The 57,671-nt window shown below is 32.8% G+C and carries 55 protein-coding genes and 1 tRNA gene (2 of these 56 running past the window's edge); 28 read left to right on the top strand and 28 right to left on the bottom strand.

Going from position 1 to position 57,671, the window contains the following annotated elements:
* Window positions 1–76, bottom strand: the 5' end (the start) of a protein-coding gene (locus ACJBCC_RS07195) for a hypothetical protein (RefSeq protein ID WP_407556789.1). The gene continues 824 nt to the left of window position 1, outside the view; the window shows 76 of its 900 coding nt (coding positions 1–76); the start codon lies at window positions 74–76; its stop codon lies off the left edge, out of view.
* Between the two features lie 90 nt (window positions 77–166).
* On the opposite strand from ACJBCC_RS07195, the gene nadC reads away from it, so the two are divergent.
* Together nadC and ACJBCC_RS07185 are read left to right on the top strand one after the other, a co-directional pair.
* Window positions 167–1,024 (top strand): carboxylating nicotinate-nucleotide diphosphorylase, encoded by an 858-nt coding sequence (gene nadC, locus ACJBCC_RS07190; protein ID WP_299100824.1) that lies wholly within the window; start codon window positions 167–169, stop codon window positions 1,022–1,024.
* A gap of 59 nt (window positions 1,025–1,083) precedes the next feature.
* Window positions 1,084–2,064 carry a YihY/virulence factor BrkB family protein gene (locus ACJBCC_RS07185; RefSeq protein ID WP_407556788.1) on the top strand — a complete coding sequence of 327 codons (981 nt, stop codon included), beginning with the start codon at window positions 1,084–1,086 and terminating at the stop codon, window positions 2,062–2,064.
* On the opposite strand, the gene ACJBCC_RS07180 is transcribed toward ACJBCC_RS07185, so the two are convergent.
* Both ACJBCC_RS07180 and ACJBCC_RS07175 read right to left on the bottom strand, forming a co-directional pair.
* Window positions 2,057–2,791 carry a LytR/AlgR family response regulator transcription factor gene (locus ACJBCC_RS07180; protein ID WP_407556787.1) on the bottom strand — a complete coding sequence of 245 codons (735 nt, stop codon included), beginning with the start codon at window positions 2,789–2,791 and terminating at the stop codon, window positions 2,057–2,059. The two genes, ACJBCC_RS07185 and ACJBCC_RS07180, sit on opposite strands and share 8 nt — an antisense overlap.
* 2 nt (window positions 2,792–2,793) lie before the next feature.
* On the bottom strand, window positions 2,794–4,518 hold the full coding sequence (locus ACJBCC_RS07175) for a histidine kinase (RefSeq protein ID WP_407556786.1): 1,725 nt from the start codon (window positions 4,516–4,518) through the stop codon (window positions 2,794–2,796).
* 227 nt (window positions 4,519–4,745) lie between these two features.
* On the opposite strand from ACJBCC_RS07175, the gene ACJBCC_RS07170 reads away from it, so the two are divergent.
* From ACJBCC_RS07170 to priA, 8 genes are all read left to right on the top strand, one after another.
* A complete protein-coding gene (locus tag ACJBCC_RS07170; protein WP_407556785.1) occupies window positions 4,746–5,273 on the top strand; it encodes a hypothetical protein in 528 nt (175 codons plus the stop codon).
* 18 nt (window positions 5,274–5,291) lie between these two features.
* Entirely contained in the window at window positions 5,292–5,720 is a 429-nt protein-coding gene (locus tag ACJBCC_RS07165) for a hypothetical protein (protein ID WP_407556784.1), read from the top strand.
* A 10-nt stretch (window positions 5,721–5,730) separates the two neighbouring features.
* Window positions 5,731–6,606: a hypothetical protein gene (locus tag ACJBCC_RS07160; protein WP_407556783.1), complete on the top strand. Its 876-nt coding sequence runs from the start codon at window positions 5,731–5,733 to the stop codon at window positions 6,604–6,606.
* A 22-nt stretch (window positions 6,607–6,628) separates the two neighbouring features.
* The gene (locus tag ACJBCC_RS07155; RefSeq protein ID WP_407556782.1) at window positions 6,629–7,144 is read left to right on the top strand and encodes a hypothetical protein; all 516 of its coding nucleotides are present in this window, start codon (window positions 6,629–6,631) and stop codon (window positions 7,142–7,144) included.
* 20 nt (window positions 7,145–7,164) lie between these two features.
* Window positions 7,165–7,695, top strand: a complete 531-nt coding sequence (locus tag ACJBCC_RS07150; RefSeq protein WP_407556781.1) for a hypothetical protein — start codon at window positions 7,165–7,167, stop codon at window positions 7,693–7,695.
* Window positions 7,696–8,130: 435 nt separating this feature from the next.
* Complete coding sequence (locus tag ACJBCC_RS07145) at window positions 8,131–9,168, top strand: hypothetical protein (RefSeq protein WP_299100845.1); 1,038 nt, start codon at window positions 8,131–8,133, stop codon at window positions 9,166–9,168.
* A 13-nt stretch (window positions 9,169–9,181) separates the two neighbouring features.
* Window positions 9,182–10,165 (top strand): T9SS type A sorting domain-containing protein, encoded by a 984-nt coding sequence (locus ACJBCC_RS07140; protein ID WP_299100847.1) that lies wholly within the window; start codon window positions 9,182–9,184, stop codon window positions 10,163–10,165.
* 75 nt (window positions 10,166–10,240) lie between these two features.
* Window positions 10,241–12,694: a primosomal protein N' gene (priA, locus tag ACJBCC_RS07135; RefSeq protein WP_407556780.1), complete on the top strand. Its 2,454-nt coding sequence runs from the start codon at window positions 10,241–10,243 to the stop codon at window positions 12,692–12,694.
* Window positions 12,695–12,769: 75 nt separating this feature from the next.
* Here priA and ACJBCC_RS07130 read toward each other — a convergent pair whose 3' ends face one another.
* Window positions 12,770–13,465: a LytTR family DNA-binding domain-containing protein gene (locus ACJBCC_RS07130; RefSeq protein ID WP_092443855.1), complete on the bottom strand. Its 696-nt coding sequence runs from the start codon at window positions 13,463–13,465 to the stop codon at window positions 12,770–12,772.
* 213 nt (window positions 13,466–13,678) lie between these two features.
* On the opposite strand from ACJBCC_RS07130, the gene rpsF reads away from it, so the two are divergent.
* The 5 genes from rpsF (at window position 13,679) to ACJBCC_RS07105 (ending at window position 16,336) form a co-directional block, all read left to right on the top strand.
* On the top strand, window positions 13,679–14,029 hold the full coding sequence (gene rpsF / locus ACJBCC_RS07125) for a 30S ribosomal protein S6 (protein ID WP_299100851.1): 351 nt from the start codon (window positions 13,679–13,681) through the stop codon (window positions 14,027–14,029).
* Window positions 14,029–14,328: a 30S ribosomal protein S18 gene (rpsR, locus tag ACJBCC_RS07120; RefSeq protein ID WP_173280593.1), complete on the top strand. Its 300-nt coding sequence runs from the start codon at window positions 14,029–14,031 to the stop codon at window positions 14,326–14,328. The genes rpsF and rpsR overlap by 1 nt, the downstream gene beginning before the upstream one ends.
* 12 nt (window positions 14,329–14,340) lie before the next feature.
* Window positions 14,341–14,802 (top strand): 50S ribosomal protein L9, encoded by a 462-nt coding sequence (gene rplI, locus ACJBCC_RS07115; protein ID WP_299100853.1) that lies wholly within the window; start codon window positions 14,341–14,343, stop codon window positions 14,800–14,802.
* A gap of 138 nt (window positions 14,803–14,940) precedes the next feature.
* Window positions 14,941–15,813: a glycerophosphodiester phosphodiesterase family protein gene (locus ACJBCC_RS07110; RefSeq protein ID WP_407556779.1), complete on the top strand. Its 873-nt coding sequence runs from the start codon at window positions 14,941–14,943 to the stop codon at window positions 15,811–15,813.
* Between the two features lie 46 nt (window positions 15,814–15,859).
* Window positions 15,860–16,336 (top strand): DUF6495 family protein, encoded by a 477-nt coding sequence (locus ACJBCC_RS07105; RefSeq protein ID WP_299100857.1) that lies wholly within the window; start codon window positions 15,860–15,862, stop codon window positions 16,334–16,336.
* Here the strand turns inward: ACJBCC_RS07105 and ACJBCC_RS07100 are convergent.
* Entirely contained in the window at window positions 16,333–16,512 is a 180-nt protein-coding gene (locus ACJBCC_RS07100) for a hypothetical protein (RefSeq protein ID WP_407556778.1), read from the bottom strand. The two genes, ACJBCC_RS07105 and ACJBCC_RS07100, sit on opposite strands and share 4 nt — an antisense overlap.
* An 11-nt stretch (window positions 16,513–16,523) precedes the next feature.
* Window positions 16,524–17,765, bottom strand: coding sequence for an ABC transporter permease (locus ACJBCC_RS07095; protein ID WP_299100861.1), 1,242 nt, complete (start codon window positions 17,763–17,765; stop codon window positions 16,524–16,526).
* A 178-nt stretch (window positions 17,766–17,943) separates the two neighbouring features.
* Between ACJBCC_RS07095 and hisS the strand changes: the two genes are divergently transcribed.
* Complete coding sequence (gene hisS / locus ACJBCC_RS07090; RefSeq protein WP_299100862.1) at window positions 17,944–19,326, top strand: histidine--tRNA ligase; 1,383 nt, start codon at window positions 17,944–17,946, stop codon at window positions 19,324–19,326.
* Between the two features lie 56 nt (window positions 19,327–19,382).
* Here hisS and ACJBCC_RS07085 read toward each other — a convergent pair whose 3' ends face one another.
* Window positions 19,383–23,879, bottom strand: a complete 4,497-nt coding sequence (locus tag ACJBCC_RS07085; protein WP_407556777.1) for a LamG-like jellyroll fold domain-containing protein — start codon at window positions 23,877–23,879, stop codon at window positions 19,383–19,385.
* Between the two features lie 335 nt (window positions 23,880–24,214).
* On the opposite strand from ACJBCC_RS07085, the gene ACJBCC_RS07080 reads away from it, so the two are divergent.
* The 6 genes from ACJBCC_RS07080 (at window position 24,215) to ACJBCC_RS07055 (ending at window position 35,689) form a co-directional block, all read left to right on the top strand.
* The gene (locus ACJBCC_RS07080; RefSeq protein WP_407556776.1) at window positions 24,215–30,067 is read left to right on the top strand and encodes a PKD domain-containing protein; all 5,853 of its coding nucleotides are present in this window, start codon (window positions 24,215–24,217) and stop codon (window positions 30,065–30,067) included.
* A gap of 6 nt (window positions 30,068–30,073) precedes the next feature.
* Window positions 30,074–31,078 carry a PorP/SprF family type IX secretion system membrane protein gene (locus ACJBCC_RS07075; RefSeq protein WP_407556775.1) on the top strand — a complete coding sequence of 335 codons (1,005 nt, stop codon included), beginning with the start codon at window positions 30,074–30,076 and terminating at the stop codon, window positions 31,076–31,078.
* Window positions 31,079–31,397: 319 nt separating this feature from the next.
* A complete protein-coding gene (locus tag ACJBCC_RS07070) occupies window positions 31,398–31,544 on the top strand; it encodes a hypothetical protein (RefSeq protein ID WP_407556774.1) in 147 nt (48 codons plus the stop codon).
* A 126-nt stretch (window positions 31,545–31,670) separates the two neighbouring features.
* Window positions 31,671–32,033, top strand: a complete 363-nt coding sequence (locus tag ACJBCC_RS07065; protein ID WP_407556773.1) for a hypothetical protein — start codon at window positions 31,671–31,673, stop codon at window positions 32,031–32,033.
* A 524-nt stretch (window positions 32,034–32,557) separates the two neighbouring features.
* Window positions 32,558–34,135: a T9SS type A sorting domain-containing protein gene (locus tag ACJBCC_RS07060; RefSeq protein WP_407556772.1), complete on the top strand. Its 1,578-nt coding sequence runs from the start codon at window positions 32,558–32,560 to the stop codon at window positions 34,133–34,135.
* A 108-nt stretch (window positions 34,136–34,243) separates the two neighbouring features.
* Complete coding sequence (locus ACJBCC_RS07055) at window positions 34,244–35,689, top strand: hypothetical protein (RefSeq protein ID WP_407556771.1); 1,446 nt, start codon at window positions 34,244–34,246, stop codon at window positions 35,687–35,689.
* A gap of 59 nt (window positions 35,690–35,748) precedes the next feature.
* On the opposite strand, the gene ACJBCC_RS07050 is transcribed toward ACJBCC_RS07055, so the two are convergent.
* Window positions 35,749–35,822 (bottom strand) — tRNA-Met (locus ACJBCC_RS07050).
* 182 nt (window positions 35,823–36,004) lie between these two features.
* On the opposite strand from ACJBCC_RS07050, the gene ACJBCC_RS07045 reads away from it, so the two are divergent.
* On the top strand, window positions 36,005–36,397 hold the full coding sequence (locus ACJBCC_RS07045; RefSeq protein ID WP_299100907.1) for an START-like domain-containing protein: 393 nt from the start codon (window positions 36,005–36,007) through the stop codon (window positions 36,395–36,397).
* A gap of 66 nt (window positions 36,398–36,463) precedes the next feature.
* On the top strand, window positions 36,464–37,315 hold the full coding sequence (locus ACJBCC_RS07040) for an aminotransferase class IV (RefSeq protein ID WP_407556770.1): 852 nt from the start codon (window positions 36,464–36,466) through the stop codon (window positions 37,313–37,315).
* Here ACJBCC_RS07040 and ACJBCC_RS07035 read toward each other — a convergent pair.
* The 6 genes from ACJBCC_RS07035 to ACJBCC_RS07010 all read right to left on the bottom strand — a co-directional run bounded on the left by ACJBCC_RS07035 (window position 37,312) and on the right by ACJBCC_RS07010 (window position 42,329).
* A complete protein-coding gene (locus ACJBCC_RS07035) occupies window positions 37,312–37,866 on the bottom strand; it encodes a YqgE/AlgH family protein (RefSeq protein ID WP_299100911.1) in 555 nt (184 codons plus the stop codon). The two genes, ACJBCC_RS07040 and ACJBCC_RS07035, sit on opposite strands and share 4 nt — an antisense overlap.
* 143 nt (window positions 37,867–38,009) lie before the next feature.
* Window positions 38,010–38,282, bottom strand: a complete 273-nt coding sequence (locus ACJBCC_RS07030) for an HU family DNA-binding protein (RefSeq protein WP_020894395.1) — start codon at window positions 38,280–38,282, stop codon at window positions 38,010–38,012.
* Between the two features lie 199 nt (window positions 38,283–38,481).
* A complete protein-coding gene (gene fmt, locus ACJBCC_RS07025; RefSeq protein WP_407556769.1) occupies window positions 38,482–39,441 on the bottom strand; it encodes a methionyl-tRNA formyltransferase in 960 nt (319 codons plus the stop codon).
* Window positions 39,438–41,333 (bottom strand): ATP-dependent DNA helicase RecQ, encoded by a 1,896-nt coding sequence (locus tag ACJBCC_RS07020; RefSeq protein WP_407556768.1) that lies wholly within the window; start codon window positions 41,331–41,333, stop codon window positions 39,438–39,440. The genes fmt and ACJBCC_RS07020 overlap by 4 nt, the downstream gene beginning before the upstream one ends.
* Window positions 41,334–41,373: 40 nt before the next feature.
* Window positions 41,374–41,781: an SMI1/KNR4 family protein gene (locus tag ACJBCC_RS07015; RefSeq protein ID WP_407556767.1), complete on the bottom strand. Its 408-nt coding sequence runs from the start codon at window positions 41,779–41,781 to the stop codon at window positions 41,374–41,376.
* Window positions 41,782–41,786: 5 nt separating this feature from the next.
* Window positions 41,787–42,329 carry an AAA family ATPase gene (locus tag ACJBCC_RS07010; RefSeq protein WP_407556766.1) on the bottom strand — a complete coding sequence of 181 codons (543 nt, stop codon included), beginning with the start codon at window positions 42,327–42,329 and terminating at the stop codon, window positions 41,787–41,789.
* 212 nt (window positions 42,330–42,541) lie between these two features.
* Here ACJBCC_RS07010 and ACJBCC_RS07005 point away from each other — a divergent pair, with 212 nt between their 5' ends.
* The 4 genes from ACJBCC_RS07005 to ACJBCC_RS06990 all read left to right on the top strand — a co-directional run bounded on the left by ACJBCC_RS07005 (window position 42,542) and on the right by ACJBCC_RS06990 (window position 48,408).
* Entirely contained in the window at window positions 42,542–42,835 is a 294-nt protein-coding gene (locus tag ACJBCC_RS07005; RefSeq protein WP_407556765.1) for a DUF493 family protein, read from the top strand.
* Between the two features lie 92 nt (window positions 42,836–42,927).
* Window positions 42,928–43,587, top strand: a complete 660-nt coding sequence (locus ACJBCC_RS07000; RefSeq protein ID WP_299100923.1) for a DUF4290 domain-containing protein — start codon at window positions 42,928–42,930, stop codon at window positions 43,585–43,587.
* Between the two features lie 5 nt (window positions 43,588–43,592).
* Window positions 43,593–44,909, top strand: coding sequence for a UDP-N-acetylglucosamine 1-carboxyvinyltransferase (gene murA, locus ACJBCC_RS06995; RefSeq protein WP_299100925.1), 1,317 nt, complete (start codon window positions 43,593–43,595; stop codon window positions 44,907–44,909).
* Between the two features lie 289 nt (window positions 44,910–45,198).
* The gene (locus ACJBCC_RS06990) at window positions 45,199–48,408 is read left to right on the top strand and encodes a T9SS type B sorting domain-containing protein (protein ID WP_299100927.1); all 3,210 of its coding nucleotides are present in this window, start codon (window positions 45,199–45,201) and stop codon (window positions 48,406–48,408) included.
* A 6-nt stretch (window positions 48,409–48,414) separates the two neighbouring features.
* On the opposite strand, the gene ACJBCC_RS06985 is transcribed toward ACJBCC_RS06990, so the two are convergent.
* From ACJBCC_RS06985 to ACJBCC_RS06920, 14 genes are all read right to left on the bottom strand, one after another.
* Window positions 48,415–48,777, bottom strand: coding sequence for a SnoaL-like domain-containing protein (locus tag ACJBCC_RS06985; RefSeq protein WP_407556763.1), 363 nt, complete (start codon window positions 48,775–48,777; stop codon window positions 48,415–48,417).
* A gap of 156 nt (window positions 48,778–48,933) precedes the next feature.
* On the bottom strand, window positions 48,934–50,238 hold the full coding sequence (locus ACJBCC_RS06980) for a cryptochrome/photolyase family protein (RefSeq protein WP_407556762.1): 1,305 nt from the start codon (window positions 50,236–50,238) through the stop codon (window positions 48,934–48,936).
* 158 nt (window positions 50,239–50,396) lie between these two features.
* Window positions 50,397–50,864, bottom strand: coding sequence for an SRPBCC family protein (locus ACJBCC_RS06975; RefSeq protein ID WP_407556761.1), 468 nt, complete (start codon window positions 50,862–50,864; stop codon window positions 50,397–50,399).
* 48 nt (window positions 50,865–50,912) lie between these two features.
* On the bottom strand, window positions 50,913–51,377 hold the full coding sequence (locus tag ACJBCC_RS06970; RefSeq protein ID WP_407556760.1) for a TspO/MBR family protein: 465 nt from the start codon (window positions 51,375–51,377) through the stop codon (window positions 50,913–50,915).
* 1 nt (window position 51,378) lies between these two features.
* Window positions 51,379–51,549: a Lacal_2735 family protein gene (locus tag ACJBCC_RS06965; protein ID WP_407556759.1), complete on the bottom strand. Its 171-nt coding sequence runs from the start codon at window positions 51,547–51,549 to the stop codon at window positions 51,379–51,381.
* A 6-nt stretch (window positions 51,550–51,555) separates the two neighbouring features.
* A complete protein-coding gene (locus ACJBCC_RS06960) occupies window positions 51,556–52,044 on the bottom strand; it encodes a glutathione peroxidase (protein WP_407556758.1) in 489 nt (162 codons plus the stop codon).
* Between the two features lie 31 nt (window positions 52,045–52,075).
* A complete protein-coding gene (locus ACJBCC_RS06955; protein WP_299100941.1) occupies window positions 52,076–52,762 on the bottom strand; it encodes an SDR family NAD(P)-dependent oxidoreductase in 687 nt (228 codons plus the stop codon).
* Between the two features lie 8 nt (window positions 52,763–52,770).
* Window positions 52,771–53,001, bottom strand: coding sequence for a hypothetical protein (locus tag ACJBCC_RS06950; protein WP_173301769.1), 231 nt, complete (start codon window positions 52,999–53,001; stop codon window positions 52,771–52,773).
* A gap of 3 nt (window positions 53,002–53,004) precedes the next feature.
* Window positions 53,005–53,694: a GTP cyclohydrolase I FolE gene (folE, locus tag ACJBCC_RS06945; RefSeq protein WP_407556757.1), complete on the bottom strand. Its 690-nt coding sequence runs from the start codon at window positions 53,692–53,694 to the stop codon at window positions 53,005–53,007.
* 55 nt (window positions 53,695–53,749) lie between these two features.
* A complete protein-coding gene (locus ACJBCC_RS06940) occupies window positions 53,750–54,022 on the bottom strand; it encodes a TIGR03643 family protein (protein ID WP_299100942.1) in 273 nt (90 codons plus the stop codon).
* Entirely contained in the window at window positions 54,019–54,450 is a 432-nt protein-coding gene (locus tag ACJBCC_RS06935; protein ID WP_299100943.1) for a hypothetical protein, read from the bottom strand. The genes ACJBCC_RS06940 and ACJBCC_RS06935 overlap by 4 nt, the downstream gene beginning before the upstream one ends.
* A 102-nt stretch (window positions 54,451–54,552) precedes the next feature.
* Entirely contained in the window at window positions 54,553–56,043 is a 1,491-nt protein-coding gene (locus tag ACJBCC_RS06930) for a deoxyribodipyrimidine photo-lyase/cryptochrome family protein (RefSeq protein WP_407556756.1), read from the bottom strand.
* A gap of 1 nt (window position 56,044) precedes the next feature.
* Window positions 56,045–57,514: a cryptochrome/photolyase family protein gene (locus tag ACJBCC_RS06925; RefSeq protein ID WP_407556755.1), complete on the bottom strand. Its 1,470-nt coding sequence runs from the start codon at window positions 57,512–57,514 to the stop codon at window positions 56,045–56,047.
* A 3-nt stretch (window positions 57,515–57,517) separates the two neighbouring features.
* Window positions 57,518–57,671, bottom strand: partial view of a DASH family cryptochrome gene (locus ACJBCC_RS06920; protein WP_407556754.1) — the final stretch only. It continues 1,154 nt past the right edge of the window; only the last 154 of its 1,308 coding nucleotides appear in the window; its start codon lies off the right edge, out of view; it ends in the stop codon at window positions 57,518–57,520.

Below are 57,671 nucleotides of genomic sequence, written 5' to 3'. Positions count from 1 at the left end.
TTATTGGTTTAGAGTCATCTTGAGAATAGCTACAAATTGAAAATATGAATAGTATATAAATTAAACGGTTATTCATAGATTGTATTGATGTTAGTGAAACTAAATTACAACAATATTTCAAATATCATCTTTCAATTCCTATTTTTACATCAAATAAGTATTTAGTATGATTTCACAAGCACAATTCGATAAAGAAATAGAATTAATAATCTCTAATGCCATCCGCGAAGATGTTGGCGATGGTGATCATAGTTCATTAGCATGCATACCAGCTTCAGCGCAAGGAAAAGCAAAATTATTGGTAAAAGATACAGGTGTAATTGCAGGTGTAGAATTTGCTAAACAAGTATTTGCTTATGTGGATGCTGATATGACAGTGGAAACCTTAATTGAAGATGGAAGCCGAGTTAATCATGGCGATATTGTGTTTTATGTTGAAGGTGCTTCACAATCTATTTTAAAAGCAGAGCGTTTAGTACTTAATGCGATGCAACGTATGAGTGCTATTGCAACAAAGACTAGAGAGTTTGTTGATATTTTAGAAGGTACAGGAACCAAAATTTTAGATACGCGTAAAACAACACCAGGTATTAGAGCTTTAGAAAAATGGGCTGTAAAAATTGGTGGTGGTGAAAACCATAGATTCGCATTGTATGACATGATTATGCTTAAGGATAATCACATTGATTTTGCAGGAGGCGTTTCTAAAGCCATTAATTTGACTAAGGATTATTTAAAGGATACCAAAAGAGATTTAAAAATCATTGTAGAAGCAAGAAACCTTGATGAAATAAAAGAAATTTTAGATTGTGGTGGCGTTTACAGAATTTTAATTGATAACTTTAATTACGAGGACACGCGCAAAGCTGTAAAATTAATAGGAGACCAATGTTTAACTGAATCTTCTGGTGGAATTAACGAAAACACCCTTAGAAAATATGCCGAATGTGGTGTGGATTATATTTCGTCTGGTGCATTAACTCACTCCGTTTACAACAAGGATTTAAGCTTAAAAGCGGTATAAAAAAGCTCTTTGTAATTAAACGTCATAGTAGATGATGAAAGAGAGCTAAAAGCTAAATAATGACTAAACACATAGAAGATAAATTAGATAAGATTCCGGTTTTAAATATAATTGTGCGTTTTTTTAAGCAGATTAGATTACCAGGATTTGAAGGTTTATCCATTTATGATTTGCTAGAGCTCTACGTTATGGGAATCGTGAAAGGTGCACTAACCACAAGAGCTAGTGCTATTGCTTTTAGTTTTTTTACAGCAATATTTCCGTTTTTATTATTCGTAATTATTTTAATTCCGCATATTCCAATTCCAGAATTTCAAGCTGAATTTTTAGATTTTTTAAATTCATTTTTACCACCTCAGACTTCAGATTTTTTCATTTCGAATATTTTTGATAACATAAGTGGAAATGGAGGAGGAGGTCTATTGTCTTCGGTTTTTTTATTATCTATGTTATTAATGGCAAATGGTGTAAATGCTGTTTTTTCTGGTTTTGAAAATTCGTATCATAAACAATTAACTAGAAATGTATTTAAGCAATATATTTTTGCATTAGGTATCGCATTAATCTTAGCGATTTTAGTATTGTTAACCGTTGCGTTTTTTGGGTATTTTCAGATATATGTGATCGAACCGTTATATGAAAGCATTAATAAAGAAATGGTGTCTGAAGATAACTCTAGTGTTGGATGGATCATCTTTGCAAAGTATATGTTTTTTGTACTCATGACGTATTTAGCAACAGCAACACTATATTATTTTGGAACAAGAGAAGGCCGAAAATCTAGATTCTTTTCTGTTGGTGCTCTATTGACCACATTACTAATAATTTTAACCTCCTATTTTTTTGGGATATACATTAATAACTTCTCGCAGTATAATGAGCTATATGGCTCAATTGGAGGTTTGTTAATCTTGTTACTTTATCTGTGGTTAAACTCTAATATTTTGCTATTAGGTTACGAGTTAAATGCTTCGCTTCAGTTTTTAAGAAAGCATCCTAGAGCTAAAAAGCCTATTAACTTCAAGGATATTATTAGTTGAAATGTCTTAGAAATTCTTCTTTTCGTCGCACTGATATTGGCACTTGTGCATCATTAGACATTACTACGTAGCTTTGTTTGCCTTTAAAATATTGCTTAACGTGGTCTATATTTATTAAATGCGATTTGTGTGTTTTAAAAAACGAACCATCATCTAATAAATCTTCATAAAACTTAATAGGCTTAGAAACCATTGCTTTGCCATTCTTGGTAAAAATATGTGTGTAACTAGTATCGGCTTCTAAATGAATAATGTCTTCAACTTTTAAAGTTTCAAAGCCTGTTAATGACGGAATTGTAATTACCTTTTTTTGGTTAGGTTTTATGTTTTCAAATAAACTTTGAAGTTGTTGCTCTATGCTTTGCTGTGAAATGGTTTCTTTTAATCGCGAAACGGAAGCATTAAAATCGTCTGTATCAATAGGTTTTAATAAGTAATCAATAGCACTGAACTTAAAGGCTTTTATCGCAAAATTATCAAAAGCAGTCGTGAATATGACTTTAAAATTTATGGTGTCAATAGCTTGAAGAAAATCAAATCCTGTTTTTTCATGAATTTTAATATCTAAAAACACTAAATCTGGTTCTAGTTGCGGAACGAGTTCTAAGGCTTCATCAACCGTATCTATAACTTTTAAGACGTTAAAGGTATTAGGATGTCTATCAATTAAATTTAAAACACGGTCAGAGCAATGTTTTTCGTCGTCTATAATTATAGTTTTTATCATATTTAGTAAGCAAATTGCATTGGTAATGAAACATCTATTCTGGTGCCTTCGGTTTTATCAATTATTTCAACGTTTCCGTTAGTGTTTTTCAATTTATTGATAATCTCAATTCTACTTTTGGTAATCGCCATTCCCATAGATTTGTTTTCTGTATTAGCTTTGTTTGCTGTTGAGGATTTTCTACCTATTCCATTATCATCAACACTACAAATTAGCATATCATTTTCGGCTTTAAATGAAATGGTTAAAACACCAGAATTTTCCTTTAGCGCTAATCCGTGAATAATACTGTTTTCTATAAAAGGTTGCAAAATCATTGGTGGTACAAGGATGTTGTCTTCATCTAAGTTGTCATCTACTTTAATAATATAATCAAAGCTATTGTTAAAGCGTTTTCGCTCAATGTCTATATAAGTTCTAAGCAGCGAAATATCTTCACGCAGTATAATTTCCTTTTTCTCAGAATTCTCTAAAGTGAGTCGCATTAATTTAGCAAACTTGCTCAAATAATCGCTCGCAGACTGTGTGTCGTTTTTTAGAATATAATCGCCAATGGAGTTTAGAGAATTAAATATAAAATGCGGATTCATTTGAGAGCGCAACGCTTTTAATTCTGTATCAGAAACCTTGGCATTAAATTCAGCTTCTTTAGATTTAGAAACGGCATCTTGCTTTCTTCGGTATAAAATGAAACCGATGATGGCGGCTAAAACCAATCCTGCTCCTCCAATAATTGATGCATTTTTAATTGATTTCTGGCGTTCAATTTCAACTTGTGCTATAGCTTTGTCTTTATCAGCTTTAAACTGAATTTCCTTTCTAGAAATTTCTAATTTTCTATCAGCATTAATTAAACTATCTCTTAAAACAATATGTTCTTTATAATTGGTCAGTGCGTTTTTATAATCGCCTTTTTTAGCATATACATTAGCTAAGGTTGCTAAAGCACTATTTTTAGTAGATAAACTATTTAGACTTTCACTCAACTTTATACTGTTTGAAGCATAATACTCAGCTTTTTCAATATTGTTGTTTTGCAAGTACACTTCGGCTGCGTTAGTGTACGCTGTAACGCGTAAGCCTCCAATATTATTGGCTTCAATTAAATCTAAACTCTCTTGTGTATTTAATAATCCATCTTCTAAAAAGCCAGCATTTGTTTGTATTAAACCCAAATTGGTTAAAATATTTGCCATGAATATTGGCCGTTTGTTCTGTTCTGCACCAACCAATGACTTTTTGTAGTAATAAATGGACGAATCTAACTTCTTTTGTTCACCATAGACATTACCAATATAAAATTCGGTAGTGTATTTACTCTTGTTTTCTGGATTATGTAATAAGGTTTTAAAGCTTTTTAAAGCTTTAGTGTATTCTTGCTGTTCTAAATATATAAGACCAATATTGGTGAGAACACCAATAACATATTTTTGAAATTTTGGGTCTTTTTCAAAGACGTCATAGGCCTGTTGATAATACTCTAAACCATTTAATGGATTAGATAATAAGTAATGCTGAATAATGCCTAAATTATTATACGATATACCTATGCCTTTAGAATAATTAAGTTTTTTTGATATATCTAGAGTTTTGTTATTGTAAGTCGTCCATGTGGTATCAGCAGGTGTTAAAAACATCTTTCGTGCCACATACTTAATTCTAAGATTTACATAATTAGTGTCTTGCGTTTTGTAATTAGTAATGACGTTTTCTAAAGAGTCAATCATTTTATTCTGAGAAGCACAACATAGTGAAGTCAACAAAAAAACGATTATTAGGGATTTTTTCATTCGGTGAATCAATTAATAGCTAGGTTAAAAATAGTAATTAATTGTTGAAAACTGCCTACAAGTTCTACGTTAATATATTCAAAGTCAACGATAATAGGTTTGCTATGGTAATTAAAGATAAATCGTTGTTCCTTTAAATATAATTAATCTATAAAATGTAAATCATGAAAATAATACTGCAATCACTCAAAATCACTTTAACTTTTTTAATAATGGTAAGTTGTTCCAGTAGTGATGACTCAGATTCTGATGTATATGGAACTATTCAATTATCTGGGGCAGATACAGCTGTTGTTGGGTCTTCATTAATTGTTGGTAATATAGATTCTGATGCTTTAGATACCACAGGCACATCGAGTTCAGTAGTGCTTCTAGATAAAAATACAACTATTGAAAATGGCGAATTAGAATCTTCAGATTTTTCAAACGCTTTTATAATTGTAGCAGCAGAGTTTACACCTGAAGATGAAGCAGCAGCAGAGAAAACAATTTCAATGACTATTATTAAAAATGGAGTTCAAATGAGTTATGTGTGTTCCACACCTGCTATAAGCGCTGCAGATAATATGGATTGTGGTACAGGCTTCAGTGTAGATAAGGCAGAAAAGCAAGTTGTTTTTTCTAATACAACCGTTATCAATGTTGATAATGAGACTGTATTAACCATGAATGGTGTTATTCAATATGACTAATAATTAAAATCTCTAACTATGAAATTAATCAATCCAAACAAGCCTCATTTAGTAATAGTACTGTCAATGTTTATTTTGCTTCCAATTATCGGTTGGTCTCAAGTAAAACGTTTAAAACCACCAAAGAGAAATTCCAAAATAGAAAGTGTAGATAAATTTGTTAATCATTCTTTTGAGCTGTATTACAAAGTCTTTGTCTATGATAGCTTAACTAGAGCAGGTATTGAAGTGCCAGCAGAAATTGAAGATGAATTAATTGAACGAGCAGAAAGCGATGTAGATAGTTTGTGGCAAGAAGTTCCAGATATTGTAGATGACATTAGTGATGCTTCATTTATGAAACAAGCAAAGGCAACTCTTAATTTAAATCGATCTAAGAAAGCATTAAAATTCTGCATGTCTGCTGTTAAGGAATACTTTGTAGGCACAAAAGAAGACGAAGATTAAATAAAAACTTATGAAAAAAATAGTCACTCATTTTATTTTACTGATAGGGCTTTTGTCTTTAAATGCACAATCTTATAAAAGTGCATTTAGAGCAGATATGTGTAGTTGTTTAGAAGAAGAAAGTCTAAAAAGAACATTAACAGAAAATGCCTTTAAAACCTGTTTAAGAGAAACGTTACCAACGTATGCAGAACAGATTGATGCGAGTATTATTGAAGCTGATCCTCAACAGAAATATCTAAAAGGGCAACTGGCTAGAAAAGAATTATTACTTGCAATGCCAGCTGAATTAATATACACCTGCGATGCCTATTATAAGCATATTGATTATCAAAGAACAAGTAAAAAACTCATTTCACGAGAAAATGCAAAGGAAAGTGAATTAGAACGTTATGATCAAATGGTGGCTTTGTCTCCAACAGCTAGCGCTTATTATATGAGAGCCCAAATTCATTTTAAGTTGGGAAATTTAAAAGAGACGGAAGCTGATATTAATAAAAGTTTAGAACTCAACCCTAATAAGGAGAATTTTAAATCTACAAGGCATGAACTAAAGCTTTTAGCTTGGGTTTATGAGGAGCAAGAACTCTATGCTAAAGCTATCGCACTCTATGATAAAATTTATTTTGGAGAATTAGATTTAGAAGTGTTGAAGTTAAGAGCCCTTGCAGATAAAAAAAGAGGAGGAACGTTAGGGAATATGCCATCTGCAGCAGAATTAAATGAGCCAAATAAACAGGCGCAGGAGATAAAAGTTAATAGTAAACAAGATCGCCTAAATAAGAATACTCATAAAAAAACAAATAAAAATGCTAATAGAACAAGCAGTGATAAGTCGGTAAAAAAGACTGATTCTGCCTCGCTTAGAAAATTGTTCAAATTATAAACTAATAATTCAATCTCTCATTATGAAAAACAAGTATGTATTTACATTTATTTTAAGTCTGTTTTTATTCGCAGAAATGCAATCACAAAGTATATCTGATCCTGGCAAACTAGGTGTTGGTTTGGCATCATCTTTTCCGGCTTATGGATTAAGCGCTAAGTATAATTTTACGGAGACGCATGCTGGTCAAGTCATTCTTGGAAGTGCGGCTTATGGTTTTGGTACCAGTTCATTAGCTATTTCTGGTCGTTATCTTTATAATTTTGAATCAGGAGGTAATAAGCTGGTATATAGACCTTATGCTTATGGGCAATTAGGTTATTTTAGTGTAAAAGTAAAGTTTTTAGATGTTTCTGAATCCTATAACACGGTTTCGTTTGGAGTTGGTGGAGGAATAGAAGGTACTATTCCAGAATTTGTAGAAGGTTTGGCATTTAATGTAGAATTAGGCTATGTAGGAGGTTCTTTTGATAAAGGAATTGGGAGCTTTGCTGGTTTTGCGTACGGTGTTGGTATTCATTATTATTTCGATTTATAAATCTTATAAAAATTAAACTCATGAAAAAAATATTAATTTGTTTACTGGCCATAACATTGGCAAGTTGTGATACAGACGAAATTATTAGTCAGCTTGGTGAAGGTACTGTACAGGCAGATATTAATGGAGAAACAAAAACTTGGGAATTTGGCCCAAATTCATTAGGTGCTGTATTAACGAGCCAAATGGCAGGCTCTGAGGTTTTATATGCATTGGGTATTGCGGCATCTACAGATGGTGTTTCAGATAATTCAGTGAGTAGATCTATTGGTATTGTTGTATTTGTAGATAGTCCTGATGCTATTTTTTCAGGAGCATCATTTAGCACACCTTCCGATCTTGTTTTAGGGACGTATAGCTATGAAAATGGAACAACGATTATTGATGCAGATCAGACAGTATCAGCTACATTATACATTTCCTCAGTGGATGCCTCTGGAGAAAAAATGTCAGGGACATTTAGTTACGAAACTACTGATGAAGACACAAATACTACATATTCTATTTCTAACGGAAGCTTTACAGATATTCCATATCATTATGATTTTTGAATCTAGAAAATTTTAATTCTGTACATGTCTTTATTGTAAAATGCTCAATTTCAGTGATCTAAGTTATTTTTGACTAGGTTTTTTACAGTTTGTCGTAAATTTTTGCAGTTTTTATTGAAATTGTAGTTCTTTAATCTGTTGAAAATAAGAAGTTTGCGATTGTTTCATTAGACTGTTTCGCCTAAGTTTTTATGTGTAAATTCAATAGTATATAGAATTAATGATTTAATTCATTGTAGACACTATTTTATTTAAAATCGATACATCCTTAATTCTGTTCATTTCACTTTTTTATAATCAATAATTATCTGTCTATACATAATCTATTGTATTTATAGACAAGAATGCATGTGTTTAATTGCGTCATTGAAGTTTTTAAACATGTTTCAATAAAATTTTATTTAGCTATTAATTAATTCTTAAAAACAAAAACAAATGAAAACAAATTTTTTACTTTTTATTAGTGCATTTCTAGTAACAGTGAGTACATATTCACAAAACACTTGGATTGTTGACAATAATGCTGGTGCAACTGCAGATTTTACAGATTTGCAATCTGCAATTAATACATCGGTAGCTGGAGATACCATATATATACAGCAGTCTGAAACAAATTATGAGGATGCTACCGTGAACAAGTTATTAAACATAGTAGGTCGTTCGCATAGTGAAAATTCATATACTTCTAAAATGGATGTAATGACCATTGCAGAAACAGGGTCCGGTTCATTTATTAGTGGATTATGGATAGATGATTTGTATACTGAGAATAGTGCAATAATTACAAATATGAAAATTCAAAATAATTACTTAGATAGTGTTGATTTTTCTGGCACCTCAGTAATGAATAATTCGTTTCTATTAGGGAATGTTATTAATAGTGCAAGTGATATTAGAATGAGTAATTCAGTAATATCACATAACCTCTTCACAGGAGCTGGTATAATATTTGATTTTTATGATATAACTTTTAAAAATAATGTCATTCTCATAAATGATTATTCAAATGCAACTGGTTTAAATAACACCACGTATTCTGCAGCTAGTCCAAATAATATTACGGTAGAAAATTGTATATTAATTAAAGCAACAGGCACAGCAGATGTAACTAACTTTAGTTCTGGTAATGATGGTTTTGTGTTTGAAAACTGTATTAGTTACAATGCACAAGGTGGTTTTGTAAATTTACCCTTTGAAGGTGTGGATACTAACTTAAATGATATAGATCCTCAATTTTTAGCAGTATCAGATGCTGGTTTTAATGCTTATACAAATGATTATCATTTACTATCAGGTTCTCCAGGAATTAATTTTGGAAATGATGGATTAGATGTGGGTATTTATAACAGTGGATATAGTTTTAATAATTTTGGGTTTACTAATGGTGTGCCGCGTGTTTCTATTACAGCAATTACTAATACAGTTGCTGAGGGTGCAGATGTAGAGGTTACAATACAAGGTAATACAAATTAATAAAGATAATAATATGAGAAGAATATATATTATTATTTGTATTACGCTATTTGTAAGTAATATTAAAGCTCAGAGTATAACATCTGCTGAGTATTTTATAGATGAAGATCCAGGGATCGGAATGGGAAATACCTTAAGTGTTAATGCAAATACTGGTAGTATAAATCAATCTTATACTATTTCTATGGCAGCAGAAGAAGAAGGTGTACATTTAATAACTTTTAGAGTAAAAGATGATCTTGGAAGATGGAGTTTAAACGACAAGCAATGGGTCTATGTTTCAAAAACCAATACAGATTCAAATTCAGTAATTGTAGCTGCAGAGTATTTCTTTGATGATGAAGATGTTGGGTTTGGCGATAATATGTCATTAAGTATACCTAATGAGGCAAATCCTATAGTAACATCCACAATTTCAACCACGGACTTAGATTCTGGCATTCATATCTTATATGTTAGAGTTAAAAATTCTGAGGAAAAATGGAGTTTATATGATAGGCAACTAATTTATATCTCAGCTATTGGTGAAGTTTCCAATATTATTGCATTTCAATACTATGTTGATTCAGAGATAAATGGGCTTACTGATGTAAGTGTTAACCCATCTGAGCCATCACTAAGTAGAGTTATTAATGTAAACACTACAGGATTGTCTCAGGGAGATCATGTTTTTTGTGTAAGAACCAAAAATGAAGATGAAAATTGGTCACTTTACGATTGCGAAATATTTACAATAAGTGGTCAATTAAGTACAGATGAAAGTTTATATAATTCTATAAATGTTAACCCTAATCCGTTTATAAACACAATAAATTTCGAGGCTTCTAGAGCTGTAACTTTTAAAGAGGTTTCTGTTTATGACATTACAGGAAAAGAGGTTTATTCAACTAAAGAAGACATAAGAAACTTAGAGTTAGGGCATATAGAAAGTGGTATATATATATTAAGTTTATCTACTGAAAATGAAAAAGCAACCTTTAAGATAGTAAAGCAATAGTCAATTGGCGAGTTATGTTAAAAAACCATCTCAAATCGAGATGGTTTTTTTATTTAAAGGCATTACTTTTGATGTATGCTACATTTTATAGACGTCATTTTGCCCATTCCGCTTCAAAAGGCATTTACCTATCATATTACTGAAGCAGAATCTCAATATTTATCACTAGGTATGCGTGTGGCCGTACCTTTTGGTAAAAGTAAAATTTATACGGCTTTAGTTTATAGTATTCATCAAAATCCACCAACGGCTTATGATGCAAAAACCATTCATCAAATTTTAGATGAAACACCTGTAATTACTTTAAACCAATTAAAACATTGGGAATGGATTGCTAATTATTATATGTGTAGCATTGGTGAGGTTTTAAGAGCAGCAATGCCAAATGCTTTTTTGTTAGAAAGCGAAACTATTATTTCAAAAAACGAAAAAGCAAATATTAGTGAATCAGAATTAAAAGATGACGAATTTTTAATTTATGAGGCTTTGCAACATCAATCATCACTTAAAATTAATGATGTTGTTTCAATATTAGATAAAAAACGTGTTTTGCCTGTAATTAATGGCTTAGTAGAAAAAGGTGTGCTTAATCTACAAGAAGAACTCTATGAGAAGTACACGCCAAAATTAGTAAGGTATGTAAAGTTGCATCACAATCATAAAACTCAAGATAAATTACAAGAATTGTTAGAAGAATTGAGCCGTGCACCTAAGCAGAGGGAAGTGGTGTTAACATTATTTACCATGGAAGCATCACTTAATCAACCTATAAAAATTTCAGATTTATCAGAGCGAAGTGGAGCGTCTTCAAGCATAATAAAAACATTAATAGATAAACAAATATTAGAAGAATATCATATAAAAGTAGATCGTGTACAATTTGAAGGTGAAGGCGATGAAGATGCTAAACGTTTAAGCGAAGCACAGCAAAATGCCTATGATGAGGTTGAAGCTATTTTTAAAGAAAAATCAGTGGCCTTATTGCATGGTGTAACGTCTTCTGGTAAAACAGAAATTTATGTTCAACTCATCCAAAAACAATTAGAAATTGGCAAACAAGTATTGTATTTACTCCCAGAAATTGCATTAACTACCCAATTGGTCAATAGGCTTCAGGATTATTTTGGAGAGAAAGTTGCTGTTTTCCACTCGAGATATTCTGGAAACGAAAGGGTTGAAGTATGGCAAAATATGCTTTCTAATTCTGAAAAGGCTCAGGTTGTCATTGGTGCGCGCTCGTCGTTATTATTACCTTTTAAAAATTTAGGATTAATCATTGTAGATGAAGAACACGAGCAATCTTATAAACAATTTGATCCTGCACCGCGTTACCATGCAAGAGATGCAGCCATTGTGTTAGCTAATATATTTAAGGCAAAAACACTTTTAGGTTCTGCAACACCAAGTTTAGAAAGTTATTTTAATGCCAGCCAAGGAAAATATGGTTTGGTAGAACTAAACACGCGTTACAATAATGTACTAATGCCAGATATTGAGTTGGTGGATTTAGCAGATAAGTACAAGCGAAAACGCATGAAAGGTCATTTTAGCGATAGATTAATTGAAGAAATGACCGAAACCTTAGAAGAAGGTTTTCAAATTATCCTATTTCAAAATAGAAGAGGTTTCTCGCCAATTATAGAATGTACAACCTGCGGAACATCGCCTCAATGTCCTAATTGCGATGTAAGTTTAACCTATCATCAATATAGAGATCAGTTGCGTTGTCATTATTGTGGTTATAATGCTGTGATGTTAAAAACATGTCAGGCTTGTGGAAATTCAACATTAGACACTAAAGGGTTTGGAACCGAACAAATTGAAGAAGAAGTTAAAGTACTGTTTCCAGATAAGAAGGTTGCTCGAATGGATTTAGATACCACAAGAGGTAAATACGGTTTTGAGAAAATAATAAATAGTTTTGAGCAACGCGAAGTTGATATTTTGGTAGGCACACAAATGTTAACCAAAGGATTAGATTTTAGATATGTAAAACTCGTTGGTATAATGAATGCAGATAACTTGCTTAATTTCCCAGACTTTAGAGCTCACGAGCGCAGCTATCAGCTTATGGCACAAGTTTCTGGTAGAGCAGGTAGAACGGATTTGAGAGGTAAAGTGTTGATACAAACGTATAATCCACATCATAATATTTTACAGCAGGTTTCTACTAATTCTTATAAAGAAATGTTTGCAGAACAAATGAATGAGCGTTATAATTTTAAATATCCACCAATATTTAGATTAATTAAAATAACATTTAAACATAAGGATTATAACCGCGTTAATTTAGCAGCAGATTGGTATGCTAAATCATTAAAACAGTATTTTAAATCTAATGTTTTGGGTCCAGAATTTCCACCTGTATCTCGAATTAGAAATTTATATCACAAAAATATTTTAATAAAAATTCCGCAGCAGCAATCCTTAGGTAAAACAAAAGAGGTTTTAAGAAAGATTGATAATAGTTTTAATGCTGTCAAAGATTTTAGACCAGTTAGAGTGGTTATTAATGTAGATAATTATTAAACCAAAAAATCCTAAACCGAAGTTTAGGATTTTTTAAAATTATAATGTAATGCTTAAAATGTTTATGTAATGTTTCTACATGTTATTTAAAGCATCAACTAATTGAGTCTTTTTATTTCGACTCAATGGGATTTCGTAAGCACCAACTTCAACATTTTTACTGTTAAAGCGGTCAATTTTATCGAGATTCACAATATAAGATTTATGAATTCTTAAAAATTTACCTTCTGGTAATTCGCTTTCAAAAGCTTTCATTGTAGATAAAACCACGAGACTGTTTTCTTCAGTAACTACTTTTACGTAATCACCAAGAGCTTCAATCCATTTAATATCCTTAATATAAACTTTACGTTTTTTAAGGTTGCTTTTTACAAAAATATGTTCGCCATCCGTTTCATTAAAGTCCAGTTTTAATTTGTGTTGCTCAATAGCTTTTTCTACGGCAGTATTAAAACGTTCTTTAGTAATAGGTTTTTGAAGATAATCTGTGGCATCATAATTAAATGCTTTAAAAGCATATTCGGTTTTACCGGTAACAAAGATAATTTGGGGTTTGTTGTTGAGTACATCTAGTAATTCAAAACCGTTTAATACTGGCATCTCTATATCTAGAAAGATAAGATCTACTTTGTGAGTATTAAGACCGTTTTTTGTTTCTAACGCACTGCTGTACTCTGCAATAAGATTAAGTGAGGAATGATTCTCAATTAACTTTACAATAGAGAGACGCTGAATCGCAGAATCATCAACAACTACACAGTTTAAAGTCATAACATTATTAATTTTAGGTTAAGATATCGACAATAGTACGATAAATTCGGTTAAAAAACAAATATTACCGACAAAGCGTAATAATTAACATTAATTTTTATCGTTTTTTATGGGTAAAAAGCTAGGTTTAAAAGTAGTTGAGAAACTAGTTGTCAATTATATAATAAATATGTATTTTTGCAGCCGTTTTAACAATAAACAAAATTATTTATTATGAATCATTATGAAACTGTTTTCATCTTAAATCCCGTTTTATCTGAAGATCAGATAAAGGAGACAGTAAAGAAATATGAGGATTTCCTCGTTTCTAAAGGAGCTAAGATGGTATCAAAAGAAGATTGGGGCTTAAAAAAATTAGCTTACCCAATTCAAAACAAAAAAAGTGGTTTTTACCATTTATTTGAGTACACTGTTGCTGGAGAAGTAATTGAACCTTTAGAAGTAGAGTTTAGACGTGATGAGCGTTTTATGCGTTACTTAACTGTGAAATTAGACAAGCATGCTATTTCGTGGGCTGAGAGAAGAAGAGAAAAACTTAAAGTAAAAGCAAAAGCAAAAGCGTAATTATGTCATCAATAGAACAACAAGCAAAAGGAAAGAAAGACGGAGAAATTAGATATTTAACACCGTTAAATATTGAGACGTCTAAGACTAAGAAGTATTGTCGTTTTCAGAAATCTGGAATCAAGTATGTAGATTATAAAGATGCAGATTGGTTATTAGGTTTTGTTAACGAACAAGGTAAGTTATTACCAAGACGTTTAACAGGAACTTCTTTAAAGTACCAAAGAAAAGTATCTGTAGCGGTAAAAAGAGCTAGACATTTAGCTTTAATGCCATACGTAGCTGATTTATTAAAATAAAACATCATAACAATGGAACTTATATTAAAACAAGACGTTGATAATTTAGGATTTAAAGACGATATTGTATCTGTTAAGAACGGTTATGGTAGAAATTTTTTAATTCCTCAAGGACAAGCTGTAATGGCTACTTCTTCTGCTAAAAAAGTATTAGCAGAAACTTTAAAGCAAAGAGCTTTTAAAGAAAAATCTATTATTGCTGATGCAGAAAAAACTGCTGAAGGATTAAGAGGTTTAGATATTAAAATAACAGCTAAAGCTGGTACAGGTGCTACTGCTGGAGATAAATTATTTGGTTCTATTACCAATATGGATTTAGCTGCTGCACTTAAAAACGCTGGTCATGAAGTTGACAAAAAGTTTATCGCTATTACAGGTGGTAACATTAAGCGTTTAGGTCAGTATGAAGCTGCAATTAGATTACACAGATCAGTAACAGTAGATTTAACTTTCGATGTTATTGCTGACGCATAATCTTACTTAATACAATTTTTAAAAACCGTTTAGTTTACTAAGCGGTTTTTTTGTAATTTTTTTTTCAGAACACAATTAATATTTTCCCGTTGACCTAGCTGAATTCATTTATCACAATGGTCATAAAATTGATTTATTATGAAAAATTTTCTCTACCTATTACTAATTTGTGCGGTTTTTAGCTGTAAACAAGGCACAGAACAAAAAACTATTTCCGAGACCAAAGCGTCTAATCTTTTACAACTTTTTAAGGCCTCGCATTCAGATTATCCCAACATTAGTGTGCATCGTGGCGGAAAAGGACTTTTAAATTATCCTGAAAACTGCTTAGAAACCATTAAGTATATCAACGACAGTATTTATGCTATTTATGAAGTAGATGTAGCACAGACTAAAGATGGTCAACTGGTATTGTTGCATGATAAATCTATTGACAGAACAACTAATGGCAGCGGTAAAGTTGGGGATTTAACTTATGCTGAATTAAAACAATTTAATTTAGTTGATGATTTTGGCAACGAGACTGAGTTTAAAATTCCTCTATTTTCTGAAGTTTTATCATGGTGTGAAGAAAACAATGTGGTTTTAACCGTAGATATTAAAAAAACAGTTAGTCAAGAAACTGTTATAGATGAAATCAAAAAGCAGGCAGCAGAAGACGTTACTATAATAATTACCTATAACATTGACCAAGCCAAAACCGCTTACCAATTAGCTCCAGATTTGTTGTTATCAGTTTCTGCCAGAAACGATGAAGAATTCGATAGGTTATTAAAAACTGAAATCCCGACAGATAATATGCTTGCATTCACTGGTACGCGCTTATCTGATGCCTCTTTGTTTAAGAGATTACATGATTATAATATTGTATGTATGTTAGGTACTTTAGGAAATTTAGACAAAAGAGCAGAGGCTAGAGGAGATGATATTTACATGGAATGGAAAGCGCTAGGTGCAGATGTTTTAGCAACAGATAGACCTTTTGCTGCATATAAAGCTATAAATAATTAAATAAATAGATTCTGAAATAAGTTCAGAATGACAAAACAATGTTGAAATGAAGTATTCAAGATTAACGAAAGAACAGTTTGAAGAATTACACCAAGAATTCATTAATTTTTTAGCTACACAATCCATTACTGGTGATGAATGGGAAGACATTAAAAAGAATAAGCCAGAAACTGCAGAGCAAGAGCTCGACGTATTTAGCGATTTGGTTTGGTTAGGTGTTTTACAGAAAGTTCAATATTTAGAACATATTTCGCCACAACAAATTCACTTATTTCAGTGCAATGAAAATAGCATGCGTTTAATTGCCCTAAGAATTGAAAATAAACGTGTAGATTTTACAACTAAAGAAGGTTTTAATTGGTTACGCGATAATTTATTATCTGAATCTGTGGAGTTTTTTAATGCTAAAAAAGACTATTCAGACGATAAGTATTTAGATATATTTAAAATGATTCAGTCTGGCGCAAACATTACTAAAGGAGAATTGTTTGAGTACTTTGCTAATTTGGTTAAAGGAGCTTAAATGCCACCAGATTGTTGTTTTTGTTCAATGTAACGCTTTTGTTTAATATCTTTTTTCTGTCTTTCTACAGAACCAAATTTACGATGGTAAGGCAATGGTTTATCATAAGGTTTATCAACATCATCTAAGAGAATGTTCCTGATAAAAGAGTTTAGTTTTAATAAGAATGCTTTCAAAATTTTTTTATTTACTCATAACGCAGACTCTCAATAGGATCTAGTTTCGCTGCTTTTGTAGCAGGATATAAACCCGATACAACAGCAACAATAAATGCTATACTTGTAGCCCAAATCATGGCGACCCAAGGTGTAGAAAATTCCAGATCGAAACCATTGGCAACAGCCCAACCGATTAAAATACCTAGAATGATGCCTAAAATTCCACCAAGTTGACCAATTATTATGGTTTCCATAAAAAATTGAAATGCGATAGTTTTACGCTTTGCACCAAGTGCTTTTCTTACACCAATTTCGCGCGTGCGTTCACTCACGGAAACTAGCATTATATTCATAAGAGCAATTGTAGATCCAAAAATGGTAATTATACTTATAATCCATGCAGCAATATATAATGCCATTGTATTTTCTGCCACACGATTAAGTAAATCGTCACTGCGCTCTATACCAAAATCATTATCTTCAATTGGGTTAAGCCCTCTTATATTTCTAAAGGTTAAAATAGCTTCTTCTTGTGCAGATTCTAGCATATCAGTTTTATCAACTTTTACACTTAAGTTGTAGTTAATATTAGCATTCGTAAAAATAGAGCGTGCTTTTTGAATTGGCATAAACACTCTTAAATCTTGATTATTGCCAAACGTTGATCCTTTTTCTTTTAATACACCTATAACTTTAAATTTAGAACCTCTAATGCTAATCGTTTTATCTATAGGATTATCATCAGGAAATAAAGCTTTCTGTAGATCGCTACCAATAACGCAAACGGCATTACTGTTATCCACGTCAAAAACATTGAGCGAGCGACCATTTTCAATTTCTAAACCAGAATTTTCTATATAATATTCATTAGCTCCCAATACGGCAACTTCAGGATCTGTTTTTTTACTTTCATATTTTACCTCAGCGGCAAAAGTGCCCATAAATGAAACCGCAACTTTAGTAAATGGGTAATTGTAATTATCTTCGAAAGCTTTTACATTTCTATAATCAATAACCGGATTAATTTTTTGACGTTCTCTACTGCTTTGACGTTGGTTGGTAAATTCGTAACGCTGAATATTAAATGTGTTAGAACCCATCGAAGAAAAATTACTAGTAATCGTATTTTCTAGAGCAGACACACCACTTAAAATTCCTACTAAAGCCATTATACCAATGGCAATAATTAAAACCGTTAATATAGTACGAAGTAATTGACCTTTTATAGAGTCGAAGGCAATTCTAATATTCTCTCTAGCTAATGAAAACATAGTTTTTAGTCGCGTTAGTTGGGTTGTTTTAAGTATAAGACTACTTAATCCGTATAAAGTTACTATAAAATGAAGATATCTTTATAAGACCTCTGAAAAATATAATATTTTTGTGTTGAATTTTAAGTTCAAAATTAAGTTTCACTAAAAGAGATTCCTGCTTTCGCAGGACGTTAACATGGCACAAAAACCAAGCATCCCAAAAGGTACAAGAGATTTTAATGCAGCAGAGGTTGCAAAACGTTCTTATATAATGGAAACTATAAAAGAACAGTTTCAGATTTTTGGATTTCAACCTATTGAAACACCAAGTTTTGAAAACTCAGAAACCTTAATGGGAAAATATGGAGAGGAAGGTGATCGTTTGATTTTTAAAATTTTGAATAGTGGTGAGTATTTAAAAAAGATTTCTGATGAAGATTATAATGCTAAGTCTGAAGTTAAAATAACGCCTAAAATTTCAGAAAAAGCATTGCGTTACGACCTCACAGTGCCTTTTGCACGTTACGTAGTACAGCACCAAAATGATATAGAATTTCCTTTTAAACGTTACCAAATTCAACCTGTTTGGAGAGCAGACCGTCCACAAAAAGGACGGTTTAGAGAGTTTTTTCAATGTGATGCAGATGTGGTAGGTTCTAAATCGTTGTTTCAAGAAGTAGAATTTGTTCAGCTTTATGATGCGGTTTTTTCAGCTTTAAAATTAGAAGGTGTAACCATTAAAATCAATAACCGAAAAATTTTATCTGGTATTGCAGAAGTGATTGGTGCACAAGATAAACTCATCGATTTTACAGTCGCTTTAGATAAGTTAGATAAAATAGGCGAGGAGAAAGTAAAAGAAGAAATGCGAGGTAAAGGTATTTCTGAAGACGGTATAACTAAGCTTCAACCTTTATTTACATTAAAAGGCGATTTTGGAGACCAAATAGAAAGTTTAAAATCTATTTTAAGTGCATCCGAAATTGGACTAAAAGGTATTGAAGAATTAGAATTTATAAATACGGCCATTTCAAACTTAAAATTAAAAACAGCCATCTTACAATTAGATGTTACCTTAGCTAGAGGTTTAAATTATTATACAGGCGCTATTTTTGAAGTCTCAGCGCCCGAAGGTGTAAAAATGGGATCCATTGGTGGAGGTGGTCGTTACGATGATCTTACAGGAATCTTTGGTTTAACAGATATGAGTGGTGTTGGTATTAGCTTTGGCTTGGACCGAATTTATTTGGTTTTAGAAGAATTGAATTTGTTTCCAGATACTATTACAGATTCTACGAAGGTTTTATTTATCAATTTTGGAGATAAGGAAGCGATGTATAGTTTAGGTGCTGTAACTAAATTGAGAGCAGAAGGTATAAAAGCCGAGTTGTTTCCTGATGCTGCAATTTCTGGTAAACAAAAGAAAAAGCAAATGAATTATGCGAATCGTCGCAATATTCCATTTGTAGTTTTAGTAGGTGACCAGGAGTTGAATTCAGAGGTGTTTACATTGAAGAATATGGAGTCTGGTGAACAACAAGAAGTTACTTTTAATGATTTGTTGACCAAGCTAAAATAAAGAAAGCCTCAACCATCAGAGATTGAGACTTCTTATCATCAACTAAAAACAATTTCTTATTTTATTATAACTTTTTTAGTTACAAATGAACCCGTTTCTGTCTGGAGCTTAATAATATAAGTTCCAGTACTTAAATTCTTTATATTGTATTCTGAATATGAATTTTCTTCAATGTTGGTATTTGTGTAAACCAATTGACCTAATATATTAAATAACGTCATAGATTTTAATGCTATTAGGTTAGGATTAGCTATCACAATTTTATCAAGCGTATTTGAGTATAAAACATCTATACTGTTTTCTGCTATATCATCTATACTTAAGGCTTCTTCTTGTGTGCCAAAAGTTATTTCAAAACGATCTAAATATTCACCAGCAGTTAAAAATATGTTGTAGTTACTTGCTTTTAAATCATGATATATATCTAAATCTATATCATGTAAGTAAACATTAAACTCATTTGGCACATTCTCTAATTTATCAATGTTTATTGTATTAACACCATCTGTATTTGTTTTAATACCTAGAGGATATGTTGTTGTAACTTCAGCTTCATTACTTCCTTGAATGATATAGGCTTGGTCATTTATTCTCCAAAACATATCATCAATTTGGACTTCATTTAGTAAACCATCATAAGCCCAATCTACACCAGTTGTAGTATTCTCGTCTATTGTTAGTAATAGCTGTCGTTTTATAGTGTTTACGGACTTGAAACCGATTCTAAATTTCATTCTAAGATCATCTTCAATTAAGCCATCTTCAGCTTCTGCATCAGTTGCTGAAGTATCTGAAAAAGCATTACGTAAAAATACAGATGTGCTATTTTCTTTACTGAAAATACGCTGTCCATTGTTAAAATTAATTGTTCCAGCGTACTGACCAGTAATAAAAAAGCCTTGTCCAATAGGTATATAGCGTCCTGGTTCTTTGGTAGGTGTTTCTCCTGATGCTAATCCAGGATGATTGTCTGCTTTATAGGCTGCTGCAACTGCACCAGAATAGTTGTAAGTTGCATAACCACCTTGATAATCTTGTAAAACATGAGAGCCTCCTCCCCAATGTTCCCAGAAATAAAGTGTACCACTTATTCTAGGTTCCGAATTTGATTGGGAAGCATCATTAGGTAAAAGTTCTGGACCATTGTCTCTTATAAAAATATTTGCATCTATTGCAGAAGGATAAGGGTTACCTACTAAATAGTCATTTTCTGCAGCTAGTGTAAGGTTAATATCTCCATTATTAGGCTTACCGGAAAACACATAATTTTGAGGTGTTGAATTAGAGCCTGTCCCTGGACCTTTCATAGTAAAGCCTTCTCCAGGATAAATTCTGCCCGTACGTCTTATATGTTGCCAAGAGGAATAGTCTCCAGTGGGTAGGTTTGCGTATTTCCAAATCCAATAATCCGCGATTTTAATAGGATCTCCTTCTGAGCCATTATAGCCTGAAGAAGAAAAATTAATGTCAATAGGGTCATCTGCATCAGAACCATCTTGCATAATGTCAGTAATTCTAAAGTTAACAGCAGTTGAATTTTGACGTTTTACTGGTGATGACCAATAATTATAAGTGTAAGTGTCGGCTGTTCCTTGCTGATCGCGTTCTATTTTACCAATACTATTATCGTCTAATAAACTGTCTTCTCCTTGTACTAGTTGTGATTCATTTTCTAAATCTATAAATCCATCTAATTTTAAGTACCAAGAAACGTTGAGTTCAGAATCATTATTTACATGATATTCTATGGGGTTGTCGTTAGCGTCTTTTTCATTGATAAACAGACCTAAATGTTTCTGCCTATCGTCAAACATTACATCATTGTGTAAAACTTTTACAATAGACCAATCGTAGGTTATAGCATCTTGCCCAACAACACCATCTTCAGTACTATTTACAGCATCACTTAAAGATCCACTTTGTTGGGTAATAAAAGGCATTGGCGCAGATTGGTATTCAATTTGTTTAATATTATAAAGTTTTGCACCAAAACCAGAATCAATAGTTGATGTTGTTAAGTTATCAGTAACATCGCCTTTAAAGTTGTCTAACCTATAATATTTAACAAGGTTAGACCATAATAAAGGATTTATATTTTCAGTATTGATAAAATCTGTAACATCTCTTGGAATCTCTGTTCCTCTTATATTAGTTCCGTTTTGTTCAATTTCTTGATAGACAATTTTGTGAATTTCATCTTCTGATAATGCTTTGTTAAAAAGTCTTATTTCGTCCATATAGCCTTGATAGAATAATGGGCTTAAATCATTATGTCGTCTTCCTAAGTAAAAAGGCGTAGTATCAGCATCAAGAACACCTTCATCTAAGTTTAAATCTGTAACGAGTTCGCCATTGATATAAACTTTAATGCTATTGGCATCATCACTATATGTTGAAGCGACATGAACCCATTGATCTGTGGGTAATTCTAAACTGTTTATATCTTTTCCGTTAACTACGGTAAGCAAACGACCATCGTCTCTAATTTTCATAGAATAATTGTTTTGCCCAAACAAATAGCTATGTCTTCCTGCACTTTCAGAATCAATTTTAATCCATCCCATTAATGAAATTTGAGGCCAACCGCTGAATAAATTTTGATCTTGTATATAGTCGTTTCTACCATCAAAATAAAGTTGAAGTTTTTTATCTAAGTTTCTGGGTGAGCCAAATGCATCATCATCAGTATCAAATGTATCTACAATGCCGTCATTGTCATTGTCTACACTACCATCAATAACACCATCACCATTAGCATCTAAATCGGCATATAAAGTCTGGGAGATGTCGTAAATATTAGTGTTATTGTTGTAAGTGTCTATATAATCTGGTATGCTATCTACATCACTATCTAATACAAAATAGGTGTTTCCATTACCTTGGTTTGTATTTCCATATGCACTAGACATTGTGTTTCCATTATGAAAATCATAAATATCTAAAATACCATCGGCAAAGAATTCTATTGTGCCATCAGAGTCATAATCTTTCTCTCTTACATAATCTGTATCTGGTCCATCACCAACGCCATCACCATCAATATCGCCATCACCATTTTGATAGGATGTATTGCTAGAGTTTCCAGCACCAGATTCGTCAACATCAAAGATTGAATCATTATCACTATCTAAATCAATAAAATTTGGAGTACCATCGTTATCAGAGTCAAGAATAGTTAAGCCTTCTAAAGTATCATGCATTCCATTACCGTCAGAGTCTACCCAATTTGAAATTAATGCTTGACCATTACTTAAATTACCATAACCAGCTTCAACAATATCAGGAATTCCATCGTTGTCTGAATCTAAATCAAAAACATTTGCGATACCATCATTATCTGTATCACATAAGGTTTGCACAATAGAAATGTCATCTATAGCTAAATCATTTCCTAATCCACCAGTTTCATTATTATAAAAGAATACATTAAATTCAGATACATTGAATGTTAAATTGGCAGAGAAATTATGCCAACTATTTTCTGGATCTCCATTAATAGAAGGCGGAATATCTCCAGTCGTTAATCCTGCTAATAAATTACCACTAATATCTCTAAATTCCACACGAATATCTGGTCTCAGCCTACTATCAATATTATTGGTTGTTGAGGTATCTAAATTAAGTACCCAAAAACTATAGGTAATCGGTACATTAGGTAAGGATCCTGTGATACTCGCTGTGTAAAATAATCCTGTATCGTAAGAAGCATTGAACATTGCCATTCTACCATTGCTATCTCCTGGTGTATGATCTTCTCCTGTATACCAAACAGAATCTGCCCAAGCAGCTACTTCCCCATTTGGAGTTTGATTAACACCATCACCATTTCCGGCTTTATAATAAACCGTATACTCACCATCGTTTAAATTGTGGTCTGTATTTTCTCCTGCAGCATCTTCGAAGTTATATGATGTTGCAGCATTGTAGGTCGTATTAATGGTAGTTCTATTGGTACCAACTCCAAAGGTTTCATTTAAGTATTTATAATTTGTGGAAATAGCAATATTTGAGTTCTGACACGCTAATTCCTCGTCAGTATCCATTATTCCATCGTTATCATCATCAATATCTACATTATCAAAAACGCCATCACCATCACTATCAAAACAGTTTTGATTGGATTGGCCAATAATGGTAAATTCATATGGGTTTTCGTCTAAGTCATCACTATTTATAGTTACTATAGCTGGATTTAGATTACTATTTACAGCATTATATTGAATGGTAAATGTTGTAGTATTAGATACTGAAATAGGACTAGAATAGCTTGCACCTATAATGGAGAAGTCAGTATTGTTAGACAATGATATATTTGATATATTTAAATCTGAATTTCCTAGGTTTTCGATTGTAAATGTATGTGATATAGGAAAACCAACATCCGAAGAACCAAAATCTGTAAGATCATTAATATTTGGTGTTATATCTCCATTGACAATTGAAATTGAATTACCTTGAACTTTAAAATCTTGTGAGAACGAAAAGCTGGTTAAATGAATAGCACATACAAATAAGATATATTTCCATTTTATTGGAAGTATCGAAATTTTCATAAGTAGATTTTTTAGCTTGGGACTAATTCTTCGACAAACCTACAAGAATTATCTATAAAATGCAAATAAATACGATTAAATGCATTCGTTTTTGAATTTTCATTAACTCAACATGAATCATTTAGTGATTTTATTGTCTAATTATGTAAAATCTTATCTTAATTAAATAATCGTCTAATCCATGATTCTATTAAGTTGATAATGTACTTCTTAGTGCTTATGATGTATTTGATAGAGTAAAATTAAATCTTGTCGAAAAACATGCGATTTTGATGTCTTCAATATTAGATTTTATTACATTCAAAGCTTATTAAATAATTAGCTATCATATATTTATGGGGAAAATAAAATATAGCCTATTATTAGTCATTGGTCTTGTGTTTGGACTATTAGGTGGTTATAATATTATAGAAAAGGTAACAGAAGAATCAAACATTATAAAATCTTCTAATTTATTTCCAAGTGCTACAATTAGTGGGGGTGGTGTTACCGTTTGTCAAAATGAAGAGCCAGCGCCACAAATTACCTTCACAGGCTCAGCAGGTACACAACCTTATGTTTTTAGTTACCGCGTAAATGGAGGAGCTATTCAAACAGTTTCTACAACAGGAACAAACAATTCGGTAAATATTGCCGCAGACATTAGTAATGTTGGTACAGTAACTTATACGCTAGTAAGTGTTGAGGATGATGTACCAGAAATATCAAATATAAACGAAAGTGTACAGTTAACGGTTATTCAATCACCAGACGGAAATTTAGGAGGTACAGGTTCTGGTACAACATTTAATGGCTTGCCAGTTTTTAGGCAATGTATTAATTCAGGTTCAGAATTTACGTTTACAAATTTATCTTCTACACCTGCACTTAATACGAGTTACACCATAAATTGGGGAGATAGTTCACCAGATTTTACTGCGAACAATTGGTCTAGTACAACGCATAGTTATGGCGTAGGTATCTATAATTTAACCTATACCATAACAGGCAGTAATGGCTGTGATACGGTTACCGATTACACAGTTTTTGTTGGTTCTAATCCAGCAGTGTCGCTAGGTAATCCTGGTAATACAGATATTTGTAATATAAACCCTTTAACGTTTCCTATAACGGGAACTGAAAATAATCCACCAGGAACGACTTATACTGTCACTTTTAATGACGGTTCTGCTCCTGAAGTATTTAGTCATCCGCCTCCAGCTAGTGTCACACACTCGTTTGATATGTCATCTTGTAATACCACGAGTTCTGATGGTACTAACACTTATGAAAACTCATTTTCGGCAATTATTGTAGCCTCTAATCCTTGTAGCACATCTTCAGTTGGTGTAGTACCAATTTATGTTTCTATTGCTCCAGAAGCTAGTTTTACTGGTGATGATGTTGTATGTACAAATCAGCCAGCATGTTTTGAAAATACATCTATAGGTGACGAAAATAATGGATTAGGTAATTCTTGTGATAACAGCCCTAATATTATATGGGAAGTAACACCTGCAACAGGTTTTACCGTGTCTAGTGGTTCAATGGGAAATGATTTTGGAAGTAGCGATCCTAGTCTTTGGTTAGCCGGCTCTGATAATATATGTTTTAATTTTACTCAGATTGGAACATATGAAGTGAAATTAAGAACAGGTAATCGTTGTGGTATGGATGATATCATTAGAACCATTTGTGTAGAAGATGATTTAGTTCCTATGTTTTCAACAAATGTTTCTGAAGGCTGTATTCCGCTTGAAATAAATACAACTAATACTACAGACGAATCTAATAGCTGTGTAACGCCAACTTATTTATGGGAAGTAAATTATACTTCAGAATTTTGTGGAACTACAGCAACTTGGGCTTATACTAATGGAACGGATGAAACCACAGCCAGTCCATCATTTCAATTTGATACAGCTGGAACTTATGAACTAGTGATGACGGCAACTAATTCTTGTGGCGACTTTTCAACATCACAATTTATTGAAGTAAGGCAACCACCAACAGCAATCATTAATGAGGTTGACGATGTTTGTGGAGCGGCAAGTATAAACCCGGTTGCAACGGTAGAAATTTGTGCAGATACATCAGATACTATAACATACAGTTGGTCTTTTCCTGGTGGAACACCTTCAACTTCAAATCTATTAAACCCAGGAACAATAGATTACGGAACAGTTGGTGATTACACCATTTCTTTTAGTATAACTAACGCTTGTGGTACAACAACTGTAACTGAAGATTTTTCTGTTAATGATTCTCCTAGTATAACAAATACAGATGTTTTACAGACTATTTGTTCTGGTGCGTCAACAACAGAAATAAATTTAACAGCAGATAACCCTTTAACTACGTTTAGTTGGGTGTCTAATAGTCCTTCAGGATTAACTGGTTATCTTCCTAGTGGAACATCGAATTCTATTCCTTCACAAACGATTGTAAATTCTACAACGAATAATATTTCATTAATTTACACGGTTACTCCAGAGATTAATGGATGTGAAGGGGATCCTTTAGATTTCGAAATTGTTGTTATTCCTGCACCATTGATTACCACTCAGCCAAGTTCAGATTCGGTATGTCAAAATGGTGTCGTTAATGATTTAACGGTCGCTTTTGATGGTTCTGGTACGCCAAATTATCAGTGGTATCAGAATTCTGTAAATAATACCACATCTGGAACGGCTATTGTTGGTGCAACATCAGATACGTATGCACCACCAACGACAACAGTTGGTACAACGTATTATTATGTTGTTATTTCGTTTTCGACAGGTGGTTGTTCTCAAATAATTTCAGATACTGCTGAGATAGAAATAACAGATCTTACACAGATTGATATACAACCACTAAATACGCAATCGCTTTGTATAGGTGGAAGTTCAGAAGTGTTAGAAATTTCTGTATCAGGAGGTCCAGAAGCACCAACATTTCAATGGTATTCGAATAATGTAAATAGTAATTCGGGAGGAACTTTAATTTCAGGAGAAACAAATGCGACATTTACACCACCTGTTTTTATTACAATTGGTACATATTATTATTATGTAGAAGCAAATTATAACGCCAACGGTTGCTCGGCTTTAACAAGTACAGTTTCAGAAATTGTTGTAGTTGACGACCCTGAAATTACAACTAGTCCAATAACTACTCAGAGCTTGTGTCAAAATTCTAACGCCCAAAATTTAGAGGTTACCGTTTCTGGTGGATTAGGTACTTTGTCTTACCAATGGTATGTAACTGCTGCAAATAATACAACATCTGGTTCGGCTATTTCGGGAGCAACGGGAAATACATATTTACCTCCAACAGATACGGTAGGTACATTCTACTATTACTGTATTGTAACGCAAGATGTTTCTGGCTGTGAAGTTACCAGTGCAACGGCAAAACTTATAATTAGTGCAGGTGCTCAATTTAGTGCGCAACCTATTTTAGATGAATTGTGTTTAGGAGAAACCACGCCAGATTTATTTGTGTCTTACACCAATGGCGCAGGCTCAGCTACCTATCAATGGTATCAGACACCAAATGATGATCCTACATCTGGTATTGCCATTGCTGGTGCAACCTCTTCAATTTATAGTCCAGATGTGAGTACGGTAGGTTCAACATATTATTATGTTATTATAAATTTTAGTACTGGTGGTTGTTCAGAAATTGTGTCAGAAACTGCGGAGATTATTGTTAATGAAACACCAATTATTGATGACTCTTCGGCATTAATTTGTAGTGGCAATGCCTTTGTGTTTATGCCAGATACGAGTAATACAGGAGATATTGTGCCAATAAATACGACTTACACATGGACTGAACCAACGGTTAGTCCTGCAGGCACAATTATTGGAGCTTCAGAACAATTAACAGCTGTATCAACTATTTCTCAAACTTTAGAAAATACAACAACAAACCCTTCAACAGTGACCTACGTCGTTACACCAGTTTCTGGCGATTGTGTTGGTGAAACTTTCAATATGGTAGTGACTGTTAATCCTTCAATATCTGTGTCATCAACTGTAACTAATAATTTATGCTATCAGGTAAATACAGCATCAATTGCTATTGATATTGTTGGCGGTATTCCATTTTTAACTGGTAATCCGTACACGATTTCTTGGTCAGGTCCTAATGGTTTTTCAAGTACAGATGAAGATATTACTAATCTCGAAATTGGGACATATACCTTAAATATTGAAGATGATGGTGGTTGTCCGTTTACGGAATCCTTCGAAATAACAGAACCAGAAGAATTGGTGTTTAGTGCTGTTAATTTTGATCCGGAAACTATTTCATGTTATAATGCTAATGATGGCGAAATTTCAATTGATGTTTCGGGAGGTGTTTTACCTTATGTTTATACTTGGAAATTGAATAGTGCACCATTTTCTTCCGATGAAGATTTAAACAATCTAGGGCCTGGTACTTATGATATTTCGGTTACAGATGCTAATAACTGTGGTCCTATTGCCATGACTTTTGTAATTGTAGAACCAGATGTATTAGACGTCACTTTAGATACTAAAACAGATGTTTTATGCTTTGGTGATGCAACGGGAAGTGTTTTGGTAGATGTTGTTGGTGGACGAACAGACTACGCATATTTATGGACAGGACCTAATGGTTTTACAAGTACAGACGAAGATATAAATACGCTATTTGCAGGTATTTATAACCTAATAGTTACGGATAATTCTGGTTGTACGGACGATTTAGAAGTAGAAATCCTTCAGAATTCACAAATAGAAGTAGACTTAACGGTAACACAAATGCAGTGTTATGGCGACAATGATGCCTCTATAATTATAAATTCAATTTCGGGTGGAATTGCACCATACGAGGTGGCTTGGAGTAATTTTGGATTAGGCATGAGTCAGATTAATTTATCTGGTGGAACTTATACGATAACGATTACGGATGCCGAAAACTGTGAGCGTCAATTTCCAGTAATAATTGAGCAACCACCTGAGTTTTCAATAAGCCCTGTTGTATCACAAATGACTTGTGCTGGCGAAAATGATGCAAGTATTGCGCTTAATTTTGTTGGTGGAATGGAGCCTGTAACTTTGGTTTGGGATGATGATCCTGTTGCAGGTACAGAACGAAATAATTTGGCGCCAGGAACTTATACGGTGTCCATTATTGATGGGACACCTTGTGAAATTCAAGAGAGTTTTACCATTTTTGATATTGTGCCTCTAAGTTTGTCTGCAAATATTTCACATGCTTTAGACTGCGATGATACTAATAGTGGTGACATTAATTTGTTAATAGAAGGTGGAACACCTCCTTTTAGTGTGGTTTGGAGTAATGGTGACATCACTGAAGATTTAAGTAACGTTCCTCCCAATACTTATGTCGCTACAGTTACGGATGCTAATGGTTGTGAAATAGAGGGCAGTTGGGATGTTACTAGATTTGATCCTTTACTTGTTGAGGTTATTGACCAAGTGGATGTAGATTGCGATTCTGCTACAATAGATCAAACGTTTTTGGCTATGGCAAGTGGAGGCGTTCCTCCATTTCAGTTCAGCTGGTCTGATGGAACCGTAAGTGGACTCAACAATGAATTCATGTCTACAGACACCAATGGCTTAGTGGTTTTAGAAGTTATAGATAGTTTAGGCTGTACAGCTAATTATACATTTAATGTAGAAATTGGTGTCTTTGGAGATCCTGGTTTTACGACATCATCTTTTGGATATTTAAATTATGGTTTATACGCCATTGAAGATCCAATTGAGTTTACGAATACTTCAACAGGAAATTTTGAAAGTATTTTATGGGAATTTGGTGATGGTAGTTTTTCTTCAGAAGAAAACCCAACGCATACGTATTATACACCAGGAAGTTATGTAGTCACGCAAACCGTAACCTATGCTTATGGCTGCGTATATGAGCAAATTATAACCTTAGTTATAGAGGAAGGTTATAAGTTGGTTGTGCCAGACGCGTTTACTCCTAACGATGATGGAATCAACGATTTCTTTGCACCAGTATTTGTAGGATTAAGTAGTTTAGAGCTTAACGTATATGATACTTGGGGAAGTTTAATATATAATGAAAAAGGTGATTCTTTGAGAGGATGGGATGGTATGGTAAAAGAAGAAGAAGCCGAAAACGGAAATTATTATTATACTTTTTCTGCTAAAACCTTTTACGGAAACGAGGTAAAACAGCAAGGCGCATTTATATATATCAAATAGAACCGAATGACAATAAAGACAACGATTTCCATTTTAGTAGTGGTTTTATTTGGGTATACTGCACAAGCACAAGATCCAATATTTACGCAATCTAATTATATACAAGAAACCTTAAATCCAGGATTTACGGGTTTTGAAGATAATGACAGAGTCAGTGCTGGATTACTAAGCAGAACGCAATGGCCAAATTTGGACCTTAAAGTTAGTACGCAATATTTTTTTATTAATAAATCTTACGAAAACAGAAATAGTTCTGGTAGTGGTATTGGTTTTAATGCCATGTGGCAAAACGAATCCTTTAGCAATTATAACTTTTATCAAGTTAATATCAACTACATGCATCGTGTTAATCTAAATGGTGGCTGGTTTTTTAGACCAGCATTAGAGGTTGGTTTTGGTCTTAAAGATGTTGGCTTCAGAAGTTTAACTTTAGCAGATCAAATTAATATAAATACAGGTGTTATAAGTCCTAGTTCGGTTGATCCTTTTGGTGCAAATACTGAAAATGTAACGTTTTTTGATGTTACAGGAGGTGTTGTGTTTGAGAAAAACGCTCGGAATGATAATACGTATTGGTTTGGTTTTTCTGCGAAACATCTTAACCGTCCTAATATCTCATTTTTAAGAGACCAGAACGTGCCATTAGATATTTTCTATTCAGTGCATGGTAATTACCGTTTTCCTTTTCTAAATGATTACCGAATAATGATGACAGCCAACTATATGCAACAAGGCGAATATAATCGATTAGATATAGGTTCGTTGTTTCAGGTTAATCAGTTTTTAGTAGGAATAACTGCGGCTACAAATCCGGCAAAAAACGATTCTAACAGTCATTTGTTAACCTCTATAAATAGTTTTATTGGCTTAGAGTATACTAGCTTTAGATTTGGATTATCCTACGATGCTAATATCTCAAAAATCGGACGAACAAATGGTGTTTATGAGTTTTCGGTAACCTATATGTCGCGTTGTCGTAATTGCCCAACGGATCGTAGTCGTAAGCGATAGAAATCTGTTTTTTGATGTATAACAAATAACAATAGACTGAAATTTATTGTTCAAATTTGAACTATAAATTTCATTGAGGGTATCTATTTGAAGTCCTCATGAATTTTACAATCTCCCAATAATATATCAAGAATGAAAATCTCAGAAAGGCTGTCGAAACTATTTAAGATTTAGAATAAATTAGCTCAAATGTTTAGACAGTGGTATTAAAATGTTAATTGAATGTTAAGTTGTTGGTTTGTAGTGGTTTTTATGGTTTTTGAAACATCCAAAGTATAGGTTTTAGACGTATCTTTAGTATTCTTAAATGCTATTAATAATGAAACCATTACAAAACTTTAAAAAGAGACTTCAAAAATTATCCATCGGTAGAGTACAAAACTCACAAAAGGTAAAAAACACAAAGCCAAAAACTTTAATTACTAAGGCGTTCTCTAAAGATGAGGATACGTTTATGTTTATCTAATTTATTTTAAAGTCTCCATAACATTATCGATCTTATATTCTTGAGGTCTTAACCTCTAGTGCTCTAATTCGAAATTGATTTTTGTAAAATAAGAGGTAGCTTTGTGTAAAATATTATTTAAATATAATGCACATAACAGATCTTGTAGGCACGTACACAATAGAAGGTAGCAACCAGAATGAAGATGGTATGGCTTACCAGGGAACATTAAAGTTATCATTAAATGAAAATAATAGACTCAATGCAAAGTGGCTTATAAATAAGGGTCAAGAGCAAATAGGCACTGGTTTTTTTAAAGATAATATCCTTGTAATTAATTTCTTCTACGAGGGTAATGATAACCAAATTTACAAAGGTGTTGCAGTATATAGGTGCTTAACTAAAGATGTTTTAGATGGCTTTTGGTCAGAGAAGCACGGTAATCCTTTGTTTATTGGTACAGAACGTTGTTTTAGAACTGGTACCAAATCGAGTGAAATTCTGAATTAAACAAAAATTTCTATAATTATCAAACGCTGACTTTCAATTTATTAGAAAGTAATCTTGTTAAATGATGCCAATTAAATATTGAATTTGGCTGTTTTGTCCAGAAATTAATCGGTTAACTAACGGATAAAAGACCTTTAAACGCGTATTTTGACGAGATTAAGTAATTATTTGTAAGAAAATAAAACTTAATATTTAAATTTTATTTGTGCTAATTGTACTACAAATTAGAGATTCTAGTATTACGTTTAATTTTCATTACAAATGCGATTTAATTATCGATTGATTTAATTTATTTTTTCTACTTTACTACATTATATTATGTGTTCTGTATTGTTATTCAGGCCTTTTGCAAATTTTTATTAGTATAGCAATATGACATAATAAGTTGAATATAGTTGTGGAAATGTCCTACAAATTTATTCATTTTAACCTGAAAAAAAACAAAATATTTCAACGATTTTTTATGACGAAATTTTAATTAATTAGAATTAATGTGTTTATTGCATGACCCTAATCTCATAAAAATGAAAATATATTATCCTACGCTGTTAGCGTTGGTTATTGGTTTAGTTACCAATGCCCAAGACCTAACAAGTACTATGCATGTCAGTGCAGGTACACCAGTCTATGTGTCTGTAGCAACAACTGTTTCTACTGATCAGATTAATTTAAAATCAACTTCAAATCAATTTTCAACATTATTTCTCAATGAAGACTTAGATCCTTCAATTGTTGTGAACTATGATCGTTATATCAACATTATAGGAACTTTAGGGATGAATGGAGGAAATGATTTAATCTCAATGCCTGTGAAAACATCAGGAGTTGTCACGGTTAATGATTTTTTGGGTTATACAGATGGAACAACCATTAATTCTAGCATTATTCCAAATTCACCGACATTAGAAACAATGTATGCTTTTGGACCTTATAATAATTCAACTCAAAGTTATGAGAACTTTGATACAGCTATAGATGGAAATGTTGAGATAAGAAGAGGCGTAGGTTACAGAGCTGCAAGTCACTCTGGGCAAACTGTGCGCTTTACAGGTTTGGTATCTACACTTACAGAGTCTGTAGATATTTCATCGAATGCTAATGGTTGGAATTTGGTAGGAAATCCCTATCCTACATATTTAAATTCGCTTCAATTTTTATCTCATAATGCAGCAGTGTTAAACCCAAGTGCAACAGCTATTTATGGTTATAATAGTGGTACTTATGTTGGTGAAGGTCCTGGTTCGTTTGGTAACTTTACCGTAATAAATAATTTAACGAACAGTAATAGCATTATAGCGCCTGGTCAAGGTTTTTTAGTGGCTAATAATCCTGATAACCTCAATGGACAAGTAAGTTTTACTATGGCAATGCGATCTTTTAATGGTACTGACGATTTTGTTTTAGGAAGAAGTAGTAGTACGAACGAAATGTTACGTTTAAAGGTCGTAAATAATTCTGACGCGTATGCCACAGAAATATATTTTAACGAAAATTCTACGCGAGGTTTGGATCCAGGATATGATGCAGCTAATTTTGACGGACTTAGCTCTAATTTATTGTTGTATTCTCAACTTGTAGAAAATAATACAGGAGAAAATATGGCCATTCAAAGTCTAGATTTTGATAGCCAAAATAACGTTATTATTCCTTTAGGTTTAAAAGCTAATCAAGGTGAAGAGATTACATTTAGTATCGATTCTATGACATTACCTGATACCTATGATGTTTACCTAGAAGATAATCTTACGAATACATTTACTTTGCTTAACAACGAGAACTATAGCTTTGTGCCACAAACAAATATAGACGGTACAGGTCGTTTCTTTCTTAGATTAGGAACTGACGCACTTTCCATAGATGATGTAGAAGGTAAAAATTTATATATCTCTGCACAAGACCAAACCGTTTATATAAGAGGTTTGCTATTCGCAGATTCTCAAGTATTTATTTATGACATTCAAGGTAGGTTAGTTAATAAAACTAATTTAAAGGAGGGCTCTAATTTAAATTCTATTAGAACTAATAACCTTAGCAGTGGAATCTATGTTGTGAAACTGTCTAATATTATGCACGAGCAAACCGAAAAAGTCATTCTTCGTTAAAAACACAAAACAAACATTTTATATTTTAATAAAGGTAATGTGACATTTATCTAAAGGGTGTCTTAAAAAATCATCCATAAATTTCATTAACCTCTCAAACCCTAACCCATGAGAAATTTTAATTTATTTTTAATTAGTTTATTGATTACCAGTTTATCCTATGCACAAGTAGGTATTGGTACAGAATCTCCAGATGCCTCCTCGTTACTAGATTTAAGTTCAACTTCACAAGGACTGTTGGCGCCTAGAATGACAACTTTAGAGCGTCTTGCGATTGAAAGTCCGGCAGAAAGCCTTTTAGTTTTTGATACAGATGAAACAAGTTTTTTCTATTACAATACCGCATCAACGTCGTGGATTGAAATGTCTGATAATACGAGTGGAAAAAGAGATAATTATAAATTAGTTAAGTCTGCAGACGACTTGGCTCCAGAACTAGCAAGTGGTGGTTCTCGTTATTTGTTAGATACAAATACTTTGTATGAAATTAATGGAACTATATTGTTAACACATCCTATTGATTTAAACGGAGCTTATATTTCAGGACAAGACGTAGGTGAGGATATATTATCGTCCACAGGTGTTGTTTTTGAAGGTAATACAGGTGGAAGTATTAGGAATTTAACGCTTAAGGGAACAAAAGCATTTAATATTAATGGTCCAGGAATAGCTACAGCTACGACAGTAATTGTTCAAAATATTATTGTAGATGGAATGACGACGAGCGTAGGTTCAATCTCTGATATAGGACTTTATTTTGCTAGTATTAATCAATTTCTAAATAATGCAGATGGTATAACGTACTCAAATATAGGTAACTTGTTACTAAACACGCAAGGATGGATGAGCAGTAACAGTGGCACTTTTGAAACATTTGAAGGACATTTTGGTTTTATACAAAAGGCAAGTGGTTTTAGTACTGTAAATGGAGCTGATATTGCATTAGATGTTAGTGATCCAGCGCTTAGCGTAGGTGAAGGTATTTTAAGTGGCACAGTATATTCCGGTACAACGTCTAACGCTTCAGGATATGTAAATGGTTATAGCGTAGGAAGCTATGAAGGCTACAATTTTAATGCAGATTGGACAGTAAATACTCCTGGTCTTCCTTTAGAAACAGATGCTACTGCTACAGGAGATATTAATTTAGATGCCGATGTAGGTAGTGGAGAGTTAACATCGTTTACTGGTACAGGTACAAATTCTAGAATAAAGGTTAACGGGATTACGACCTCAAATAATTTGTTGAGATTTTCAAGAGATGGAGATAATAAAATTATTTATAAAGGTCATAAAACACGTTATTTTCAGGTCGTGTCTTCAGTTTCTTATCAATCCACAGATGATTTTATTTTAATTTTATATATCGCTAAAAATGGTGTTGTTTTACCTGAAACTAAGGTTTATGGGTATTATACAGGATCTGGAATTTTGGCTTTACCTGTCGTGGGAACTGTAGAGTTAGAGACGGATGATTATATAGAGATTTATGCAGAACGCTTTTCAGGTTCGGGTAACATGAGAACTGTTTCATTTAATTTAACGGCTAGATAATCACAATTACTTATATGAAGATTAAAAACCCAGAACAAAAGTTCTGGGTTTTTTTATTGTAGCGAGAACGAGATTTGAACTCGTGACCTCTGGGTTATGAATCCAACGCTCTAACCAACTGAGCTACCTCGCCATATCAATTACACTATATTAGGATTTACATTTTTAGAATTAATACCTGTGCGTAATTGCGGCTGCAAATATAAAAACAAATTCTTCTATAGCAAACAATAAAAACTAAAAAAAATAATTATTAATTTAAACCTTAAGAATCCATCATAAATTGTATATATTGAGCACATAATATTAGCATGTATGGACGATAAAGAAAAATATGAAATGGAGTTTGTGATTCAAGCATCACCAGCTTTACTATATACTTATATATCAACACCTTCTGGCTTGTCAGAATGGTTTGCAGATAACGTTAATTCTCGTGGAGAGTTTTTTACTTTTATATGGGATGGTTCTGAGGAGCAAGCCAAATTATTAAGTAAAAAAAGTGGCGAACGCATTAAGTTTCGTTGGGTAGAGGATGATGAAGACGGACTGCCTTACTATTTTGAAATCCGTATTCAAGTAGATGAAATTACAAAAGATGTGTCGTTGATGATTACAGATTTTGCTGAAGATGATGAAATAGAAGAAGGAAAAATGCTTTGGACCAACCAAATAGGAAGTCTGAAACAAGTTTTAGGCTCTAGATAGCCAGTAAATAACTTATCTAATATATATTTGTCTCGATTTAATTTAAACCTAAATCGAGATTTTTTTATGGTAAATTTTAATGGTTCATTGCTATCAATTGCAGATTCTAAACTTACAGTAAACAATAGAGGTTACAAATATGGTGATGCCTTATTTGAAACCTTAAAAGTGGTTAATGGTAAAATATTCTTTTGGGAAGATCACTACTTCAGGTTAATGGCATCTATGCGTATTTTGAGAATGGATATTCCTATGAACTTTACTATGGAGTTTCTAGAAGCTGAAATCTTAAAAACATTAGAGGCAAACAACTTATTACAAGCCTCTGCTCGTGTAAGACTAAATGTAGATAGAGGTGAAGGTGGTAAATATACACCAGCCTCCAATGCCAAAGTCGGTTATAATATAAGTGTAGAAGCACATGATAATCTATTCTACACTATTGATCCACAAACATCATATATTGTTGATTTATACAAGGACTATTTTGTGGCACCAGGTTTATTATCGGGTTTAAAATCTAATAATAAAGCAATACAAGTAATAGGAAGTATTTATGCAAAAGAAAATGATTTTGATAACTGCTTAGTTCTAAATACCAATAAAAGTGTTATTGAAGCCTTAAACGGAAATTTATTTTTAGTAAAAGGGACGCATATAAAAACACCACCATTAGAAGATGGTTGTTTAAAAGGTATAATGCGAAAGCAAATATTAGAATTGTTATCTAAGGATCTTAATGTTACTGCTGAGGAAGCATCAATAAGTCCGTTCGAACTTCAAAAAGCGGATGAATTATTTGTAACAAACGTTATAAAAGGAATTATGCCTATTACTAAATACCGTAAAAAAGAATTTAAAAATGATTTTGCGCAAAGCCTAATAACAAAGCTAAACGCTAAGTTGAGGTTAGTTTAGTTATAACTCGGATTTTCGGGAGCATTAGACCAAATGCTATAGTCGCCACCGAGTTCTAACATTTTGTCGCGCCAAAAGGAGTTGCAAGATTTAGAGATGATATCATTATTATATACATTCTCTGATATGAGCCAAGCATTAGATTTAAGTTCGTTATCTAATTGTTGTTCATCCCAACCAGAGTACCCTAAAAAGAAGCGTATATCTGATGAAGAAATTTTGCCATTATTGATTAGGTCAATAACTACAGCGAAGTCGCCTCCCCAAAATATACCATTTGATATTTCTACACTATTAGGAATAAGGTCTGGAGATTTATGAATAAAATAGAGATTATCCTGTTCTACAGGACCACCATTATAAACCGGGAATTCAGATTCTGTACCTTCAATAAGATCTTTAAGATTGTACTCTAAAGGTTTATTTAAAATAAAGCCAACCGAACCCAGTGCGTTATGATCTGCTAACAGAATCACCGCACGATTAAATGAAATATCTCCGATAATGGATGGTTCAGCAATTAATAAATTGCCTTTTTCGGGTTTGCTCATTTTGGTTTTAACTAGTTTTGTAATCTATAATTAAAACTAAATCTAGTTTTTTTTTGTAACATAAACAACTTTAACGCTTTAAAATTGGTACAAAAAAAAAGCCTGCTCATTGAGCAGGCTCTGTATTTTAAACTAAATATGTCTTAGTTTACAGCGCTACTTAAGTCAGAACCTGCCTTAAATTTCACTACGTTTTTAGCTTTAATTTTGATAGTTTTACCTGTTTGTGGGTTTCTTCCATCTCTTGCAGCTCTTTTAGAAACTGACCAAGAACCAAATCCTACTAAAGATACTCTGTTCCCTTTTTGTAAAGAACCTTCGATATCAACTAATAAAGAGTCTAATGCTTTCTTTGCTGCTGCTTTAGTAATACCAGCATTCTCTGCCATTCCGTTGATTAAATCTGTTTTGTTCATAAAATTATAAATTTAAATTTGTTAAATAATTCGATTTTAAAATTAGTGTTGTTAAAATCCGTACACAAAATTATTAGGAATATTAAGCTACGCAAGGAATAGCAAGGGAAAAACGGATTTTTGTTAATAACTTTGAACATTTGTTAATAAAGACGATGCATTTTAACGATTTTTTCACAAATCCAATGTTTACAAGGGTTTACAGCATTTTTGCTGATGCTGAAAAACTGAACCCATTTAATAAAGATTTTACCTCCATTTTGCGTTTTCCTGGTAATTGAATTTCAAGAATATTTATGTAACCATCTTTACATGATACCTTTAACTCATCTTTTGTTGTTATTATTTTACCGACCTCAAAATTATGATGTTCTTCAATTTTTTCTACAGCATAAATTTTTACAGATAATGGTTTGTCTTCCGCATTATCCAAATAACACCAAGCTGTTGGAAAAGGGTTTAAACCTCTAATCTTATTATAAATAGTGTCTAATGAAAGTGACCAATCTATTTTACAGTTGTCACGGTTTAGTTTATAGGCTGTTTTTAAATCTTCGGTTTGTGGTTGAATGGTTGTTGATACAGCATCATTTTCAATTTGATCTACTGTTTTTATAACCAAATCACTACCTATTTTCATTAAATCATCATGCAATTCGCCAACGGTTGTTTTAGGTCCTATTAAGGCGTCTTCACATTTTATAATAGCACCTGTATCAATTTTTTCATCTATAAAGAATGTGGTTACACCAGTTTTAGTCTCGCCATTAATAATAGCCCAATGGATTGGTGCAGCACCTCTATACTGTGGTAATAAAGAAGCGTGTAAATTAAAAGTACCAAACTCTGGCATTTGCCAAACTACTTTTGGTAGCATTCTAAAGGCTACAATAATTTGTAAATTGGCATTAAGCGCTGCCAATTCTTCAATAAAGGATTCAGATTTTAAATTTGTAGGTTGTAAAATATTTAGGTTTTGTGCTAACGCAAATTCCTTTACAGCTGACGCTCTTAGCTTTTGCCCACGACCTGCAGGTCTGTCTGGTGCAGTAATTACGCCAACAACGTTATAGTTATGGTCAATAAGTGCTTTTAAACTGGCCACGGCAAAATCTGGTGTGCCCATAAAAACAATACGTAAGTCACGTTTTTTAGTCATAAAATAGTGTAAGTGTTCGTTGGAGTTAATTTTATTTTATTTGTTTCAATTAATTCTGAAATACAGAACAATAAGACGTTCTCAGAACAATTTAGTTTCTGTATTAATTGTCGCGAAGATAAAGCTTCAACTTTTAATAATTTTATAATTTGAAGCGATATGCCTTCATGTGATGATGATTTTAATTTTGAAGATTTAGCAATACAAACCGAGCAAATACCACAAGTTACTTCAGACTTTTCTCCAAAATAGAGTAGGAGTTGCTGACTTCTGCAAACGGTATCGTTTTTTATATAATTTAAAACAGATTCAATCTGTTTATGTTTCAGCGTATGCTGCTGTTCTATAGTTTTAGCAATAGGATTAATGGTAATATCATCTTCTCGCGGTTTCAAAAACGTAATTTCAGAATCTGTATTTGCCATTTGTAAACTAATAACATCATCTTTTTCTAAACGTTGCAACTGCGCGATGACTTTCTTTTCAGATAAGTTAGCTTTTTTAATGACTAAACTTAAGTTTACCTTGGTGTCATAATCAAAAATTCCACCATAAGTTCTTAATAACACTTTTACCAGTATATTTAAATCCATGTGTGTTTCTAAATATTGAAACAAAACGGCATTAGTCGTTATAAACTGAATTTTTGTTCTAAAATTAAAGTGTTGTGTTAGCGTAATTATAGCATTTCGATCTAACAATAGTAAAGCATTATAAGTAATGCTTGCACTAAGTTTATATTGATTACAAAAAGATTTAAAATCTAATTGATGCAACGTATTTTCCCCTTCTCCATAAGAAATCTGAAAATAATTACACAGTTTATTATACACCGTTTTTACAAATGCTACGGAAGGCAACGTACTTAAAAACTGACTACGAAGATGGTCTTCATCTATGTGTTGTTTTAAAATAACGGCATGAGCTAAGGCGCCATCACGTCCTGCTCTGCCAGCTTCTTGGTAATAACTTTCTAGACTTTCTGGTAAATTAAAATGAATAACGGTTTTTACATTAGCCTTATCAATTCCCATTCCAAAAGCTGTAGTTGCGACCATAATGTCTAATTGACCATTAGTCCATTGATATAAACGTTCTTGCTTTTCTTTGTTTGTAATTCCGCCATGGTAAAACGTAGAGGAGAACCCTTTAGAAGTTAAATAATTATGAATATCAGTTGTTGCACGTCTATTTCTTACATATATAATTGATGAACCAGAATTGGTTTTTAAGATATGTTCTAATTGAAATAATTTGTCGTCGGTATGTATAACGTTGTAGGCAATATTTGGTCTCGCAAAAGAAGCTTTAAATATTTTAGGGCTTATAAAATCTAAATTTTCTACGATGTCATTAACAACATTATGCTTTGCAGTTGCAGTTAATGCAATACAATTAACATGAGGATGCAATTGTCTTAAAATGGAAATGTTTTTATAAGCAGGTCTAAAATCATTTCCCCATTGACTAATACAATGCGCTTCATCTACAGCAATTAAATTCACTTTCATTTGCTGAATGCGATCTTGCACTAAAGTTTGTTGTAAGCGTTCTGGCGATAAATATAAAAATTTGTAATTACCATAAATACAATTATCTAATTGCGTGTCTAAATCTTTGTAAGACATGCCAGAAGTCAGTGCAATAGCCTTAATACCTTTTTCTTTTAAGGTAGTAACCTGGTCTTTCATCAGTGCAATTAACGGCGAAACAACAATACAAATGCCATCTTGTATTAAAGCAGGTATTTGAAAACATATCGATTTTCCGCCACCAGTTGGTAACAAAGCAAAGGTGTCTTCATGGTTTAAAACCGAAGAAATAATCTCTTCTTGTAACGGTCTAAAAGACGTATGTTGCCAATACCGCTCTAAAACTTCTATAGGATGCATTTCTGCAAATTTAAAGTGTTTATGTTATGGGTTTTTAGATTCAGAATTGCCACCATTTTTTGTTCTTTTTTCTTTCTAGATCATTTAGCTTCTCTTGTCTAAATTCGTCATGTAAATTTTCAATTTGTGTTAGATATTCCGACCAGGATTCAGAGACAACACTCATATGGTCTTTAGAACCTTCTAAGTCAAATATGTATACCTTTTCATTACCATTAAGTTTGATAAAATAGTAAAATTCTCCTCCATCTGAACCAATTGAAAAACTTTCGTCTTCTTGTGTAAACACACCATTTATATCTATGATATATTTAGGGTCATTAGATAATGAGAATTCTGCTCCAAAAGAATCTTCAGAAAAAGGATAATCTAACATTGTTTTGAAGTAGAACTCTGGAAGCTCTATTCCAAGTTGTTTTTCTATATGTTTAATATCAGTAGATTCCATAGTTATTATTCCAAATTTAAGGACTCTAGAATAAAGTTAGCTCTGGATTCTACATTTCCGAACGGAACATCAATTAATTTGTAACTAAAACGCTTGTAAGTATCAATTAAATGGTCATGAATTTTAATAGCTTCTTCAAAGTTTTCATAGCGCTCATTATCACTCGTAAAGATCTCTTGCCATGGTGCTAAAACAAAGATATAATCATAAATGTGTTTTTCGCAAGCATCTACAAAATGCTTAGGATATGTATCACCAATAAAATCCATATAGGCTAAAACATCAGGTATACCTCTGTCTAAAAAAACAACAGATTCCGATTCATTTGTTGCCTCTTTAAATTGATTTATTCTACCATCTAAAAGTTTCTGACTAAAAAGTAAAGGTTCCGTTAAAAACATTTGTTCAATACCTTCTGCTCTTGCTTGAAGCGTAATTTGTCTTGAGATTTCATCATAGCAAATAAAATCACGGTTTTTTAATTCATTGATAATCGTAGTTTTTCCGGTTCCAGGACCACCTGCAATGACTATTTTTTTTGGGTTCAAATTGTTTAAAATTTACACTTATAATTAGGGTTAAAAATAAGGGATAAAAAACAGAATATTAAAATCCTTTTTATTTTTTGAATTCAAAACTAAATTTAGAACTCAATTCTGTCAATTTTTAACTTAGTTTTTAGCTTAAAATTGTGCTGTGAATTTATTTAATCTTTAGTTTTTAAGTTTAAAACGTATCTTTGCATTAGAAAAAAATGACAATGGATAGTTCTAAAAAAACAGACGAATTTTACGAAAAATTAAAATCACAACTATATGATACTGCGCAGTGGCCAACAGAGTATTTATATAAGTTTATTGTGCTTACCGATGGTTCTGGAGTAAGTGAAATTGAATCGCTTTTTAATAATTTAGGAGCCGTAATTACTACAACCGAATCTAAAAACGGAAAATACACAAGTGTATCAATAAATGTTAGGATGAAAGATCCTGAAGCAGTGGTAGATAAATACAAGGAAGTCGCAGAAAATGTAGACGATGTAATTTCTCTATAAAATACCTTTTAAGCTTCGTATTTTTTTGTACTTTGCAACAAAACCTAGAGACTTCAGGTTAATAAAATATTTACTACACACATTTTACAATTTTGATTGACGATTTAGAATATAACACAGAGCGCGAGCATTTAATAATTCCAGAATATGGACGTCATCTGCAAAAGATGATTAATCACGCAAAATCTCGCGAAACAAAAGAAGAGCGTAATAAATTAGCAAATGCTATCATTTCTGTAATGGGAAATTTGCAGCCGCATTTAAGAGATGTGCCAGATTTTAAGCATAAGTTATGGGATCAGCTTTTTATTATGGCTGATTTTGAAATTGACGTTGACGCACCTTATGGCGAGCCATCAAAAGAAGAAATACAAGCAAGACCAGAACCTTTAAAGTACCCTCAAAATCATCCTAAATATCGTTTTTACGGAAATAACATAAAAACGATGATAGATGTTGCTGTGAGTTGGGAAGATGGTGAGTTAAAGGAAGCTTTAACCTATACGATTGCTAATCACATGAAAAAGTGCTTCCTTAATTGGAATAAAGATACAGTTGAAGATGATGTGATCTACAATCATTTATATGAACTTTCAGGTGGTGCATTAAACCTTAAAGGTAGTGAAGAAAGCCTTACAGATTCTACGAGTTTAATGCGTACAAAGTCTAAATATGGAGGTAAAAACAATTCAAACAAAAAGAATAACAATTCTAACAAGAAGAAATATTCTAATAACAGAAAACGTTACTAAATTGTATGAGTACATTTAAAATTGAAGGTGGTCACAAACTAAAAGGGAAAATTCAACCACAAGGAGCAAAAAACGAAGCATTACAAATACTATGTGCAGTGCTTTTAACTCCGGAAGAAATTAAGATTGATAACATACCAGATATTATAGACGTCAATAAACTTATTGCGCTATTGAAAAAATTAGGTGTAAAAATTAATAAATTAGGTAAAGGTTCTTATACTTTCAAGGCAGATGAAGTTAATCTAAAGTATTTAGAGTCTGCAGAATTTAAAGAAGACGGAAAAGGATTAAGAGGTTCTATAATGATTGTAGGTCCTTTGTTAGCGCGTTTTGGCAAAGGTTATATTCCTAAACCAGGTGGTGATAAAATTGGTCGTCGTCGTTTAGATACACACTTTGAAGGTTTCATAAATCTTGGTGCAGAATTTCGATATAATAAAGAAGATTTGTTTTATGGTGTTGAAGCTAAAAAACTGAAAGGCACATACATGCTTTTAGATGAAGCTTCAGTTACTGGTACCGCAAATATTGTAATGGCAGCTGTTTTAGCAGAAGGTGTAACTACAATTTACAATGCTGCATGCGAACCTTATTTACAGCAATTGTGTAAAATGTTAAACCGAATGGGAGCGAAAATCTCTGGTGTAGGTTCTAACATGTTAATTATAGAAGGTGTTGATGCTTTAGGTGGCACTGACCACAGAATGCTACCAGATATGATTGAGATAGGTAGCTGGATTGGATTAGCGGCAATGACTAAGAGTGAATTGACCATCACTAATGTGAGTTGGGATGATTTAGGTCAAATACCTAATGTATTTAGAAAAATTGGTATAACAGTAGAGCGTCAAGGTGATGACATTCATATACCTGCTCATACCAATGGTTACGAAGTGCAAAACTTTATAGATGGTTCAATTTTAACTATTGCTGATGCACCTTGGCCAGGTTTTACTCCAGATTTGTTAAGTATTATTTTAACTGTATTAACGCAGGCTAGAGGAAGTGCTGTAGTGCATCAAAAAATGTTTGAAAGCCGTTTGTTTTTCGTAGATAAACTGATTGACATGGGAGCAAAAATTATTCTTTGTGATCCACATAGAGCAACCGTTATTGGTCATGACTTTAAGTCAACGCTAAAAGCAACAACTATGACATCTCCAGATATTAGAGCTGGTGTTTCTTTATTAATTGCGGCATTATCTGCAAAAGGAACATCTATAATTCATAATATTGAACAGATTGATCGTGGTTACGAAAATATTGACGAACGTTTAAGAGCTATTGGTGCTAAGATTGAACGTGTAGAAGGTAATTAGAAATTATAATTACCAATTCAAGTATATAATAAGAGACCTCAAGTAATTGAGGTCTTTTTTATTTATCATATATTATTTTTTAGGTCCATATGAAATCGCTTTATATGATATGAGGTTTTAGTAAAGGTTTTCGTCTAAAATGGTTTTCTGTCGGTAATATTATTGATTACATCGAGGTATTGAATCACTGCGTTGCATTTATTCGTAATTTACTCATTAAAGCTAGTGAATTCTTAATCTAATGAAACTTGTCTTCCCTCCAAGATATAGCCTAATATTTTGTCTTTTTTTGACAAGTCAGCTAGTTTGTGCACAATTAAATGTTTTTAATTTATCCGTAACTTCTACAGATGAAACATGTGCAAGTAATGGTTCAATAACAATGAATGTTTCTGAGGTTACGCCAGGTGCAACTATCGTTTATAATCTTTATTTATATCCAAATATTAATTCTCCTATAGCGCAAACATCCTCAAATACATTTAGTAGTTTAGATAGCGGTAATTATTTAGTAGAGGCCGTACAAACCTTAAATGATTTACAAAATTCAGAAAGTGCAGATGCTGATATTGATGATGTTATCACAGCTCTAGATTTTGAAGTCGGACAAGGTTTTACAGGCGATTGTAGCGAAATCAGTTTAGTTATAACGACACTGTCAGGTAATGCAGAATCCTATGAGATTATATCAGGACCTATCACTGTGCCTTTGCAATCTGATAATAGTTTTAGTAATCTGCCTGAAGGAACTTATGTTATACGTGTATATGATACTTGTGGAAATGCCTTAACGAAGACTTATACGCTTTTAATTAGTGACGTTACGTTTACAATTTCGGCTATAGAACAATCTAACGCACTGAATAATTGTGATGAGACCACAATTAATCAAACAATTACGGCTAGCAGTGGATCTCAACTGTCTTATCCAATTACCGTTGACTATACCATTAATTTTTCTGATGGAAATGAAACTACAAGTTATTCCCAGACTTATGATGATGGTTCAGAAACAGAACTCGAAATATCAACGACCGTAACTAATTTTGGCGATCAAACTTTTACAGTCGATACGGTAGTACAAGATGGCTGTGGAGATGTTGTTGCTAGTTCTGAGGTTGTAAATCCCAATCCTGTTATAAATTTATCTACAGTAACCAATATTTGTGGAGACGATTTAATAATCGTGATTTCTAATATGGTTCCTCCATATTCTCTTGAATTTACTGAGGCACCAATGGAATTTAATCCATCAGATTATAATGATAATGAAGGCGTTTATACAGAATCGGTAATTTCGTTTGAACAAGAAGATTTAGGTTTGCCTTATGGTGTTTACGAGGTTACAGTTGTTGATGCATGTGATAATATAGGTATAGCGTCAATTGAATTAATTGAAGAGCCAGAAGAGCCTGTTATTTCTACTTCAAATGGAGGTTGTGATGCGTTAACAGGTGCTTTAACGGTAAGTATACCAAATAGAGAGATTGCATCTGCGACACTTACAGTTGCTCCACTAACATATATAGGTGAAATACCATCTGATATTTCTGAGTTTATCACACCCAATGGTTTGTTAATAGTTGATGTGTTGCCAATAGGTACTTTTACTATAGAATTGATAGACAATTGTGGTACAACATATCTTGAAGAATTTGAAATTCCAGAACTCGAAGACTATGAACTCAATGTGTCAACCTCAGTGAGTTGTAGTTCTGATACAGGTAGCTTAAGTATTGCTGGTGCGTATGGCGCAGTAGAATCCGTTACGTTTATTGCAGCACCTACTGAATTCTCAGAGACGTTACCTTACGACTATAGTTTTGCAATTTTATCAGAAGGACTTTTCTATGTTGATGATTTACCCGCAGGAAATTATACTATTGAATTTACAGATAGTTGTGGCAATGAATTCATGTTCACTCAAACCATAGAAACGTATAATTATGATAACAATGAATCTATTTATAATTTACAACAAAACTGTGGTTCTTTTGATTTAAGTATTCTAGATAATGATAGTTCAGTGATAAATCAAACCTATTGGTTTCAGAGGTATAATCCGCAATCTGATAGTTGGGGACATCCTAATACTGGAGTAACGTATAGTGAAGGTGAATTACCGAATACAGCGAATTCTATTTCTATAGAAAATGGAGAAAGTCTACTTAATATTTTCGTGGTAGGAACATTTAGATTGATAAAAGTATTTCAATCAACTAATAACCCAAACACAGATGAGTATTGTTTTGATATTTTTGGGGAATTTGAAATCGATTCAGATTTAATAATAAATGATGTATTTAATCTTAATTGCGATGGTGGATCAGGACCTTCTGATATTTTAGTGGATGTAAGTGGTGTACCTCCTTATAATTTTTCTATTGTTTCTCCTATTTTTATTGACAATGGAAATGATAATGTTTTTACAAATTTAAGTCCTGACATTTACGAAATAAGGGTTGAGGATGTTTGTGGAAGTATAGAAGCAATTACTGTTAATTCCTTGGATTTACTTCCTGTAGTTAATCTAGGTAGTCCATCTGATTTGGTCGTTTGTGATGAAGATAATGATAACCAAGCCGTTTTTGATCTATCACAACAATACACGCAGTTGATAGGTAATCAAAATCCAGAAAATTTAACTATTACTTACCACCTAAATCAAACTGATGCAGATTCTGGTAATAATCCAATTTCAGATAGTTATGAGAACATAGTAAATCCACAGACCATTTACGTTAGAATGATTCATAATACATTAGATATTTGTTACGAAACAGACAGTTTTCAGCTTATTGTTGGTTCTATTCCTCAGTTAGGTTTGGATGAATCTATTACTATTTGTGAAGGTACTTCTGTTGTGTTATCCGCAGATTTTGGTTACTCGAGCTACTTATGGTCTTCAGGTGAAACAACACGAAGTATAGTCGTTGATACTGTTGGAAATTATTCGGTTACAGTTTCAAATGATTATGGTGACTTTTATTGTGAGGCCACAAAAACTTATAATATAGATATGTCTGGTGTCGCTAATATAGAAAATATCATTAACGAAGATTTTACTTCAAATAGTAATTTTATCGATATTGAAATATCTGGTATTGGCGATTATGAGTATTCATTAGATGGTGTGACCTATCAGTCGGAGAATTATTTTGAAAATCTAGAATCAGGAATTTATACAGTTTTTGTAAGAGATATTAATGGCTGTGGTATTAATACCGAAACTATTTCCTTATTAAATTATAAAAAATTCTTTACACCAAATGGCGATGGCGAAAATGAATTTTGGCAAATTACAGGTTCGCAGTTAGAACCCGATTTACAAGTATATATTTTCGATAGGTACGGAAAGTTATTAATTAACTTTACTGGCAATGACGTTGGTTGGGATGGTAACTATAATGGTAATCTTATGCCTACAAACGATTACTGGTTTGTGGTAGAACGTTCTAACGGGTTAACGCATAAAGGACATTTTACTTTAAAACGATGAGTTACGTTATTCCATTGAATACAAAAATTGCTCAGATGTAATTTTACCATCTTTAACTTCAAATACAGCAATTTCTTCCATTTGCTGTCTGCCTCTGTCTTTAAAAGTTAAATCAAAGTGCATTTTAGACGAAAAATGATTTCCAGCCACAAGAGGTGCGCTAATAGAACTGTAATGAAATTCTTCTACGTTTTCTAACCATTCTTTATTCTTGTTCCAAACGTTTTGTTTACCAGTAATATTTTCTCCTGGCATACCTGGCATTTCTTTACTTACTACGTTTTCAGAATAAAGTTCATTAATGCATTCAAGATTTTTACCTTGCTCACACATTTCTTTCCACTTTCTAGCAACTCCCCAAGTATTCATAATTCTCTAAATTTAAATTAGTGCTTTAAAGTTAGTGAAAAGTTTTTCTAAATTATGTAATTGATAACGACGTTTTTAACTTTTAAATTAAATAATCGTTATTTAAGGGCAAATTGAATTAAATATATTGAAATGAATTTGGCAACATACTAAATTTTAATTCAGTGCTGCTTTATAAGTTTCTAAACAGCGTTCTCTCGCCATTTTGTGTTCTACAATTGGTTTTGGATAGGTTAATTCTTGAAAATCTGGAACCCATTCTTTTATGTATTCTAAATTCTTATCAAATTTTTGAATTTGAGTGGTGGGATTAAAAATTCTGAAATAAGGCGAAGCATCTACACCAGAACCTGCAACCCATTGCCAATTGCCAACATTACTAGACATGTCGTAATCGTGAAGTTTCTCGGCAAAATAAGCTTCTCCTAATCGCCAATCCATCAATAAATGTTTGCACAGAAAACTACCAACCAACATTCGTACTCTATTGTGCATAAAACCTGTAGCATTGAGCTGTCGCATACCTGCATCGACTAACGGATAACCGGTTTTACCGTCACACCACGCTTTAAATTCAGTTTCATTATAACGCCATTCAATTCTGTCGTATTTTGGTTTAAAGGCTTCATCTTTTGTATGTGGAAAATGCCAAAGTATCTGCATAAAGAATTCGCGCCAAATTAACTCTTGCCAAAATATTTCATTGTCTTCAGCAATTGCCTTTTTAACCATTTTACGAATACTGACTGTTCCGAATCTTAAATGTGGTCCTAAACGTGAGGTGGCATCTTGAGCCGGAAAATTACGTGTAGCTTCGTAGGTTTGAATCAATGTTGGTGTAACATCATAAGCTGCTATTTCTTGACTCGATTTTTCAAAACCAATATCAGTCAATGATAAGTTAGGTAATCTGCTATGCTCAATAAGATTGTCTAAATATGAATTGGTATAGAAAATTTCTAAATCGAGAGTTCTAAATTTTTCTTTCCACTTACGCATGTATGGAGTGTAAACCATGTATGGTTTTCCGTCGTTTTTTACAACCTCACTTTTTTCAAAAATTACCTGGTCCTTATAGGTTTTGAATTCAATATTATGTTTCTCTAAGAGTGTTTTAATCGAGTTATCGCGTGTTGTAGCATAAGGCTCGTAATCATGATTTGTAAACACTGTTTCAATATCATATTCAGAAATTAATTGTTTGTAGATGTCTTCAGGCTTTCCTTTATACATGGCAATGCTACTGCTATGCTCGTCTTGTAAGGTCTGTTTTAACCCTTGAAGTGTTTCAAAAATAAAAGTAACACGAGCATCATCTTTAGGTAGTTTTTCTAAAATGGTTGTATCAAATATAAAAATAGGAAGTACAGGATGCTCCGATTTTAAAGCTTCATAAAAACCAAGATTATCGTCTAATCTTAAATCTCTTCGAAACCAGAAAATGTTTACTTTTTTAGTCATGTGTTTTTTTAGTTAGTGGAAGGTTGAAATGTTGAAAGTTGAAAAAGTGTAAAGTAAAATTGTAAAGTGAAAAGTACAAAGTCTTGCTTATTTAATCTGCTTTTAGAAACTCTGAGACTTTGTAGCTCTGTAACTATGAATCTCTGAATCTTTGCAACTTACTGACCATATTTTCCAAACAATTCTTCCAGCTTTGTCGTCCTGTAATTAAAAATTTCTTCCAATTTTGGCTTCACTAAAATAGGATGGACGAGTTGCCCAAGGATGCCCATTGGTACTTTATAATCTATAATGTCTTCCATTTCTACGCCTCCTTCAATTTCTTTTATAAAGTGCTTATGATGCCAAAGGGCATAGGGTCCAAAACGCTGTTCGTCCACAAAATATGCATTATCTTTTACATGTGTAATTTCCGTAACCCATTTCGTTTTTATGCCTAAAACAGGTGTCACAATATACTGAATGATTTGCCCTGGAAACATAGGTCTATCTGCACCAGAGAGAATATCAAAACTCATATAGTCTGGTGTGATGGTTTTTAAATTAGCAGGACTAGATAAAAATGCCCAAGCCTCTTCTACTGAGATTGGTAAATTTTGCTTTTTGTGTAACGTGTATATTTTCATCTGTTGGTTTTATGAAATCTTATTGATGTATCGGTTGATAGTTTTCTATTAATTATTAAATACGATATAGCCATTGAGCGATGTAGCAATACAAAGCCAAACAATATAGGGTAGCAACAGGTATTTAATGTGGCTTAATTTATCGTCGCCAAACGTTATAAAGAAGTAGGAAATGAGTAAAGTGAGTAATAAGATATTAACAAATCCTAGTGTTGTGAATTGTTGATTAAAGAATACATAATTCCAACTAACATTTAGAATTACGGCAATAACAAAAAGTGTTTTAACAAAATTAGAATTACGAACAGAAAATAAATAACTGAGGTATACAGAAAAACATATCATTATTAAAGTCCATGCTGCTCCAAAAACCCAACCAGGTGGTGTCCAAGGTGCTTTGTTTAAATTAGAGTACCATTCGCCAGTTACAGCGTCTCCCATAAAATATCGACCTAAGGCAAGACCACCGAAATTAATGACTAGAAATAGAATAATAAGATAAATCCTGTTCAATTTACGATGCTTTTAATTGTTCAATTTTATCCATTACTACTTGTGCCTCGGCATATTTTTTATCACTTTCGCCTCTGTTTGTAGCAGACAATTTATGCCAGTCTGCCATCAATTTTTTATATTGTTTTTGAAGCTTTTCTAATTCTGAAGTTTTTTTAAAGAGTCCAAACATAATGTTCTATTTAAGGTGTTTTGTGATTCGAGAGCTCATTGGCTTTGTAATGGAAAAATAATAGTCTAAAAAGCCGCCATGCTCATCTAATAAGTATTTTTGAAAATTCCAACGTACATTAGAGTTTTGTTTTCCGTTTAAAGATTTATTTGTAAGCCAAGCGTATAATGGATGTTGAGAGCTGCCTTTAACGTCAACTTTTTCGGTTATTAAAAATGAAACACCATAATTAATTTCACAAAACTCTTGTATCTCGTTTGCATTACCAGGTTCTTGATTTCCAAACTGATTACAAGGCACACCAATAACCACTAACTTATCTTTATATGTATCTTGAAGCTCTTGTAACGCTCTATATTGAGGTGTAAAACCACATTTAGAAGCCACATTAATAAAGAGTATCTTTTTACCTTTAAAGTGTTTGAAATCTATAGGTTGACCTTGCAGGCTGTTAATCTTTATATCGTACACGGATTGCGTAGCAGTTGCTATCATGATGTTTTGGTATTAAGTAATTAAATGGTATTTACAATTTGAAACTTACGATGCCACAGTCCATTTCAAATATTTGTCCTGACATAGAAGCCGCTTTTTCTGATAATAAAAAGCCAGCCATATCTGCAACTTCTTTAGGTTGAAGATATTTTTTTAAGGGATGACGTTCATTCATATTGTCAATCATCCGTTCATTACGCAATAATTTTGAAGCCAACTCTGTGTCGGTAACCGTTGGTGCAATTGCATTAACGCGTATGTTGGGTGCTAATTCTGCACCTAAAGATTTTGTTAAGCCTTCAATTGCAGATTTTGAAGCTGCTACACTTGCATGAAAAGGCATGCCTAACTTGGCAGCAACCGTACTAAACAGTACAATTGATGGTTTATTACCATTTTTTAAAGCTGGTAAATACTTTTGTATTGCCTTTACAGCTCCAATAACATTGATGTCAAAATCATTTTTAAAATCATCAACGCTAAGTCTGTTTATGGGTTTAAGATTAATACTTCCAGGACAATACACTAACCCGTCGGCTTCATCGAAGTCTGGTAATTCATCAGTTAAAATATCACAATCGTAATGTTTTAAATTAGGATGTGAATCTTCTGGCGATGTACGACTGATATTTACAATCTCATCATAAGAAGAAAGCAAAGATGAGATAATTGCATTACCAATACCTTTGCTTCCTCCAATAATAATTAATCTTTTCATTGTTAAATTTAAGAGGTTGCTGTTAATGGTCTACCTTTTAAGCGCTTTTCAATCTTTTGCTTAATCACTGTAAGACGCTTCATTAAGTCCATTAATTTGGTATCTTTCTCTTTCTTATATAATTCGTTGACTTCTAATATTAAATCTTTAGCCTCTCTTGCTGCTAAAATTCTGTCACTTGTTGTTTTAAATGAAAACTTTCTGTTTTCAAATTCTAAAGCTTTTTCTACTGTACTCATAGCTTACTTGTTTAAATAGTTTTGTAATTCTAAAATTTTTGAAGCGTTATTAAATTCGCCTCCATAAAATGTTGTTATCGTTGTAGAAGTATCGTCTTGTACACCTCTAGAAGACACACATAAATGCTTGGCATCTATGATTACTGCCACGTCTTCAGTTTCTAAAACTGATTTTAATTCATTAGCAATTTGGTTTGTTAATCGCTCTTGAACTTGAGGACGTTTGGCATAGTATTGAACAATTCTGTTTAGTTTAGAAAGTCCAATAACTTTTCCAGATGATTTGTATGCAATATGTGCTTTTCCTATAATAGGTACAAAATGATGCTCACAATTAGAGTAGAAGGTAATATTTTTTTCTACTAACATCTGATTATATTGATATTTATTTTCAAAAAGAGCCATTTTAGGCTTGTTTTTAGGGTCTAAACCAGAAAATATCTCTTCAATATACATTTTTGCTACACGGTCTGGTGTGCCCTGAAGTGAATCGTCGGTTAAATCTAAACCCATAACATCCATTATTTCTGAAAATAAAATAGATATGCGTTTTTTCTTTTCTTCATTAGACATATCAAAAGCATTGGCTTTCATTGGTGTGTCTAAACTTGTAAATAAATGGTCGTCGCCTATGGCTTCGTTTGTAAAACCATTAAGCTGTCCATTTGATTTGGAAGTCGTTTCTGTATTCATAGAATCTTTTTAATGTGCTGTCTTTAAGTACTCCAAACTTAAATCAAAGCACGTGTTAACGTTTTGAAATAGAGTTATTTGATATTGTTCTTTGCCTCGAGCATTTAAATCTGCCTTTGTCAAACGTTCTTTTTTTACTGTGTTTAGTAGCTCTGCCTTGCACACGCGCTCTCCATAATCTAAAGCTACTCGGTTTTAATTCGCGTCTCATCAAATTAATAACCTCTTGTTCTTTTAAATTAAATTGAAACGTAATAGCATCAAACGGTGTTCTGTCTTCCCATGCCATTTCAATAATTCGGTCAATGTCTTTTAGTTCTAAATTCATAGTCCATGAGGCATTGCATGTTGTAAATCGTACTTTACTTTTTCATCCATTAATTTGTCAAAAAACTTTTTATTCTCTTTAAAAGTTTTATTGGCTCTAAAGTGCACAAATTTTCCTTGTGCATGTATGCTAGACCCATTGATTTTATATATAACGAGATGGTAATAAGGTATAATCCATGTAAAATTCTTTAAGCCTTTGTTAATTCTAATTAAAATACCTTTTGGTCTCAATTCAATATTTCCGTAATTAATATCAGATACCAAATTTATTATAGATTGCATATTTGGACTCACATCATCAATAATCATACGCTTAGAACCTACACCATTCATTTTCAATTTCTGTACCAAACTAAAGGGACTGCCAACTAAGTCGGCAATTATTTGCTTGTGTTCAGAATTGTGATGTGTGGTATTTAGTATCATATATCATCAAATATACATAATGTTTAATAATTATGTAAAAAGATTAAACAAAAATTAACAGATAATTATGACTATGGAATTTATTGTGTAATGGAATAAAAATCAATCACTTCTCAACATACGTTTTCTATCTTGTAACGTATGTCGTTTTAAGATTCTATAACTTTCACTAATAACCTCTGCATCGTTTTTCATATTCCAAAGAATTTCACTTGCGCGTTTTCGGTTTTCCTTGATATCTACTATAGGCATTGGGTAGTCTTCGCCTGGCTTAAAGTTGTAAAAGGCTTTTTCCATCTCAGTCATTAAATAAGGCTCATGGATAAAAGGTGTGTCTAAGTGCGCCAATTCTGGAACCCATTTTTTTATGAAAACCGCATCAGGATCGTGCTTTAAACCATTAAGGGTTGGATTGTAAATTCTAAGATTATTGATGCCTGTTTCGCCTGCTTGCATCTGTAATTGTGGAAAATGAATGCCAGGTTCGAAATCTAAAAATTGTTGTGATAAATGTGTCGTTGCAGCCTGCCATGGTTGCCAGAGGATATGCGTAAAAAAAGATGCCAACATGGCACGCATTCTAAAATTTACATAACCTGTCTCAATTAAACAGCGCATACTTGCATCTACTAACGGAAATCCGGTTTGGCCTTCCCTCCATGCGTTTTGATAACTTTCAGACAATGTTTTCTTTAGTTTATGATAGCCTTTGTTAACACTTGCGTTTTCCATGGTGTGTTCCATTTCAAACTTTTGAATGAAATGTGCTTGCCATCGTAATCTTGAAATAAATGCACCAATATGACGCTTATCTTTTGATTCTGATTGAAATTGTTTAGCTTTCTGAAACACTTGTCTAATAGACAAATTTCCCCAAGCAATGTATGGCGAAATTCTACTGCAACTTGTTCTTGAAGCTTCAGGTTTTGAAATATTAACCATGTAGTCTTCATGTCTGTTTTCAAAAAATGAATTGGCATATTTCCAACCCATGGTGGTGCCACCTTTTTGAAACTTAGTGTCTTCAGGTGTGGATAAATCGGTAACGGTCAACACGTTTTCTAAACTTTCAATTTCTGAATGATTTAAAAACTGATTGTCGCTAGGTTGAAAAACTTCCAAAGCACTGTTCATATACGTTTCCCAATTTTCAAACCAATGGTCTCTATTCACTAATCCGCGTTCAACACCATTATTTTTAGATTCTTCCCAGTTAATAAAATTATTTCTACAATAGCGTGTAAATTCTTTGTCTCTGTTGTAGGTCACTAATAATCCAGTTTCCACATGCGAAAAAACAGTATCAATTTTATAAAACTCTTGCAGTTGATTAAACGCACTCGTAATATCACTAGTTACCGTTAATACTTTGGTTTGGTGTGCCGCAAGGTTTTTGTTTAAATCTCTTAAAGATTCTTTTATAAAGTTGAAATGTCTATCACTGTAATGTGCATCATTCAGTAATAAATGTTCAAAAACATAAATAATAAGAACACGTTTGCCTGATTTTAATGCATTCGAAATGGCTTCATTATCTTGAAGTCTTAAATCGCGTTTCAACCAAACGATAGTAATGTGTTCTTTTGCTTTCATCTTAAAGTTGCTTTAGAAATTGTTCGGCGTTGTTAAAATGGTTTTCTAAAGTCTCTTTTTTCATTCTATCTAAATTGCCCAAAAGCATACCTAGTCTCGGATTGCCTGCGAAGAAATCGCGATGCTTGTCCATAAACGTCCAGAATAAACCGTCCCAAGTGGCTTGCCAATCGCCTTTAGAATAGTTGCTCATTTTCATAATGTAATTGCTGCTACTGATGTACGGTTTTGTAGACATTAGACCACCATCTGCAAACAAACTCATGCCGTACACATTGGGTACCATAACCCAATCGTAAGCGTCTATAAATAGTTCCATAAACCATTGGTAAACCTCGTCTGGATGAAATTCGCAGAGCACCATAAAATTACCGAGTAGCATTAAACGCTCTATATGATGGGCGTAGCCTGTTTTTAATACTTTTTTAATAACGTCATCAATAGGTTTAATTCCTGTGGTGCCATCATAGAATGAGGCTGGTATTTTCTTATCAAAATTCCAAAAGTTTTTTGTTCGTTCTTCTGTGCCTTTTACTTCGTAAACGCCTCTTATAAATTCGCGCCAACCTAATATTTGGCGCACAAAACCTTCTAAAGAGTTTAGCGGAACATCATTAGATTTGGCATAATCAATGGCCTTTTCTATAACGTCCATTGGATGTAGCAACCCAACATTGATAAGAGGCGAGAGGATGCTATGATTTAAAAAGTGTTCTTCCTTAACGATGGCATCTTCATAAGGTCCAAATTCATGAAATCGTTGTTCAAAAAACTGATTTAACCAATCCTCAGATGATTTAAAATCAATGGGATAAATCACAAAATCATTGAGTTCGCCATAATGCTCGCTAAAATTAGAGTTGACATATTCTTCAGCTTCCTTGTGATAATATGTTTTATCAGTAAAATGAATATGTGGTGGTGTTTTGTCTTTTGGATATTTCTTACGGTTATCTGAATCGTAGGTAAGTTTGCCACCTTCTGGTTCGCTATTAACCATTAAAATATCACGTTGTTTACGTTGCTGCTTGTAAAACGACGTTTGAAAGAATTTCTTTTTAGTTGGTTTAAAAAATGAACTTAAGTCCTCTTTCGTATTAATGAATAGTGGATTTTCATACCATTCAATATCTATAGCTTTAGCAGCCGAATTTATATGTTTTTGAAGCCAATTATCAGTTGGGTCAATTATGTGAAGCTTTTCGACGCCATCTTTAATAAGCTTTGGTATTAGTTGTCTAACGTCAGATTGTTTTGTGGTGGCTTCAATATATTTTACGGTTTTATCTTGGGTTTCGAGATAATTCGCATAAGCTTTCATCGATGCTCTGTGAAAGGCAATTTTTTGCTTGTGGAATTTGTATTGATTAAAGAATAAGAATTCTTCAATTAAATAAATATCAGCATTTACTTTAAGAATGGGTGCATCCTTAAATAATTGATGTGGAAATATGAGTATGGCTTCTTTCATTCTCTAAAATAATTTGGGTTGTAACCATAGACTTCTAAATGTTCTATTTGCGTCATAACGTTCGGCTTGTAATTCAACATTAAATGTTCTGTCTCTTGGGTCATTGCCAACACCAGCAACGTACAGCCAATTGCCATAATTGCTGTGCACGTCATAA

The organism is Winogradskyella sp. 4-2091 (genome assembly GCF_045765065.1).
Taxonomy (GTDB): Bacteria; Bacteroidota; Bacteroidia; order Flavobacteriales; family Flavobacteriaceae; genus Winogradskyella.
The sequence above is the reverse complement of the archived record's forward strand: the minus strand, read 5'-3'. Positions and strand labels throughout refer to the sequence as shown.

Coding starts and splice junctions, on each gene's coding strand:
- nadC (WP_299100824.1), top strand. CDS start 167: ATGATTTCACAAGCACAATTCGATAAAGAAATAGAATTAATAATCTCT.
- ACJBCC_RS07185 (WP_407556788.1), top strand. CDS start 1,084: ATGACTAAACACATAGAAGATAAATTAGATAAGATTCCGGTTTTAAAT.
- ACJBCC_RS07180 (WP_407556787.1), bottom strand. CDS start 2,791: ATGATAAAAACTATAATTATAGACGACGAAAAACATTGCTCTGACCGT.
- ACJBCC_RS07175 (WP_407556786.1), bottom strand. CDS start 4,518: ATGATTGACTCTTTAGAAAACGTCATTACTAATTACAAAACGCAAGAC.
- ACJBCC_RS07170 (WP_407556785.1), top strand. CDS start 4,746: ATGAAAATAATACTGCAATCACTCAAAATCACTTTAACTTTTTTAATA.
- ACJBCC_RS07165 (WP_407556784.1), top strand. CDS start 5,292: ATGAAATTAATCAATCCAAACAAGCCTCATTTAGTAATAGTACTGTCA.
- ACJBCC_RS07160 (WP_407556783.1), top strand. CDS start 5,731: ATGAAAAAAATAGTCACTCATTTTATTTTACTGATAGGGCTTTTGTCT.
- ACJBCC_RS07155 (WP_407556782.1), top strand. CDS start 6,629: ATGAAAAACAAGTATGTATTTACATTTATTTTAAGTCTGTTTTTATTC.
- ACJBCC_RS07150 (WP_407556781.1), top strand. CDS start 7,165: ATGAAAAAAATATTAATTTGTTTACTGGCCATAACATTGGCAAGTTGT.
- ACJBCC_RS07145 (WP_299100845.1), top strand. CDS start 8,131: ATGAAAACAAATTTTTTACTTTTTATTAGTGCATTTCTAGTAACAGTG.
- ACJBCC_RS07140 (WP_299100847.1), top strand. CDS start 9,182: ATGAGAAGAATATATATTATTATTTGTATTACGCTATTTGTAAGTAAT.
- priA (WP_407556780.1), top strand. CDS start 10,241: ATGCTACATTTTATAGACGTCATTTTGCCCATTCCGCTTCAAAAGGCA.
- ACJBCC_RS07130 (WP_092443855.1), bottom strand. CDS start 13,465: ATGACTTTAAACTGTGTAGTTGTTGATGATTCTGCGATTCAGCGTCTC.
- rpsF (WP_299100851.1), top strand. CDS start 13,679: ATGAATCATTATGAAACTGTTTTCATCTTAAATCCCGTTTTATCTGAA.
- rplI (WP_299100853.1), top strand. CDS start 14,341: ATGGAACTTATATTAAAACAAGACGTTGATAATTTAGGATTTAAAGAC.
- ACJBCC_RS07110 (WP_407556779.1), top strand. CDS start 14,941: ATGAAAAATTTTCTCTACCTATTACTAATTTGTGCGGTTTTTAGCTGT.
- ACJBCC_RS07105 (WP_299100857.1), top strand. CDS start 15,860: ATGAAGTATTCAAGATTAACGAAAGAACAGTTTGAAGAATTACACCAA.
- ACJBCC_RS07095 (WP_299100861.1), bottom strand. CDS start 17,765: ATGTTTTCATTAGCTAGAGAGAATATTAGAATTGCCTTCGACTCTATA.
- hisS (WP_299100862.1), top strand. CDS start 17,944: ATGGCACAAAAACCAAGCATCCCAAAAGGTACAAGAGATTTTAATGCA.
- ACJBCC_RS07085 (WP_407556777.1), bottom strand. CDS start 23,879: ATGAAAATTTCGATACTTCCAATAAAATGGAAATATATCTTATTTGTA.
- ACJBCC_RS07080 (WP_407556776.1), top strand. CDS start 24,215: ATGGGGAAAATAAAATATAGCCTATTATTAGTCATTGGTCTTGTGTTT.
- ACJBCC_RS07075 (WP_407556775.1), top strand. CDS start 30,074: ATGACAATAAAGACAACGATTTCCATTTTAGTAGTGGTTTTATTTGGG.
- ACJBCC_RS07070 (WP_407556774.1), top strand. CDS start 31,398: ATGAAACCATTACAAAACTTTAAAAAGAGACTTCAAAAATTATCCATC.
- ACJBCC_RS07065 (WP_407556773.1), top strand. CDS start 31,671: ATGCACATAACAGATCTTGTAGGCACGTACACAATAGAAGGTAGCAAC.
- ACJBCC_RS07060 (WP_407556772.1), top strand. CDS start 32,558: ATGAAAATATATTATCCTACGCTGTTAGCGTTGGTTATTGGTTTAGTT.
- ACJBCC_RS07055 (WP_407556771.1), top strand. CDS start 34,244: ATGAGAAATTTTAATTTATTTTTAATTAGTTTATTGATTACCAGTTTA.
- ACJBCC_RS07045 (WP_299100907.1), top strand. CDS start 36,005: ATGGACGATAAAGAAAAATATGAAATGGAGTTTGTGATTCAAGCATCA.
- ACJBCC_RS07040 (WP_407556770.1), top strand. CDS start 36,464: ATGGTAAATTTTAATGGTTCATTGCTATCAATTGCAGATTCTAAACTT.
- ACJBCC_RS07035 (WP_299100911.1), bottom strand. CDS start 37,866: ATGAGCAAACCCGAAAAAGGCAATTTATTAATTGCTGAACCATCCATT.
- ACJBCC_RS07030 (WP_020894395.1), bottom strand. CDS start 38,282: ATGAACAAAACAGATTTAATCAACGGAATGGCAGAGAATGCTGGTATT.
- fmt (WP_407556769.1), bottom strand. CDS start 39,441: ATGACTAAAAAACGTGACTTACGTATTGTTTTTATGGGCACACCAGAT.
- ACJBCC_RS07020 (WP_407556768.1), bottom strand. CDS start 41,333: ATGCATCCTATAGAAGTTTTAGAGCGGTATTGGCAACATACGTCTTTT.
- ACJBCC_RS07015 (WP_407556767.1), bottom strand. CDS start 41,781: ATGGAATCTACTGATATTAAACATATAGAAAAACAACTTGGAATAGAG.
- ACJBCC_RS07005 (WP_407556765.1), top strand. CDS start 42,542: ATGGATAGTTCTAAAAAAACAGACGAATTTTACGAAAAATTAAAATCA.
- murA (WP_299100925.1), top strand. CDS start 43,593: ATGAGTACATTTAAAATTGAAGGTGGTCACAAACTAAAAGGGAAAATT.
- ACJBCC_RS06985 (WP_407556763.1), bottom strand. CDS start 48,777: ATGAATACTTGGGGAGTTGCTAGAAAGTGGAAAGAAATGTGTGAGCAA.
- ACJBCC_RS06980 (WP_407556762.1), bottom strand. CDS start 50,238: ATGACTAAAAAAGTAAACATTTTCTGGTTTCGAAGAGATTTAAGATTA.
- ACJBCC_RS06975 (WP_407556761.1), bottom strand. CDS start 50,864: ATGAAAATATACACGTTACACAAAAAGCAAAATTTACCAATCTCAGTA.
- ACJBCC_RS06965 (WP_407556759.1), bottom strand. CDS start 51,549: ATGTTTGGACTCTTTAAAAAAACTTCAGAATTAGAAAAGCTTCAAAAA.
- ACJBCC_RS06960 (WP_407556758.1), bottom strand. CDS start 52,044: ATGATAGCAACTGCTACGCAATCCGTGTACGATATAAAGATTAACAGC.
- ACJBCC_RS06955 (WP_299100941.1), bottom strand. CDS start 52,762: ATGAAAAGATTAATTATTATTGGAGGAAGCAAAGGTATTGGTAATGCA.
- ACJBCC_RS06950 (WP_173301769.1), bottom strand. CDS start 53,001: ATGAGTACAGTAGAAAAAGCTTTAGAATTTGAAAACAGAAAGTTTTCA.
- folE (WP_407556757.1), bottom strand. CDS start 53,694: ATGAATACAGAAACGACTTCCAAATCAAATGGACAGCTTAATGGTTTT.
- ACJBCC_RS06940 (WP_299100942.1), bottom strand. CDS start 54,022: ATGAATTTAGAACTAAAAGACATTGACCGAATTATTGAAATGGCATGG.
- ACJBCC_RS06935 (WP_299100943.1), bottom strand. CDS start 54,450: ATGATACTAAATACCACACATCACAATTCTGAACACAAGCAAATAATT.
- ACJBCC_RS06930 (WP_407556756.1), bottom strand. CDS start 56,043: ATGAAAGCAAAAGAACACATTACTATCGTTTGGTTGAAACGCGATTTA.
- ACJBCC_RS06925 (WP_407556755.1), bottom strand. CDS start 57,514: ATGAAAGAAGCCATACTCATATTTCCACATCAATTATTTAAGGATGCA.